This window comes from Enterobacter sp. 118C5 (assembly GCF_034107645.1).
Classification (GTDB): domain Bacteria; phylum Pseudomonadota; class Gammaproteobacteria; order Enterobacterales; family Enterobacteriaceae; genus Enterobacter; species Enterobacter nematophilus.
This window is the reverse complement of record NZ_JAWNEU010000010.1, coordinates 56,842-112,346: the sequence shown is the minus strand read 5'-3', so window position 1 is coordinate 112,346 and position 55,505 is coordinate 56,842. Positions and strand designations below refer to the sequence as shown.

The 55,505-nt window shown below is 56.2% G+C and carries 58 protein-coding genes (1 of these 58 running past the window's edge); 23 read left to right on the top strand and 35 right to left on the bottom strand.

Annotated elements, in window-relative coordinates; genetic code table 11:
* A protein-coding gene (locus UTO39_RS16635; protein ID WP_023293430.1) for an SFCGS family glycine-rich protein crosses the window boundary here: on the bottom strand, positions 1–167 show its start. 196 nt of this gene lie to the left of the window's left edge; 167 of the gene's 363 nt are visible here — the first part of the coding sequence; the start codon lies at positions 165–167; its stop codon lies beyond the left edge, outside the window.
* Between the two features lie 10 nt (positions 168–177).
* A complete protein-coding gene (locus tag UTO39_RS16630; RefSeq protein WP_119917024.1) occupies positions 178–516 on the bottom strand; it encodes a PRD domain-containing protein in 339 nt (112 codons plus the stop codon).
* Between the two features lie 417 nt (positions 517–933).
* Here UTO39_RS16630 and UTO39_RS16625 point away from each other — a divergent pair, with 417 nt between their 5' ends.
* Complete coding sequence (locus UTO39_RS16625; protein ID WP_041911460.1) at positions 934–1,089, top strand: Hok/Gef family protein; 156 nt, start codon at positions 934–936, stop codon at positions 1,087–1,089.
* Between the two features lie 70 nt (positions 1,090–1,159).
* Here UTO39_RS16625 and cybC read toward each other — a convergent pair whose 3' ends face one another.
* Together cybC and pmbA are read right to left on the bottom strand one after the other, a co-directional pair.
* Positions 1,160–1,546 carry a cytochrome b562 gene (gene cybC, locus UTO39_RS16620; RefSeq protein WP_028015297.1) on the bottom strand — a complete coding sequence of 129 codons (387 nt, stop codon included), beginning with the start codon at positions 1,544–1,546 and terminating at the stop codon, positions 1,160–1,162.
* 40 nt (positions 1,547–1,586) lie between these two features.
* Positions 1,587–2,939 carry a metalloprotease PmbA gene (gene pmbA / locus UTO39_RS16615; protein ID WP_151413011.1) on the bottom strand — a complete coding sequence of 451 codons (1,353 nt, stop codon included), beginning with the start codon at positions 2,937–2,939 and terminating at the stop codon, positions 1,587–1,589.
* Between the two features lie 95 nt (positions 2,940–3,034).
* On the opposite strand from pmbA, the gene yjgA reads away from it, so the two are divergent.
* A complete protein-coding gene (yjgA, locus tag UTO39_RS16610) occupies positions 3,035–3,586 on the top strand; it encodes a ribosome biogenesis factor YjgA (RefSeq protein ID WP_028015295.1) in 552 nt (183 codons plus the stop codon).
* Between the two features lie 102 nt (positions 3,587–3,688).
* Here yjgA and mpl read toward each other — a convergent pair whose 3' ends face one another.
* Positions 3,689–5,062 carry a UDP-N-acetylmuramate:L-alanyl-gamma-D-glutamyl-meso-diaminopimelate ligase gene (gene mpl, locus UTO39_RS16605; RefSeq protein WP_061099437.1) on the bottom strand — a complete coding sequence of 458 codons (1,374 nt, stop codon included), beginning with the start codon at positions 5,060–5,062 and terminating at the stop codon, positions 3,689–3,691.
* Between the two features lie 197 nt (positions 5,063–5,259).
* Between mpl and fbp the strand changes: the two genes are divergently transcribed.
* Together fbp and UTO39_RS16595 are read left to right on the top strand one after the other, a co-directional pair.
* Complete coding sequence (gene fbp / locus UTO39_RS16600) at positions 5,260–6,258, top strand: class 1 fructose-bisphosphatase (protein WP_320727600.1); 999 nt, start codon at positions 5,260–5,262, stop codon at positions 6,256–6,258.
* Positions 6,259–6,405: 147 nt separating this feature from the next.
* The gene (locus UTO39_RS16595; protein ID WP_320727599.1) at positions 6,406–6,762 is read left to right on the top strand and encodes a LysR family transcriptional regulator; all 357 of its coding nucleotides are present in this window, start codon (positions 6,406–6,408) and stop codon (positions 6,760–6,762) included.
* Here the strand turns inward: UTO39_RS16595 and UTO39_RS16590 are convergent.
* The 5 genes from UTO39_RS16590 to ytfQ form a co-directional block, all read right to left on the bottom strand.
* Positions 6,734–8,305, bottom strand: coding sequence for a methyl-accepting chemotaxis protein (locus UTO39_RS16590; protein ID WP_320727598.1), 1,572 nt, complete (start codon positions 8,303–8,305; stop codon positions 6,734–6,736). The two genes, UTO39_RS16595 and UTO39_RS16590, sit on opposite strands and share 29 nt — an antisense overlap.
* Positions 8,306–8,398: 93 nt before the next feature.
* Entirely contained in the window at positions 8,399–9,400 is a 1,002-nt protein-coding gene (yjfF, locus tag UTO39_RS16585; protein WP_266179833.1) for a galactofuranose ABC transporter, permease protein YjfF, read from the bottom strand.
* Positions 9,387–10,412, bottom strand: a complete 1,026-nt coding sequence (gene ytfT / locus UTO39_RS16580) for a galactofuranose ABC transporter, ATP-binding protein YtfT (RefSeq protein WP_320727597.1) — start codon at positions 10,410–10,412, stop codon at positions 9,387–9,389. The genes yjfF and ytfT overlap by 14 nt, the downstream gene beginning before the upstream one ends.
* Positions 10,413–10,422: 10 nt before the next feature.
* A complete protein-coding gene (gene ytfR / locus UTO39_RS16575; RefSeq protein ID WP_320727596.1) occupies positions 10,423–11,925 on the bottom strand; it encodes a galactofuranose ABC transporter, ATP-binding protein YtfR in 1,503 nt (500 codons plus the stop codon).
* A 133-nt stretch (positions 11,926–12,058) separates the two neighbouring features.
* On the bottom strand, positions 12,059–13,015 hold the full coding sequence (gene ytfQ, locus UTO39_RS16570; RefSeq protein WP_021240696.1) for a galactofuranose ABC transporter substrate-binding protein YtfQ: 957 nt from the start codon (positions 13,013–13,015) through the stop codon (positions 12,059–12,061).
* A 309-nt stretch (positions 13,016–13,324) separates the two neighbouring features.
* On the opposite strand from ytfQ, the gene ppa reads away from it, so the two are divergent.
* On the top strand, positions 13,325–13,855 hold the full coding sequence (ppa, locus tag UTO39_RS16565) for an inorganic diphosphatase (protein ID WP_041911466.1): 531 nt from the start codon (positions 13,325–13,327) through the stop codon (positions 13,853–13,855).
* 58 nt (positions 13,856–13,913) lie between these two features.
* Here the strand turns inward: ppa and UTO39_RS16560 are convergent, their stop codons facing one another.
* From UTO39_RS16560 to tamA, 3 genes are read right to left on the bottom strand one after another with little or no spacing between them, the layout of a single operon-like run.
* Positions 13,914–14,258: a gamma-glutamylcyclotransferase gene (locus UTO39_RS16560; RefSeq protein WP_008501424.1), complete on the bottom strand. Its 345-nt coding sequence runs from the start codon at positions 14,256–14,258 to the stop codon at positions 13,914–13,916.
* A 2-nt stretch (positions 14,259–14,260) separates the two neighbouring features.
* Positions 14,261–18,037 (bottom strand): autotransporter assembly complex protein TamB, encoded by a 3,777-nt coding sequence (tamB, locus tag UTO39_RS16555; RefSeq protein WP_320727595.1) that lies wholly within the window; start codon positions 18,035–18,037, stop codon positions 14,261–14,263.
* Positions 18,034–19,767: an autotransporter assembly complex protein TamA gene (gene tamA, locus UTO39_RS16550; RefSeq protein ID WP_253540458.1), complete on the bottom strand. Its 1,734-nt coding sequence runs from the start codon at positions 19,765–19,767 to the stop codon at positions 18,034–18,036. Before tamA ends, tamB begins: the two co-directional genes overlap by 4 nt.
* A gap of 223 nt (positions 19,768–19,990) precedes the next feature.
* On the opposite strand from tamA, the gene msrA reads away from it, so the two are divergent.
* Entirely contained in the window at positions 19,991–20,632 is a 642-nt protein-coding gene (gene msrA, locus UTO39_RS16545) for a peptide-methionine (S)-S-oxide reductase MsrA (protein ID WP_061099445.1), read from the top strand.
* Here msrA and UTO39_RS16540 read toward each other — a convergent pair whose 3' ends face one another.
* A complete protein-coding gene (locus UTO39_RS16540; protein WP_253540456.1) occupies positions 20,633–21,691 on the bottom strand; it encodes a LacI family DNA-binding transcriptional regulator in 1,059 nt (352 codons plus the stop codon).
* 193 nt (positions 21,692–21,884) lie between these two features.
* Here UTO39_RS16540 and UTO39_RS16535 point away from each other — a divergent pair, with 193 nt between their 5' ends.
* From UTO39_RS16535 to UTO39_RS16510, 6 genes are all read left to right on the top strand, one after another.
* Positions 21,885–23,036, top strand: coding sequence for a Gfo/Idh/MocA family oxidoreductase (locus UTO39_RS16535; RefSeq protein WP_320727594.1), 1,152 nt, complete (start codon positions 21,885–21,887; stop codon positions 23,034–23,036).
* Positions 23,037–23,051: 15 nt separating this feature from the next.
* On the top strand, positions 23,052–24,236 hold the full coding sequence (locus tag UTO39_RS16530; protein WP_320727593.1) for a Gfo/Idh/MocA family oxidoreductase: 1,185 nt from the start codon (positions 23,052–23,054) through the stop codon (positions 24,234–24,236).
* Positions 24,233–25,300, top strand: coding sequence for a Gfo/Idh/MocA family protein (locus tag UTO39_RS16525; protein WP_061099449.1), 1,068 nt, complete (start codon positions 24,233–24,235; stop codon positions 25,298–25,300). The genes UTO39_RS16530 and UTO39_RS16525 overlap by 4 nt, the downstream gene beginning before the upstream one ends.
* Before the next feature lie 12 nt (positions 25,301–25,312).
* Positions 25,313–26,335, top strand: coding sequence for a Gfo/Idh/MocA family protein (locus tag UTO39_RS16520; RefSeq protein WP_061099450.1), 1,023 nt, complete (start codon positions 25,313–25,315; stop codon positions 26,333–26,335).
* A 79-nt stretch (positions 26,336–26,414) separates the two neighbouring features.
* Positions 26,415–27,962 carry an MFS transporter gene (locus tag UTO39_RS16515; protein ID WP_320727592.1) on the top strand — a complete coding sequence of 516 codons (1,548 nt, stop codon included), beginning with the start codon at positions 26,415–26,417 and terminating at the stop codon, positions 27,960–27,962.
* Between the two features lie 196 nt (positions 27,963–28,158).
* The gene (locus tag UTO39_RS16510) at positions 28,159–29,496 is read left to right on the top strand and encodes a hemolysin family protein (RefSeq protein ID WP_320727591.1); all 1,338 of its coding nucleotides are present in this window, start codon (positions 28,159–28,161) and stop codon (positions 29,494–29,496) included.
* A 59-nt stretch (positions 29,497–29,555) separates the two neighbouring features.
* Here the strand turns inward: UTO39_RS16510 and UTO39_RS16505 are convergent, their stop codons facing one another.
* The 4 genes from UTO39_RS16505 to UTO39_RS16490 all read right to left on the bottom strand — a co-directional run bounded on the left by UTO39_RS16505 (position 29,556) and on the right by UTO39_RS16490 (position 31,301).
* Positions 29,556–29,963, bottom strand: a complete 408-nt coding sequence (locus UTO39_RS16505; protein WP_320727590.1) for a hypothetical protein — start codon at positions 29,961–29,963, stop codon at positions 29,556–29,558.
* Complete coding sequence (locus UTO39_RS16500; protein ID WP_320727589.1) at positions 29,941–30,282, bottom strand: polymorphic toxin type 44 domain-containing protein; 342 nt, start codon at positions 30,280–30,282, stop codon at positions 29,941–29,943. Before UTO39_RS16500 ends, UTO39_RS16505 begins: the two co-directional genes overlap by 23 nt.
* Positions 30,283–30,359: 77 nt before the next feature.
* A complete protein-coding gene (locus UTO39_RS16495) occupies positions 30,360–30,845 on the bottom strand; it encodes an Hcp family type VI secretion system effector (protein WP_320727588.1) in 486 nt (161 codons plus the stop codon).
* 249 nt (positions 30,846–31,094) lie between these two features.
* Positions 31,095–31,301: a DUF1107 domain-containing protein gene (locus UTO39_RS16490; protein ID WP_008501430.1), complete on the bottom strand. Its 207-nt coding sequence runs from the start codon at positions 31,299–31,301 to the stop codon at positions 31,095–31,097.
* 324 nt (positions 31,302–31,625) lie between these two features.
* On the opposite strand from UTO39_RS16490, the gene UTO39_RS16485 reads away from it, so the two are divergent.
* Positions 31,626–32,183, top strand: coding sequence for a YtfJ family protein (locus UTO39_RS16485; RefSeq protein WP_063154911.1), 558 nt, complete (start codon positions 31,626–31,628; stop codon positions 32,181–32,183).
* On the opposite strand, the gene cysQ is transcribed toward UTO39_RS16485, so the two are convergent.
* Positions 32,177–32,917, bottom strand: coding sequence for a 3'(2'),5'-bisphosphate nucleotidase CysQ (cysQ, locus tag UTO39_RS16480; RefSeq protein WP_151413005.1), 741 nt, complete (start codon positions 32,915–32,917; stop codon positions 32,177–32,179). The two genes, UTO39_RS16485 and cysQ, sit on opposite strands and share 7 nt — an antisense overlap.
* Positions 32,918–33,107: 190 nt before the next feature.
* Between cysQ and UTO39_RS16475 the strand changes: the two genes are divergently transcribed.
* Positions 33,108–35,051, top strand: a complete 1,944-nt coding sequence (locus UTO39_RS16475) for a bifunctional 2',3'-cyclic-nucleotide 2'-phosphodiesterase/3'-nucleotidase (RefSeq protein ID WP_320727587.1) — start codon at positions 33,108–33,110, stop codon at positions 35,049–35,051.
* Between the two features lie 40 nt (positions 35,052–35,091).
* Here the strand turns inward: UTO39_RS16475 and UTO39_RS16470 are convergent, their stop codons facing one another.
* The gene (locus UTO39_RS16470) at positions 35,092–35,478 is read right to left on the bottom strand and encodes a helix-turn-helix domain-containing protein (RefSeq protein ID WP_320727586.1); all 387 of its coding nucleotides are present in this window, start codon (positions 35,476–35,478) and stop codon (positions 35,092–35,094) included.
* An 84-nt stretch (positions 35,479–35,562) separates the two neighbouring features.
* Here UTO39_RS16470 and UTO39_RS16465 point away from each other — a divergent pair, with 84 nt between their 5' ends.
* The 3 genes from UTO39_RS16465 (at position 35,563) to UTO39_RS16455 (ending at position 38,358) form a co-directional block, all read left to right on the top strand.
* The gene (locus UTO39_RS16465) at positions 35,563–36,411 is read left to right on the top strand and encodes an SDR family oxidoreductase (protein WP_320727585.1); all 849 of its coding nucleotides are present in this window, start codon (positions 35,563–35,565) and stop codon (positions 36,409–36,411) included.
* Between the two features lie 81 nt (positions 36,412–36,492).
* Entirely contained in the window at positions 36,493–37,317 is an 825-nt protein-coding gene (locus UTO39_RS16460; RefSeq protein ID WP_266179825.1) for an AraC family transcriptional regulator, read from the top strand.
* Positions 37,318–37,392: 75 nt separating this feature from the next.
* Entirely contained in the window at positions 37,393–38,358 is a 966-nt protein-coding gene (locus tag UTO39_RS16455; RefSeq protein WP_320727584.1) for a DMT family transporter, read from the top strand.
* Between the two features lie 40 nt (positions 38,359–38,398).
* Here the strand turns inward: UTO39_RS16455 and UTO39_RS16450 are convergent, their stop codons facing one another.
* Entirely contained in the window at positions 38,399–40,048 is a 1,650-nt protein-coding gene (locus tag UTO39_RS16450; protein ID WP_266179823.1) for a methyl-accepting chemotaxis protein, read from the bottom strand.
* Positions 40,049–40,292: 244 nt separating this feature from the next.
* Here UTO39_RS16450 and ytfE point away from each other — a divergent pair, with 244 nt between their 5' ends.
* Positions 40,293–40,955: an iron-sulfur cluster repair protein YtfE gene (ytfE, locus tag UTO39_RS16445; protein WP_320727583.1), complete on the top strand. Its 663-nt coding sequence runs from the start codon at positions 40,293–40,295 to the stop codon at positions 40,953–40,955.
* A gap of 87 nt (positions 40,956–41,042) precedes the next feature.
* On the opposite strand, the gene cycA is transcribed toward ytfE, so the two are convergent.
* Both cycA and fklB read right to left on the bottom strand, forming a co-directional pair.
* The gene (gene cycA / locus UTO39_RS16440) at positions 41,043–42,452 is read right to left on the bottom strand and encodes a D-serine/D-alanine/glycine transporter (RefSeq protein WP_151413000.1); all 1,410 of its coding nucleotides are present in this window, start codon (positions 42,450–42,452) and stop codon (positions 41,043–41,045) included.
* A 311-nt stretch (positions 42,453–42,763) separates the two neighbouring features.
* A complete protein-coding gene (fklB, locus tag UTO39_RS16435) occupies positions 42,764–43,384 on the bottom strand; it encodes an FKBP-type peptidyl-prolyl cis-trans isomerase (protein ID WP_008502892.1) in 621 nt (206 codons plus the stop codon).
* A gap of 233 nt (positions 43,385–43,617) precedes the next feature.
* Here fklB and UTO39_RS16430 point away from each other — a divergent pair, with 233 nt between their 5' ends.
* Positions 43,618–44,262, top strand: coding sequence for an OapA family protein (locus UTO39_RS16430; protein WP_061099462.1), 645 nt, complete (start codon positions 43,618–43,620; stop codon positions 44,260–44,262).
* Between the two features lie 46 nt (positions 44,263–44,308).
* On the opposite strand, the gene UTO39_RS16425 is transcribed toward UTO39_RS16430, so the two are convergent.
* The 5 genes from UTO39_RS16425 to rpsF all read right to left on the bottom strand — a co-directional run bounded on the left by UTO39_RS16425 (position 44,309) and on the right by rpsF (position 46,831).
* Entirely contained in the window at positions 44,309–45,238 is a 930-nt protein-coding gene (locus UTO39_RS16425; protein ID WP_320727582.1) for a DMT family transporter, read from the bottom strand.
* 153 nt (positions 45,239–45,391) lie between these two features.
* Complete coding sequence (gene rplI, locus UTO39_RS16420; RefSeq protein ID WP_006810372.1) at positions 45,392–45,841, bottom strand: 50S ribosomal protein L9; 450 nt, start codon at positions 45,839–45,841, stop codon at positions 45,392–45,394.
* Between the two features lie 41 nt (positions 45,842–45,882).
* Entirely contained in the window at positions 45,883–46,110 is a 228-nt protein-coding gene (rpsR, locus tag UTO39_RS16415; protein WP_000135199.1) for a 30S ribosomal protein S18, read from the bottom strand.
* A gap of 4 nt (positions 46,111–46,114) precedes the next feature.
* Positions 46,115–46,429 (bottom strand): primosomal replication protein N, encoded by a 315-nt coding sequence (priB, locus tag UTO39_RS16410; RefSeq protein ID WP_028015270.1) that lies wholly within the window; start codon positions 46,427–46,429, stop codon positions 46,115–46,117.
* Between the two features lie 6 nt (positions 46,430–46,435).
* Entirely contained in the window at positions 46,436–46,831 is a 396-nt protein-coding gene (rpsF, locus tag UTO39_RS16405) for a 30S ribosomal protein S6 (RefSeq protein WP_014068637.1), read from the bottom strand.
* Between the two features lie 340 nt (positions 46,832–47,171).
* Here rpsF and yjfY point away from each other — a divergent pair, with 340 nt between their 5' ends.
* The gene (gene yjfY / locus UTO39_RS16400) at positions 47,172–47,447 is read left to right on the top strand and encodes a DUF1471 family protein YjfY (RefSeq protein ID WP_151412998.1); all 276 of its coding nucleotides are present in this window, start codon (positions 47,172–47,174) and stop codon (positions 47,445–47,447) included.
* 138 nt (positions 47,448–47,585) lie between these two features.
* On the opposite strand, the gene UTO39_RS16395 is transcribed toward yjfY, so the two are convergent.
* From UTO39_RS16395 to ulaA, 6 genes are read right to left on the bottom strand one after another with little or no spacing between them, the layout of a single operon-like run.
* On the bottom strand, positions 47,586–48,272 hold the full coding sequence (locus UTO39_RS16395) for an L-ribulose-5-phosphate 4-epimerase (RefSeq protein WP_320727581.1): 687 nt from the start codon (positions 48,270–48,272) through the stop codon (positions 47,586–47,588).
* Positions 48,265–49,125, bottom strand: coding sequence for an L-ribulose-5-phosphate 3-epimerase (locus UTO39_RS16390; RefSeq protein ID WP_320727580.1), 861 nt, complete (start codon positions 49,123–49,125; stop codon positions 48,265–48,267). The genes UTO39_RS16395 and UTO39_RS16390 overlap by 8 nt, the downstream gene beginning before the upstream one ends.
* A gap of 9 nt (positions 49,126–49,134) precedes the next feature.
* Positions 49,135–49,785 carry a 3-keto-L-gulonate-6-phosphate decarboxylase UlaD gene (gene ulaD, locus UTO39_RS16385; protein ID WP_061099467.1) on the bottom strand — a complete coding sequence of 217 codons (651 nt, stop codon included), beginning with the start codon at positions 49,783–49,785 and terminating at the stop codon, positions 49,135–49,137.
* 12 nt (positions 49,786–49,797) lie between these two features.
* Positions 49,798–50,265, bottom strand: coding sequence for a PTS ascorbate transporter subunit IIA (gene ulaC, locus UTO39_RS16380; protein WP_061099468.1), 468 nt, complete (start codon positions 50,263–50,265; stop codon positions 49,798–49,800).
* A gap of 9 nt (positions 50,266–50,274) precedes the next feature.
* Positions 50,275–50,580, bottom strand: coding sequence for a PTS ascorbate transporter subunit IIB (gene ulaB, locus UTO39_RS16375; RefSeq protein ID WP_003856022.1), 306 nt, complete (start codon positions 50,578–50,580; stop codon positions 50,275–50,277).
* A gap of 12 nt (positions 50,581–50,592) precedes the next feature.
* Positions 50,593–51,993 carry a PTS ascorbate transporter subunit IIC gene (ulaA, locus tag UTO39_RS16370; RefSeq protein WP_061099469.1) on the bottom strand — a complete coding sequence of 467 codons (1,401 nt, stop codon included), beginning with the start codon at positions 51,991–51,993 and terminating at the stop codon, positions 50,593–50,595.
* Positions 51,994–52,352: 359 nt separating this feature from the next.
* Here ulaA and ulaG point away from each other — a divergent pair, with 359 nt between their 5' ends.
* Complete coding sequence (gene ulaG, locus UTO39_RS16365; RefSeq protein ID WP_006810379.1) at positions 52,353–53,417, top strand: L-ascorbate 6-phosphate lactonase; 1,065 nt, start codon at positions 52,353–52,355, stop codon at positions 53,415–53,417.
* Between the two features lie 110 nt (positions 53,418–53,527).
* Positions 53,528–54,283 carry an HTH-type transcriptional regulator UlaR gene (gene ulaR / locus UTO39_RS16360; RefSeq protein ID WP_024907324.1) on the top strand — a complete coding sequence of 252 codons (756 nt, stop codon included), beginning with the start codon at positions 53,528–53,530 and terminating at the stop codon, positions 54,281–54,283.
* On the opposite strand, the gene yjfP is transcribed toward ulaR, so the two are convergent.
* Entirely contained in the window at positions 54,280–55,002 is a 723-nt protein-coding gene (yjfP, locus tag UTO39_RS16355) for an esterase (RefSeq protein ID WP_320727579.1), read from the bottom strand. The two genes, ulaR and yjfP, sit on opposite strands and share 4 nt — an antisense overlap.
* A gap of 137 nt (positions 55,003–55,139) precedes the next feature.
* On the opposite strand from yjfP, the gene bsmA reads away from it, so the two are divergent.
* Entirely contained in the window at positions 55,140–55,469 is a 330-nt protein-coding gene (gene bsmA, locus UTO39_RS16350; protein ID WP_028015263.1) for a biofilm peroxide resistance protein BsmA, read from the top strand.
* Positions 55,470–55,505: the final 36 nt, after the last annotated feature.

The window sequence follows — 55,505 nt, the reverse complement described above, 5'->3', positions numbered from 1 at the left end:
AAGGAGATGCCGAAGGTGGCGTTTTCCGCTTTCATCACGTCACCGAGCTTCATGTCCGCCGCCATGCCCGGCACGACAACCGCGCGTCCGCCTGCTTTTTCCACGCCGGCAGCCACTTTCTGACCTTTGCCCAGGCGATCGCCAATCACGACTGTAATCTGTTCCATGTGTTGCTCCTTAAAGGTTGTCTTTCGCGACTTCAAAGTGAACGGAGAGCAGCCAGGCTTCTTCATCAGGAAGGTTGCCAAACTGCGCCACCACTTCACGGGCAAGCTGCATTGAATCTGGTGAAATTTCGTCAAACAGCTCTGCTTCTACCTCCGGCAGCGGCTCGCCGGTTACTGACCGGTGCGCCATTGCGCGCACGTGGGAGGTGAGCATCTGCTCCTGTACCGCATTGGGGATGATGTTGTGCCGGGCCAGCAGGGCATAAACCTGCTGCAGCATGGTGGTCGCGAGCTGTTCTGTTTGCACCGCCTGTTCCCCAACGTCGTTCATTACCGCTCCGTTAATCACTCGTCTTACCCCGTTAATGGCTCTGGAATAAAACTAACGTTGGGGGGGAATTGTTTGTAGCGAGTTGTTTTCCACTTCAAAGTGGAAAGGCGAGCCGCAGCAGTGATCTGTGCCACATAAATATGGTGAATATGGTTAAACCGCTGTATTTACGTGATGAATATCACGCTATTAAGCGGTACTAAACAGGTAAGCAGAGTGGAAAAGTTTACGAGCAGGCTCGTAGAAATGTGACGTGGATAAGGTTTTCTTATGAGGATTCGCTAGAGTGGCTGCGGGTGCTTGAGACTGACCGTCTCAGGCATGGGACGGAAAGTGGAAAGCCCCGCCTGATAGAAAATCAGGGCGGGGGCTCGAAACGACACGTCACGACCGTGGAGTTCGCTACCTCGCCCGCTTTAAAGCAAGGAGGCATCCATGAAACGCCAATCCCCAATTATCCGGGTTTCGATGATTGTTGCTTTGACAATAATCATTTTAACGCTGGTGACGAGGAAAACACTGTGCGAGATCCGTTTTCGAAACGGCTCGCTTGAAGTGACAGCGCGGATGGATTGTCGCTCCGGCCAGTAGGGAGCAAGGATGCGGGGGCGCTTAGTGCGCCTCCGCATACGGGGAAAGGACGTACAGCTCAGGCACCCAATTAACGATATTTTTTGTGATACGTGTTACGCGTCGCCACAAACTGGTCAGCCGCAGCCTGGGCTTCCTTCACTTTGCCTTCGTTAGCCAGCTTCAGCGCACCGTCGATCTGGCCGACCAGCACGTCAAAGCCGTGGCGATAGTCCTTCATCTCTGCGCTGTCTGCCGCTTTGCTTTCCAGCTTTGGCGGCGTCGCTTTTTGCGCGTCCAGCGCCGCTTCACGCATTTTGGTCAGTGCGCCTTTCATTTCCGCCGCATTGTCCGTTTTCTGCACGACCTTCAGGTTTTGACTGAGGATGTCCATGTTGTCTTCGAGATCGGCAGCAAACGCAGAAGAGCCAAGAACCAGCGTTGAAGCCGCGACGATCGCTAACAGGTGTTTACGCATTGCTCACTTCCTTTTTTATTATTAAAACGCTTTTCGGGTATTACTGGCCGGCGATTTTCATTTCCGGCAGTAATACAGAACCACACTGTATATTGCTACGTGTTTCAATATCGTTACCGACCGTAACGATGTTGCGCCACATGTCCTTCAGGTTGCCGGCGATGGTAATTTCGCTCACCGGATACTGAATTTCGCCGTTTTCGACCCAGAAGCCCGCCGCACCGCGCGAGTAGTCGCCGGTGATGCCGCTTACGCCCTGGCCCATCAGCTCGGTGACGACCAGGCCGGTGCCCATCTCTTTCAGCATCTGCTCAAAGCTCAGGCCCTGACCGGCAATGCGCCAGTTGTGGATCCCGCCCGCATGTCCGGTGCTTTTCAGCCCCAGCTTGCGCGCGGAGTAGTTGGTCAGCAGCCACTGGGTCAGAATGCCGTCTTTAACGATATCGCGGCGTTCCGTGCGCACGCCTTCGCTGTCGAACGGCGTGGAGGCCAGCCCTTTCAGCAGGTGCGGATGTTCTTCGATAGTCAGCCAGTCCGGCAGGATCTGCTTGCCCAGCGAGTCGAGCAGAAAGGTCGATTTACGATAAACCGAACCGCCCGCGATAGCGCCCACCAGATGGCCAAACAGGCCGGTCGCCACTTCATTGGCAAAAATGACCGGGGCTTTCATGGTGGAGAGCTTACGCGGCGACAGGCGAGACAGCGTGCGTTCGGCACACTCTTTACCCACCCACTCAGGGGACTGTAAATCCCCCAGCGCGCGGCCAATGGTGTAGGCGTAGTCGCGCTCCATGTCGCCGTTCTCTTCGGCGATGACGCAGCTTGAGAGCGAGTGACGGGTTGAGCAGTAGCCCTGCAGCATGCCGTGGCTGTTGCCGAAGACTTTGATGCCGTAGTGGCTGTTGAAGCTGCCGCCTTCAGTATTCGTGATGCGCTTGTCGGCCTGCAAAGACGCCTGCTCGGCGCGCGCGGCCAGTTCAATGGCTTCATCCGGCGTCACTTCCGCCGGGTGGAAAAGATCGAGATCCGGCGCGTCAAACGCCAGCAGCTCTTTATCCGCCACGCCTGCGTAAGGATCCGGCGAGGTGTAACGGGCGATATCCAGCGCCGCCTGCACCGTACGGGCAATGGCATCCGGGCTGAGATCGGTAGACGACGCGCTGCCTTTGCGGTTCTGGTGATACACCGTGATCCCAAGCGCGCCATCGCTGTTAAATTCTACATTCTCCACTTCGCCATAGCGGGTGCTAACGCTAATGCCGGTGGTTTTGCTGACCGCCACTTCGGCGCCATCTGATTTACCTGAAGCGAGCGTCAGCGCGGTGGAGACGGCTTCTTCCAAAATCTTACGCTGCGCTTCAACTTGTGAGGTTACTTTCATCGCAAATGCCATACTGTAAGAGAGAGTTAAGTGAAGTCTAACAGAGAACCGTTTTTCAGTGCGCGTCTTAACTGGTAACATTAGCCTCTTTTTTTAAGGAGCCTGACATGACTAAGCAGCCCGAAGACTGGCTCGACGACGTTCCCGGTGATGACATCGAAGACGAAGATGATGAGATCATCTGGGTCAGTAAAAGTGAAATTAAACGTGACGCCGAAGAGTTAAAACAGCTTGGCGCGGAAATGGTAGAACTGGGTAAAAACGCGCTGGATAAGATCCCGCTCGACCAGGATCTGCGTGATGCCATTGAACTGGCACAGAAAATCAAAAAAGAAGGCCGTCGTCGCCAGCTTCAGCTTATCGGTAAAATGCTGCGTCAGCGCGACGTGGATCCGATCCGTCAGGCGCTGGACAAGCTGAAAAACCGCCACAACCAGCAGGTTGCGCTGTTCCATAAGCTGGAGCAGATCCGCGATCGTCTGATTGAACAGGGTGATGATGCGGTACCGGAAGTGCTGAACCTGTGGCCGGATGCCGACCGCCAGCAGCTGCGTTCTTTGATCCGCAACGCGAAGAAAGAGAAAGAAGGGAATAAGCCGCCGAAGTCCGCGCGCCTGATTTTCCAGTATCTGCGCGAGCTGTCTGAGAACGCAGAGTAATATCGAACCGCCTGTTTCCCCCTCACCCCAGCCCTCTCCCCATAGGGGAGAGGGAGAAGAGTAATGTAGGCCCGGTAAGCGCTAGCGCCACCGGGCTTTATTTTACTCTGCGGCCTCGGCTTTCTTAGCCAGACCGTCCAGCAGCTTCTGATGGATCCCACCGAACCCGCCGTTGCTCATCACCAGAATGTGGTCGCCAGGCTGTGCGGCTTTCACCACCATATCCGCTAAGACATCCACGTCCGCGCTCCAGTGCGCAGGCTGAATGCAGGCGTCGGCCACTTCAGCCACCTGCCACGGAATATGCTGCGGCTGCAGCAGGAAGACTTCGTCGGCGCGTCCCAGGGACGGCGCGAGGTCGTCTTTGCAGATGCCCATTTTCATGGTGTTCGAGCGCGGTTCCAGCACCGCCAGAATGCGCGCGGTGCCGCCAACCTTGCCGCGTAACGCCGCAAGCGTCGCCAGAATGGCGGTTGGGTGGTGCGCGAAATCGTCATACACCGTCACGCCGTTCGCTTCACCGCGCAGCTCCAGACGACGGCGGGCGTTGATAAACGTCCCCAGCGCATTAGCGGCATCCGCAGGCAGCACGCCCACGTGGCGCGCCGCAGCGATCGCCATCAGGCCGTTGTGCATGTTGTGCTCGCCCACCAGGCCCCACTTCACCTCGCCCACTTTCTCACCGTCGAGCAGCACTTCCCACTCGGAGGCATCCGCGTTGAGCTTTTTCGCCTGCCAGTGACCCTGCTCGCCCACCAGCTCCTGCTCGCTCCAGCAGCCCATCGCCATGGTCTGCTTCAGATTGATGTCGTTCTCCGGCAGGATAATGCGGCCCTGGCCCGGAACAATGCGCACCAGGTGGTGGAACTGTTTCTGAATCGCTTTCAGGTCGTCAAAGATGTCCGCGTGGTCAAACTCAAGGTTGTTGAGGATCAGCGTGCGCGGGCAGTAATGCACGAACTTGGAGCGCTTGTCGAAGAATGCACAGTCATATTCATCCGCTTCAATCACGAAGAACGGGCTGTCGCCGAGACGCGCAGAGACGTCGAAGTTACCCGGCACGCCGCCAATCACGAAGCCCGGCTTGTAGCCGCAGGCTTCGAGGATCCAGGTCGCCATGCCGGCGGTGGTGGTTTTGCCGTGGGTACCGGCAACGGCAACCACCCAACGGTCGCGCAGCACGAAGTCATGCAGCCACTGTGGGCCGGACATGAACGGAATATTGCGTTCCAGCACCGCTTCAACGCACGGGTTGCCGCGGGTCATGGCGTTGCCAATGATGACCAGATCCGGCTCCGGATCCAGCTGGCTGGCATCGTAGCCCTGAATCAGCGAGATGCCCTGTTTCTCCAGAAGCGTGCTCATCGGCGGATACACATTGGCGTCCGAACCTGTCACTTCATGGCCCAGCGAGCGCGCCAGCATTGCCAGTCCGCCCATGAAAGTGCCACAAATCCCCAATATATGAATGCGCATACGTCACTATCCTTCTTCAATGTGGCGCACATTTTACTCACATGTTAGCGGCTGTGAAACGCATTTCAGGTAAATCCGTATATTGCTGGCGCGATTCACCTCTGCGCTACTATTTGAATATTTGTTAAGATTGTTGGGCTTTAGTCGTTTTAGTGAACATACAATCGCTCTACTCACAAAGATGCAGGGAAAGTGTTATGAAAACGTTAGGTGAATTTATTGTCGAAAAGCAGCACGAGTTCTCTCATGCTACGGGTGAACTCACTGCTTTGCTGTCGGCAATAAAGCTGGGCGCTAAGATCATCCACCGTGATATCAACAAGGCCGGTCTGGTCGATATCCTGGGTGCCAGCGGTGCCGAGAACGTTCAGGGCGAGGTTCAGCAGAAACTCGATCTGTTCGCAAATGAAAAACTGAAAGCTGCACTGCGCGCGCGCGACATCGTTGCGGGTATCGCCTCCGAAGAAGAAGATGAAATTGTTGTATTCGAAGGGTGTGAACACGCGAAATACGTCGTACTGATGGATCCGCTCGACGGCTCCTCCAACATCGACGTTAACGTTTCTGTCGGTACCATTTTCTCCATCTACCGCCGCGTTACGCCTGTCGGCACGCCGGTAACAGAAGAAGATTTCCTGCAGCCGGGTAGTAAACAGGTTGCGGCCGGTTACGTCGTCTATGGCTCCTCCACTATGCTGGTCTACACCACCGGATGCGGCGTTCACGCCTTTACCTACGATCCTTCACTGGGCGTCTTCTGCCTGTGCCAGGAACGTATGCGCTTCCCGGAGAAGGGCAACACCTACTCCATTAACGAAGGCAACTACATCCGATTCCCGAGCGGCGTGAAGAAGTACATCAAATTCTGTCAGGAAGAAGATAAAGCGACCCAGCGCCCGTACACGTCCCGCTATATCGGTTCTTTGGTCGCGGATTTCCACCGTAACCTGCTGAAAGGCGGTATCTACCTCTACCCAAGCACCGCCAGCCACCCGGACGGGAAGCTGCGCCTGCTGTACGAATGCAACCCGATGGCGTTCCTCGCCGAACAGGCGGGCGGCAAGGCGAGCGACGGTAAAGAGCGTATTCTGGACATCGTGCCGGAAAGCCTGCACCAGCGTCGTTCGTTCTTCGTCGGTAACAACCATATGGTTGAAGACGTTGAACGTTTTATCCGTGAGTACCCGGACGCGTAATACCTTCCCGGGGAGCCAGTCTGGCTCCCCAACACATTTATATATTTTACCGTATAAGTGTTTATAAAAATCACGCTTTAATCTTTATCCCTGCTCCTGCATTATTTCCATAACAGTTTGACAATTATTTCCTGGAGCAGAATTGCAATGAAAAATTATTCCCGTGCTAATACCGGCATTGATTTAAACCTTATTCCTGTATTTATTGAAGTCGTCCGCTGCGGCAGTATGGCAAAAGCCTCGTTGCGCCTGGAAATGTCCCGTCCCGCGGTGAGCCTGGCGTTGAAACGCTTTAATCAACTGTTTGATGAACCGTTATTTTTCCGCAAAGGTTTATATCTTGAACCCACGGAAAAAGCGTTAGCGTTAACCAGCTCGCTGGAAATACTAATGGGTGATATTCACGATAATATTGCGACGATAAATTCCGCGAGAAATAAAGCCCCAGTACAGAATGTACCGGGGCTGGGAAATATTATGCCGCAGTCTGAGCCGTCACTTTAAATGATGACATGGCTTCCATCAGCTGACGCGACTGCTCCTCAAGGGAGCGGGTCGCGGCGGAGGATTGCTGCACCAGCGCCGCATTCTGCTGCGCAGTTTCATCCATCTGGTTCACCGCAATATTCACCTGCTCGATGCCGCGGCTCTGCTCCTGAGACGCGGTGGCAATTTCGCGCATCAGTTTGGTCATGCGCAGCACTTCGGTAGCAATCTCGTCCATCGTTTCACCCGCCTGCTGGGCCAGCTCGCTGCCCTCGTTAACGTGGGTCTGCGAATCGCTGATAAGAGAACGGATCTCTTTCGCCGCGTCGGCGCTGCGGCTGGCAAGGTTGCGGACTTCACCCGCGACAACGGCAAACCCGCGCCCCTGCTCGCCCGCGCGCGCCGCTTCCACGGAGGCGTTAAGCGCCAGAATGTTGGTCTGGAAGGCAATACCGTCGATCACGCTCAGGATGTCGGCGATGCGCGCCGAGCTGCCGGAGATATCGCGCATTTTTTCAATCACGTAGCAGACCATTTCGCTGCCGTGATCGGCGGTGTCGGAAACGGACTTCGCCAGCTGGTGCGCCTGCTCGGCGTTGTCGGCGTTGAGCTTCACCGTGGCGGTGATCTGCTCCATGCTGGCGGCGGTCTGCTCCAGCGACGTAGCGGTGGATTCGGTGCGCTCGGCAAGATCCCGGTTCCCCGCCGTCAGCTCGCGGCTGCCGGTGTCAATTTGCGAGCTTGCGTCGCGTACCCGCAGAACCGAGCTCATCAGCGACTGACGCATCTCCTCTATCGCCGCGTTGAGGCGGTTAAACTCCTGGCTCGCCGGGGCATTCAGCGTGTGGGTTAAATCTCCCGCCGCCACGTTCTCCAGCTGCGCAATGGAGACCGACAGCGGCTTAAGCAGCATATGGCGCAGCACCAGCCAGGCGAGCACGATAATGCCCGCCGTCAGCAGCGCGGCGACGATAATCAGGATCAGCACGCGGGTTTTGCTCGCCTGCACGGCGCTCACTTCCGCCTGGCCTCGCGCTTCGCTCCATTTCTGAAACGCCTGCATATCGTTATCGAACTGCTTCGCCACCGGGATCAGCGTGTTCTCCAGCAGATCGTAATAGCTGTCCGCGCTCTGGTCATTCAGGGTTTTTAGCATCGGGCCAATCCCCTGCTGGTTGTACGTCGCCAGGCTGGCCGCGACTTTATCGAGGAGCTGCTGCCCCTGCTCGTCAGCCACGCCGCCGTCAATCACCCCTTTTAACGTTTTCTGGGCCAGGGCGACTTCCTGATTGATGTTTTTTACCGCTTTGGCCGCATCGTCCAGCATGCCGATTTCCATCATGCGGACGGCCTGCCCCGCCTCATTGCGCGCGCGCAGGATCAGCGTATAGCCGGTATTCAGCTGCACCATCTGCTCACCCTGAAGGTGATTAATACGCTGCAGTGAAGAAGAACTCTGTGTGAGGGCATAAATGCCGATGCCGCTGACAATCAGCAGCAGAAGGGTCATAACGGCCAGTAAAGAGAGCAAGCCGGTACGAATCGATAGCGTTTTAAGCATGATGTTATTTCCGGTAGCGAGATATTTCTGGGCATAAAAAAAGAGTATCGGCCGCTACCGGAAAATGTTTAGAGTTTAAGCAATTTCAGCATGTTATGGCTCTGTTACCGATGTGTTCACGCGGGTAACAGGCGAGCTTTGTCGGTTCTCCCAGAGCACCGTCAGGCCGCGCTGGAGCGCGATAAAAATAAACAGCAGAATGCCGATGGCGATTTTGGTCCACCATGAGCTGAGCGTGCCGTCGAAGTTGATATAGGTCTGTATCAGCCCCTGGATCGCCACGCCGAACAGCGTGCCGAGCACCGTCCCTACCCCGCCGCTGAGCAGCGTGCCGCCGATAACCACCGAGGCAATCGCATCCAGCTCCACGCCGACGCCTGCAAGGGCATAGCCCGCCTGGGTATACACCGAGAAGACAATACCTGCCAGCGTCGCCAGGCCGGTCGAGAGCATATAGATGCGGATGGTGGTGCTGCGGGTTGAGATCCCCATCAGGTTTGCCGACGTAGCGTTGCCGCCGATGGCGTACACCTGATTGCCAAACCGGGTGCGGTGGGCGAGGAAAATGCCGATCACCACCACGCCCAGCATCAGCAGCCCCATCGCGCTTAAACGACCGCCGCCGGGGATTTTCCACGCCAGGCTGGAGAGCGTGTCGTAGACCGGGTGGTTAATCGGAATCGACTCTTCCGACACCAGATAGCTCACCCCGCGCAGGAAGAACATCCCGGCCAGCGTGATGATAAAAGCGGGAATTTTCAGCGCGTCAATCAGCAGCCCCATAAAGGCACCAAACGCGCAGCCCATCGCCAGCACCAGCGGAAACGCCACCAGCGGAGAGATGCCCCAGAAGCCGATCGCCTTCGCGAGGAATACCCCCGTAAACGCGATCACCGAGCCAACGGAGAGATCGATCCCGCCGGAGAGGATCACAAAGGTCATCCCGACGGCGATAATGCCTAAAAAGGCGTTGTCCGTCAGGATGTTGCAGATCACGCGCGTTGAGGCAAAACCGGGAAATTGCGTGAGGCAGTAGAGATACCCCAGCACAAACACGCCCAGCGTGATCATTAACGGTAAATTACGTTTTATCATGGCCACGGATCCCCTTAATGATGCTGACAAAGCGCGGCGACTGGACGATCAGCACGCAGAGTACAACTACCGCTTTTACCACCTGGTTGAGTTCCGGCTGGAACCCCGACAGCAGGATCCCGGTGTTCATGCCCTGAATAATCAGCGCGCCGATCACCGAGAGCAGCAGGTTAAAGCGCCCGCCCATCAGCGACCCACCGCCAATAACCACCGCGAGGATCGCATCCAGCTCCAGCCAGAGTCCGGCGTTGTTGGCATCTGCCCCGCGAATATCGGCGGCGACGATGACACCGGCAATGGCGGCGCAGACGCCGCTCAGCACGTAGGTCAGCATGACCATCAATCGGGTGTTGACCCCGGCGTTGCGCGCGGCGCGGATGTTGATCCCCACCGCCTCAATAAACATGCCGAGCGCCGTTTTGCGGGTGAAGAGCCAAAAGACAACGAGCGTGACCAGAGCAATAATCACCGGCGTCGGGAAGAACAGAAGGCTGCCGCTACCGAGCCACGCCAGGCTCGGGGAGTTGAAGGTGACAATCTGTCCGGAGGTAATCAGCTGCGCCACCCCGCGCCCGGCCACCATCAAAATGAGGGTGGCGACGAAGGGCTGAATTTTCAGTACCGCCACCAGAATACCGTTCCATAGTCCGGCCAGCACGCCGGTGCCTAAGGCCGCCAGCAGCACCACCGGCAGGCTGTGACCGGCCACGGTCATGGAGGCTGCCGTGGCGCCGGCGATAGCCATCACCGCGCCGACGGAGAGATCAATCCCGCCGGTGGCGATCACCAGCGTCATCCCAATCGCCAGCAGCGCCACGGGCGCGGCGCGGTTTAAAATATCGATCGGGCTGCCAAACAGGCGGCCATCCTGAACAATAATCTGGAAGAAATGCGGTGCGACAAGGCTGTCGACCAGCAGCACCACCAGCAGCGCCGCAATTTGCGGCGTGCCGGTTGGCCAGCTAAAGCGGCGCTTTGACTCACCGGTTTGCGAAAGCGAACGGGACATCACGATTCACTCCTTACGCCGCGATGGCATTCATAATTGCCGGAACGGACAGTTTATCCAGCGGGATCTCTGCCACCTGTTTGCGATCGCGCATGATGATGACGCGATCGGCATAGCCCACCAGCTCCTCCAGCTCGGATGAGATAACCAGCAGGGCCAGCCCGTCCGCACAGAGCGTTTCGATAAGCCGGATAATTTCGGCGTGCGCGCCCACGTCGATACCGCGCGTCGGCTCGTCGAGGATCAGGAACTGGGGTTTGGTCAGCAGCCAGCGGGAGAGCAGCACCTTCTGCTGGTTACCGCCGGAGAGAAATTCAATCGGCTGTTCCGCGCTCGGGGTGCGGATGCCGAGCTGGCGGATAAAGCGCTCGGCGATAGCGTTTTGCTCTTTACGGGGGATCGGGCGCAGCCAGCCGCGCTGGGCCTGAAGCGCCAGAATGATGTTTTCGCGCACCGAGGCGGCGGCAATGATGCCGTCCGTTTTCCGGTCTTCCGGACAGAAGCCGACCCCCAGGCAGGAGGCCTGATGCGGCGATCGCAGCGTTTGCGGTTTGCCCTTGATCAGCGCGGTGCCGCTGTCGGCAGGCTTGATCCCGAAGATCACCTCGGCGGTTTCGGTCCGGCCCGAGCCCAGCAGGCCCGCCAGCCCGACTATTTCGCCGGGACGCACTTCCAGGTTAAACGGCGCGATAGTGCCTTTTTTGCCGTAATCGCTGAATGCGGCGACCGGTTTCTCGCTCAGCAGCGTGCGGCCCGCGCGCTGGAGCGCGTTGGTTTCCAGCTCGCGGCCCAGCATCATTTTCACCAGCTCGATCTGCGGCAGCTCGCGGGTTTCGCGGCAGCCGACAAAGCTGCCGTTGCGCAGCACCGTAATACGATCGCTCACCTCATACACCTGATCGAGGAAGTGCGTAACGAAGATCAGGCTCACGCCCTGGTCGCGCAGCTGGCGCATCAGGGTGAAGAGCATCTCCACTTCCTGGGTATCGAGGCTGGCGGTGGGTTCATCGAGGATCAGCACCTTCGCAGAGAGATCGATCGCACGACAGATGGCGACGATCTGCTGCATCGCCACGGAGAAGCGGTTCAGCGGCTCGCGGACGTCGAGGGAAAAGCCGTAGGACTCCATCAGCTTCGTGGCGCGCGCCTCCATCTCTTTGCGGCGGAGCAGGCCAAAGCGGCGTGGCTCGCGGCCAATAAACAGGTTATCCGCCACCGACATATTCGGCAGCAGGTTCACTTCCTGGTAAACCGTTCCGATCCCCAGCTGCTGGGCATGGGCGGTGTTTTTTGGCGAAATGGCGTTGCCTTCCAGCCAGATGGTGCCGCGATCGGCGTGATAAACGCCGGTCAGCGATTTAATCAGCGTCGATTTTCCCGCGCCGTTCTCGCCCAGCAGCGCCATGATCTCACCGCGCCGCAGGCTGAAATCAATGCTATCCAGCGCCTTTACGCCGGGGAAGAATTTGCTTAAGCCCTCTGTGCGGAGGATTTCCTGGTGTTGTTCAGTGGTCATGGTTTTCCCCCTCACCCTGACCCTCTCCCCGGAGGGGAGAGGGGACTATTCGTGCCAGTCTTTCATTTTCTGCCCAAACCGCCCTTTTCCCTCTCCCCTCCGGGGAGAGGGCTAGGGTGAGGGAGACTGGGGCTTAGTAGCCCATATTTTTCTTCTTCTCTAACTCTTCTTTCGCCGTATCCGGCAGGTAGAGGGTGGATTTGGTGACCGTCACCTTCTCAGGCATCGTGCCGTCTTTCTTGAATTTCTCCAGCGCGTCGAATGCCGGGCCCGCCATGTTCGGCGTCAGCTCCACGCTGGCGTTGGCTTCACCGTCGATCATCGCTTTGTAGATGTCCGGCACGCCGTCGATAGAGCCGGTGAGGATATCTTTGCCCGGCTTCAGGCCCGCTTCTTTAATCGCCTGAATCGCCCCGATCGCCATGTCATCGTTGTGGGCGTAAACCATGCAGATGTTCTTGCCGTTGTTTTCAGCCTTGATAAAGCTCTCCATTACCTCTTTACCCTTACTGCGGGTAAAGTCGCCAGACTGAGAGCGGATAATCTTGATGTTTGGCGCTTTGGCAATGGCCTCAGCAAAGCCTTTCTTACGGTCGATGGCCACGCTCGCGCCGACGGTGCCCTGCAGTTCAACGACGTTGCACGGCTTGCCGTCGACCTGCTTAATCAGCCAGTCGCCAATTAACTGCCCTTCAAGCACGTTGTTAGCGGTGACGGTGGTCATATAGAGAGATTTGTCTTTTACGTCGATGGAACGGTCGAGCAGGAAGACCGGAATTTCAGCGTCTTTCGCTTCCTTCAGAACCGGTTCCCAGCCGGTCGCCACCACTGGCGCAATAAAGATGGCATCCACGCCCTGGGCGATAAACGAGCGCACGGCTTTGATCTGGTTTTCCTGCTTTTGCTGACCATCGGCGATTTTCAGGGTGATGCCGCGTTTCTGGGCCTCGCTTTTCGCAACGTTGGTTTCTGCCGCACGCCAGCCGGATTCAGAGCCAACTTGCGAAAAACCTACGGTTAAGGGAGCGGCCATCGCCATAGACGACATGGCTGCCGAAACTGCTGTGACAAGAAGTAAGCGCTTCCACATATGAGCGTCCTCGTAGGGGTGTTTATTGTTGGTTAAAAGATGTTCTGCGAAATGACTATAGCCAATGAAATATGTAACGAATTGCGTTACATCACACTTCAGAAAAGTGAATAAAACGTTAATCACAAGTTTGTAATCGCTTTCATTTCACCATTAAAAATGCGGCTGAGTTTATGGATTTTCCTGTCATGGAAACGGTCTGAAAAGTGGGGCTAGCGGGGAGAGAAAGCGAAAAGAGGCGGAGACATTCAGCGTGAGTTGGCTATAATACCTGCCACTTGTTTACCATCCATTTTAAAGGACACCGACATGAGCTTACTCAACGTCCCAGCGGGTAAAGAACTGCCAGAAGACATCTACGTTGTTATCGAAATCCCGGCCAACGCAGATCCAATCAAATACGAAATCGACAAAGACACCGGTGCGCTGTTCGTTGACCGTTTCATGTCTACCGCCATGTTCTATCCGTGCAACTACGGCTACATCAACCACACCCTGTCTCTGGACGGTGACCCGGTTGACGTGCTGGTCCCAACGCCATACCCACTGCAGCCAGGCTCCGTCATTCGCTGCCGTCCTGTCGGCGTGCTGAAGATGACTGACGAAGCGGGTGAAGATGCGAAGCTGGTTGCGGTACCGCACACCAAGCTGAGCAAAGAGTACGATCACATTAAAGATGTGAATGACCTGCCAGAGCTGCTGAAAGCGCAGATCGCCCACTTCTTCGAGCACTACAAAGATCTCGAAAAAGGCAAATGGGTTAAGGTTGACGGCTGGGACAACGCAGAAGCGGCGAAAGCAGAAATCATCGCCTCCTTCGAACGCGCTGCTAAGAAGTAATTCTTACTGCCGTTAAGACACAAAAAACAACGCCACCTCACGGTGGCGTTGTCGTTTTTCAGTACTGGTCTCTGTCTAACCAGTTACCGCTTACAATCCGCGTTAACCCGTCGACCGGACGCTGGTAGACATACATCCACGCGCTTCCGTACGGTGTCTGGATCAACTGGCGAGCGTATTCACCGCCCCTGGTGCGCAAGGCATCAAGTTCGGCAAGTGTCGCATTATCAATACGATAAACTTCACCCTGTACTGTTCCTTCGCCGGGAACCGCGCCTGGATAGTGGCCCAGGCTGTACAACTGGTAGTTCTCGATATTGTAATTCCCCAGTAGCTGGGCATTGGTCATCCAGTGACTGTTGCCTTGCCTGGTTCGTAAACTGCCGTAGACAAATATTCGCATTGCTAAAACTCAAACTGATAGAGCAGATCAAGTGCCTGGTCTACGCCGGACACTGCTTCCAGATATAGCTTAGGCATCAGGCGATAGCGTAACGTGAGTGTTGCCAGTGAGTCAAAGATCCCCACACCATATTTTACCTGCAGACCCGGCAGTACATAGCCGCTGACCACCACCTGCGAGGAGTCACCCACGCCCTGGGTGTCCAGCGCCAGATTGCTTACGCCGAACGTCTCGCCGATTTTACCCACAACCTGCCCACTTTGTGCAACCCCCAGACCGACCAACATCGAGGTCATCGCCGCGCTGTCGCTTTGTCCGCTGTCCAGACCTTGTCCGCGCAGCAGATAAGAGAGGGCTTCCTGCTGCGACATCGCCGGGTCAGAGAAGATCTCCGCCTTCGGTTCGTCGGCAGAGCCGGTGACGCGTACGCCAGCAATGACGTCGTTTTCCGTCGCTTCCGGGTTACGAATCGCTTCGATGTTCAACAGCGGCTGATCCGGTGGGCCGGAGAACAGCAGCTCGCCTTTACGGACAATCAGATCCTGACCATAGGCATGGAAACGCCCTTCAGGAATATTGATCTGCCCGTTGAGGCCAAGCCCTTGTTTATCCTGCGCCACTTTCAGGTCGCCCGTGAGCCTCGCCTTCAGCCCAAACGCATCCAACCGCACGTTATTTCCCACGTGCACGATAAGGTTACTATTAATCGGTATGCCAGCGCTCTTCTCTTCGACAGGTTTCAGATTTTCATTGAGCATAACTTCATCACTGGAGACGCCGACCGCGCTTTCCGGCACCTCGTGAACCACGATGCGCGCCCACGGCACGTCCACGCGGCCATCCAGGGTGAAGAGGCTTGGCGTCGCCTCAAAGACGACGTCTGGCGAGACGTCCAGGCGCACCATTGGCGGTACGGTGATGCGCACCTTACTGCCTTTCGCGGCAATACGGGCGCGCCAGTTGTCGAGCTGGCTCCAGTCCGCGTCACCGCTCAGGTTGATTTGCCCCTGCTGAGTTAATACCGAGCCGTTCAGCGTTGAGCTCATGCCGTTGAAGTTCATCGCGATCTGGCTGGGCTGCATATCAAACGGCATGAAGTTACCGTCGATATCCACACCGCTGAGCCGCAGCTGGCCGAACAGCTGCGGGCTTTGCGCGTCGCCGGCCAGGCGCAGATTGGCATTCACCATGCCCTCGGCTTTTTCCCCGCGGGCGAAAATCGGGTTGACCATCGCCAGGTTGAAATTGCGGATATTGACGTTACCGCCCAGATTGCGCCGCCCCTGCGGATCGGTAATCTGTATCTGCCCGTCCATCTGGCCGTTGTTGGTCAGACGGATAAGCCACCCCAGCTCCGCACGGTTGTTATGCAGGTCTGCACTCAGGTTCAGGGTGTCGAAGGCCACCGGCAGCGGCGCGTCGTTCACCTCCTGCGTCACCTTCACGTTGCGGCCGGAAAGCGTGACGCTGCCCTGCGGCAGCCCCTCTTTGGTGGTGTCCCAGGCGACATCGGCTTTCCCGCTGAAGACGCCGCTTGCCTGCGTGGTATCCGGCATAAACGGTTTTAGCATCGCCAGATCGAAGCGGTTGAGATTGATCTGCGCGCGCCCTTCCGCGCCCGCATCAATGGTCTGCGGCACGCAGAGTTCCGCGTTCGGGTTGGTCCAGCAGTGCGGCCCAATGCTGATCTTCTGCTCGGCGTTGCGGTAGTCCAGCGCAATGGAGCGCGACAGCACCAGCGGACCCACCGGGGTGTTGAAGCGGGTGTTGTCCAGCGTGCCTTTCCAGCGCGTTTCTTTGCGGTCGAAGCTGCCGGTCAGGTGAAGCTGGCCGGAGACGGGCTCGCCCTGCACGCGCAGCTGGAGGTCGTGCTGCTTCTCGTTCCCTTTGGCGTCCAGAGTGACCAGGCTAATGTTCACGTCCGGCTGGGAAATGCGCTCCACGCGCAGGTTCAGGTTACCGCCGATCTGATCGGTGGATTTCACATCCCCTTCCACGCGGACGCGGGCGACGCTCAGCTCCTGCCAGCGCAGATTATTGGCGGTGATATCCGCCAGCAGCTGCGGCGCCTCCACGGTGCCGCGCACTTTCACGAGCCCTTTCGCCGTGCCGCCCAGACCCGGCAGGGCGTTATCCAGATTCGGCGCGTCGATGGTGGCGTCAAGATTGAGATCTTTCACCCCCAGCTCGCCTTTGATATCCGCCGTGTTGCGGCCCAGCGCCACGTGCAGCCCCGGGATTACCCACTGCAGATAGCTGTTGCCTTTCACCGAGCCTTCAACGTTCACCTTGTTCTGCTTCACGTTCCCGGTGAGCTTGATTTCCGGCACGTCCATCTGCCACGTGCCGCCGTAGAGGCTGCCGCGGGTTTTGATTAGCCCGTCCAGCTTAGACGGCCAGTCCGGCACCTCTTTGGCGGTGTTAATCCCCGTCAGCTTCAGCTCGCCGCGCCAGCTGATTGCCTGCTGCCAGTCGAGCAGCGCGGTCAGTTCCGTTTTCCCTTCCAGCGCCGCGACGGTCAGCTTGTCGAGGTTAACCTGCTGTTCGTTACCTTTTGCATCCAGCGTGATGGTGGCGGGCGGCACGCCCTGCCCCTTCACCGCGGTGCGGAACGAGAGCGTGTAGTCGGTCATTTTGCCGCTCAGCTTCAGCTTCAGGTCATCGGCCTGGTACTGTTTTTCGCCGGTAAACGGCCAGTAAAGCTGCTTGCTGACAACCTCAAGATTGAGCGGCAGCCCGGCTTCCGCCAGCTGGGTTTGCGCACGCAGGGCCATGTCTACCGGGCCGGAGAGATTGACCCCGATATCCAGCTTCTCGCGCAGCGCCCCGCCCACTTTGACCTTCACTTTTTCGCCTTTGAGCGGGTCGATGTTCAGCGCGCTATTGAGGGTGATATCCACCGGCCAGCTGTCGCGCAGCAGGGCGTTGCCTGACGCGTTAACCGAGCCCTGGTTGGTGTCGATGTCCAGCGCGTCGAGCTTCATGTTGCCGTCAATGCTGCTGACTTTCAGCAGCATGTTAAAGACCGTCAGATCCGTATCGCCGGTCAGGCGCAGCTGTTCGCCTTTAAACTCCTCAATGTTGAGGTTCAGCGGCAGATGAACGTCGGTCATTTCAGGCAGGACAGGCTTCGAGAAGAGGTCTTTCAGCGTTTCGCCCAGCGGCTTCTCTTCCGGCTGCGGGTTCTGGATTTTTGGCTCGACGATCTCTTCCTGCGCCACGTCCGCCACTTTTGGCAGCGCGATCAGCAACCCCTGCAGCGAGGTTGGCGTCAGGGTGAGGTTTTTCTCCTGCCAGCGCAGGCCGGAGGTGAAATCCATCACGGAAACGGTGGTGTCATCAATTTTGATATTGACGTTATCCAGCGCCACCCGATATAGCGCAATCGGGTACGGCGTGGAGAGATTCAGCGGGCCGCTGTCCTCTTCCTCGACCGGCGCAGACGGCGGCATTTTCTTTGAATCTATCGCCACGTTCACATCCTTTAGCGACAGATCGTTTACGCAGAGCTTGCTGTCCCGCAGGCAGCCCAGCTTCACCGCGAGGTGGAATTCCCCGGCGTTGACCGCCACGCCCGGCTGCTCGTAGCGGATGTTCTTCAGACGCAGGTCGCGCCAGCCGCCCGTCACCTGGCCAATCTCCAGCCCCGGCACCCAGCGGTTCGCGGCGTTAAACAGCAGATGCAGCCCGGTCGTCGTTCCCACCAGAAACGCCACCGTACCGAGCAGCAGCACGATAAAAATCAGCACCCCAAGGCTTATTTTCTTCCATAAACTCATAATTCAGGCCCCAGACCGATGTAAAACTGTAATCCGTGTTCGTCTTTGTCGCCGACCGGCACGGCGAAGTCGAGCTTGATGGGCCCGACGGGTGACTGCCAGCGTACGCCCACGCCTGCACCGGTTTTGAAATCGCTGCGGCGGATATCGTTCACCGCTTCACCGCCGTCAACAAACATGGCGCCCCACCACTTGCCGCTGACGTTGTACTGATACTCCAGCGAGCCGGTCGCCAGTTTGGATGCCCCGGTCAGCTGGCCCTTTTCGTTTTCGGGTGAAATCGATTTGTACTTATACCCGCGGATGCTGCGGTCGCCCCCGGCGAAGAAGCGCAGGTCCGGCGGAACGCGCTCGAAATCCCCCGTCTCAATCCAGCCGAGATTGCCGCGCATCACAAAGCGGTGTTTGTCATACAGCGTGCGGATCCAGACGTTTTGCGCCTGAAAGACGGAGAAGTCCACGTCGGATCCCCAGGCGGTGTTGGAATAATCGATTGAGTAGCGCTGCGAGTCGCCCCAGGTTGGCATCAAGCCTCCACGCGAGCGGGTACGGCTGATCATCACCCCCGGATAAAGCAGCATGGTGGTGTTGGTGACGTTGGCCTGGGTAAAGTGATCGAGGCTCCAGCGCAGGTTAATGGCGCGCTGCCAGCCGCTGGAGAGATCCCAGAAGCGGGAGACCGCAAGCGTCGTCGAATCCTGCTCGGTGTCGTTCAAATCGGTGCGCTTAAAGCCGCCCTGCACAAGATAATACTGCTCAAGCGGATTTTTCAGCAGCGGCATTTTGTAGCTGAAATCCAGCTGCTGCTCGGGCGCAGAGAGGCTCAGGCTGGTGGTCAGGCTGTGACCGTACGAGTTCATCCACGGTTTTTTCCACGAGGTTTTCACCCGTGGTCCAACGTCCGTCGAGTAGCCAACACCGGTCTCAATGGTGTTCTCGGTGCGCGGCGAGACAACGCCATGCAGCGGCAACACCTTGGTTTTGCGAGACTTATCAAATTCCGGTGCGACAACCACGGAGTTAAACCAGCCGGTAGCGGAGAGACGACGGTTCAGCTCCGCCAGATCGCTCGACTGGTAGTAATCGCCTTTTTTAAACGGCACGAGGTTTTGCAGATACTCTTCACGAATTTGCGAACCTTCAAACGTTACATCGCCAAAGCGGTAGCGCTCACCGCTGTCGTAGTCGATATCCCAGAACGCCTGACGTCGCGCCAGCGCGATGCCCAGCTGGCTTTTATTGAACTGGCTGTCGAAGTAGCCCTTGCGCAGGGAGACGCTCGTCAGCTCTTTTTTGAAGCGATCGTAGTCGCCGTGGTTGAGCACGGTGCCGATTTTTGGCCGCGTGCTGAGCAGATCCAGATAGTCACGGTCGGTACGCGCGCCGCCGCGCAGGATGACGTTCGTGCCGCCAATCAGCACCGGCTCGCCCGGCGAGACGCGGGCAATAAGCACCTGACGCCCCTTCTTTGGCGGCGGGCGGAGATCGAAATCAATGGTGGGTTCGTAATACCCCAGCGCTTTTAGCCCTTCACGGATCGCGTCATCCACGCGCGCGCGAAAACGCCGGTCCGGCGTCACCTCATCGCTCTGGATGGTCGACAGCTGCGCACGCACGTTTTTTTCCAGCGTCCCGGATAACCCCTCAACCTGCAAACGGACATTCGCCGCGCTGGCAACCCCGCTTGTCAGCAATACACTGACTAAACATAACTGGCGGATTTTTGTCACGTTTTCTCCTGAATATCCCTTTTCCACCCTGGAAGCAAATGAAGTGCCGCGGTGCGGCAAAATACGGCCTGGAAGCCAAAAACCCAAATCGTGGGTTGAAAACGGGTGTAACACCCAAATATTTCTTATGATTAAATCTAGTCTCATTCAGCGCATTTATTGTGTTCAATTAAACGCTTCGTGACAACCTTAACCGAAACATCGCACCCCGGGAGGCCCCACCGTGAGTTTATTCGACAAAAAGCATCTGGTTTCACAAGCTGATGCATTACCGGGACGCAACACCCCTATGCCTGTGGCAACCTTACACGCCGTCAATAACCATTCAATGACCAACGTTCCTGATGGAATGGAAATCGCCCTGTTTGCCATGGGCTGCTTCTGGGGCGTTGAGCGCCTCTTCTGGCAGCTGCCCGGCGTTTACAGCACCGCGGCCGGCTACACGGGCGGTTACACGCCGAATCCAACCTACCGCGAAGTCTGCTCCGGCGAAACCGGTCATGCAGAAGCGGTCCGCGTGGTGTACGACCCTGCGGTCATTAGCTACGAACAGCTCCTGCAGGTCTTCTGGGAAAACCACGACCCGGCGCAGGGCATGCGTCAGGGCAACGACCACGGCACGCAGTACCGCTCGGCGATTTATCCGCTCACGCCTGAGCAGGATGCCGCCGCCCGCGCCAGCCTTGAGCGTTTCCAGCAGGCCATGCGTGAGGCGGGCGACACGCGCGACGTAACGACTGAAATCACTACCGCAAAACCGTTCTACTACGCCGAGGACGATCACCAGCAGTACCTGCACAAAAACCCGTACGGCTACTGCGGTATCGGCGGTATCGGCGTCTGCCTGCCGCCACAGCTGGCCTGATCAGCGCTCCAGCGCCACGCGAGCCGCGTGGCGCGTCGCGTTGCTGACCGAACCATAATCCATCACCTTTCCCTGCAGCAGCAGGTTAAAGACCGGCGCCTGCGGTCGGTTGAGCCGCGTTTGCAGCAGGTGTACGGCTTCAATCCCCAGCTCGCGGCAGGGCACCGTCACGCCCGTGACCGGTTTTTCCAGACGGTGCGCCAGGTTCCATGCAAAATCGGTCGTAATGAGCGAAATATCTTCCGGAATGCGCAGGCCGTGGCGGGTTAACGCCCTGATCACCCCTTCCACCATGCTGGTACTGTTCGGGAAAATGACCTCCGGCCACTGGGATCTGTCATGACTCATCAGCCACGCGTCCAGCGCCCGCTCGGCCTCCTCTGCGGTAAACCACTCCGTCACCAGCAAATCGCGCTGGGGATCAAAAGCCACGTGAAAATGGCGGTACGCCTCTTTGATGCCGTCCAGGCGCGCATACAGCGTTTCTCGCCGCAGGCAGGTGAGGGTTAATACTCGCCGGTGTCCCTGCTCAAAAAGATACTGCATGGCGGTGAAGCCAATCGCCCGGTGGTCGGGTGAGACGGCATCCAGCTCCCGATCCCGGTCAACGGAATTAATTAACACGCAGGGTTTATTCAGCGTGCTGGCGAGTTTAAATATGGTGGAATCATCAGTCCCAATAATAATTATCGCGTTAATATTCTTCTGACTGGCCTTTTCCATAAATAATTTCACATCGGCGTGCTGCTCTTCTAATCCGCAGCAGCTGACCCACACGTTGTGCCGCGCGCAGGCTTCAGCAATCCCTTTCGTCACCTCCAGATAAAAAATATCCCCGCGTCCCTGAAAGGTTCTTTCTGGCGCAAAAACAGCGATTCCGTTAATTAATAGTCTGCCGCTCGCCATGGACTCCAGAACGCCTAATTCTCTGGCGGTGCGAACGATCGCCTCCCGGGCTTTATCGCTGGTATACGATTTGCCGCTTAATACCCGCGACACGGTACTGACGGAATAGCCCGTCAGGGCCGCAATTTCCTCCATTTTTAACCTGCCGGGCATAGTGTGACCTCGCTCTCATTCAGTTTTTGCAAATATTTGCAGAAACAGCCTTTTGATTTTAAAACTAAATTTCAGAAAGCCTGGAGATTACTTAATCACCTTGCGAGTATTCTCACAAAAACACATTGTCGCTGCGGCTCGCCTTTCCTATTTTCCGGTCATCACTTCTTTTCAACAGAAATTAAGGTGTGACATGGAGAAGGTACGTTTTGGCATTATTGGAATAGGTAATATCGGTACGGTCCACGCACGCTATTTGCTGGCGGGTACGGTCAGCGACGCCTGCCTGGCGGCGGTTTGCGATAATGCCGTCGAAAAGCACCCGGCGATTCGCCAGCTGGTCGGCACCCTCCCGTTATTCAGCGACGCGCAGGAGATGCTCCAGAGCGGGCTTATCGACGCGGTAATTGTCGCCACGCCGCACTACGAGCATCCGCGCCTGTCGATGCTGGCGATGCGCAACGGCATCCACACCCTGTGTGAAAAACCGGCGGGCGTATACACGGCGCAGGTGCAGGAGATGAACGCCTGCGCACGTGAGTGCGACGTGGTGTTTGGCATCATGTACAACCAGCGCCCCAACCCGCTTTACCAGAAGGTGAAAGATCTTATCGACAGCGGCGAGCTGGGTGAGATCCGCCGCTCCAACTGGATCATCACCAACTGGTATCGCTCGCAAAGCTACTACAACTCCGGCGGCTGGCGCGCCACCTGGAAAGGGGAAGGCGGCGGCGTGCTGCTCAACCAGGATCCGCATCAGCTCGATCTCTGGCAGTGGCTGGTGGGGATGCCGGTCCGCCTGCGGGCGTTCTGCCAGTTCGGCAAGCATCGCGATATCGAAGTGGAAGACGAGGTCACCGCCTACGCGGAGTATGCCAACGGCGCGACCGGCGTGTTTATCACAACCGTGGCGGAAACGCCCGGAACCAACCGGCTGGAAATCGTCGGCGACCGCGGCAAGGTGGTCGTCGAAGAGGGCAAGCTGCGCTACTGGCGGCTGCGCGAATCCGAAACCGCCTTCAACGCCCGCTGGCAAAACGGCTTTGGTGAACCCGAATGCTGGGAGGTGACGCTCCCCGTCGCCCCGGAATGCAGCGAACACCACGTCATTACCGCCAACTTTGCTGCCGCCATCCTGCGCGGTGAAATGCTGATTGCGCCGGGTCTGGAAGGGATCCGCGGGCTGACGCTCTCCAACGCCATGCACCTCTCCACCTGGACAGACGACTGGGTCGACCTGCCGCTCAACGAGAAACAGTATCTGCGCCTGCTTCAACAGCGTATCAGCACCTCAGTGGCTAAAGAGACCGCCAGCATCACGCTGGACGCCTCTGGCACCTGGTAACTTCGGAGATAAACGATGTTAAATGTCGCCATCGTGGGAACAGGGAATATCTCGCATAACCATATTCAGGGCTATTTGCAGTTTGGCCAGCGCTGCCGGATCGTCGCGCTGGTCGATATCTACCCGGAAAAAGCCCACGAGAAAAAAGCGCGCTACGGCCTGACGGACGCCCGCGTGTATGCAAGCCACCAGCAGATGCTGGCGTCAGAGAAGGATATCGACATTGTCGACGTCTGCACGCCGCCCTACGTCCATGCAGAGATCGGCATTGATGCCCTGAACGCGGGGTGCCACGTGCTGTGCGAAAAACCGATGGCCGCCTCGCTGGAGGAGTGCGACGCGATGATCGCCGCGCAGCAGGCCAGCGGCAAGACCCTCTCCATCATTGCCCAGAACCGCTTTACCGATGCCTTCTGGCGCTTAAAAGCCGCGCTGGACTCGGGGCTCGCAGGTAGGGTTTGCCACGCGCAGGTGGATTCGCTCTGGTGGCGCGGGCACTGCTACTACGACCTGTGGTGGCGCGGCACCTGGGAAAAAGAGGGGGGTGGCTGCACGCTTAACCACGCGGTACACCATATCGACGCTATGCAGTGGATGCTCGGCTTCCCGTCCGAGGTGGTGGCGATGATGACCAACGTGGCGCACGACAACGCCGAAGTGGAAGACCTCAGCGCGGCAATTTTCAAATATCCCGGCGGCGCGCTCGCGCAGCTTACCGCATCGGTCGTGCACCACGGCGAAGATCAGAAAATTATTATTCAGGGCGATAAGGCGCGCATCTCCGCGCCGTGGCAGGCCTTTGCCAGCGTCAGCGCCGATAACGGCTTCCCGCAGGAAACTAACGACCAGCAGCGAGAAGCGCAGCTCAACGCCGTTTTTCAGGACACGCCGAAGCTCGAGTGGACGCTACACGCCGGGCAGATTAATGACCTGCTTTATGCCATCGAGCACGGCACGGCGCCGTTAGTGGATGGGCTACAGGGCAAACGCTCGCTGGAGCTGATCGCCGCGATTTATAAATCCGCCATTACGCGCAGCGTCGTCACGCTGCCGATTCAGCGCGATGACCCGTTTTACCGTACCGGCGGGATCAACGCCGTCGCCCCCCGTTTTTATGAGAAATCCGCAAGCGTCGCCAACTTCAGCGAAGTGGGCGCTATCCCCCTGGGCAAAGATCTGGATCGAGGAGTGTCAGCATGAACAAGAATGACGGAATGAACTATGCGCCTGTCGGCAAACCCCAGCCGGTGGTTCGCGAGGGGGAATTTGTGTTTGCCGCCGCCGCGCTCGACCACGGCCATATCTACGGGATGTGTAACGGCCTGATTGAAGCCGGGGCCACGCTGAAGTGGGTGTACGACCCCGACCCGGCGAAAGTGGATAAATTCCTTCAGCAGTATCCGCAGGCCAAAGCGGCGGACTCGCTGGACGCGATCCTTAACGACGATGAGGTGCGTCTGGTGGCGGGAGCCGCCATCCCGTCCGAGCGCTGCGCGCTGGGGCTGAAAGCGATGGCGGCGGGCAAGGACTACTTCACGGATAAAGCGCCGCTCACCACCCTTGACCAGCTGGCGGACGCCAAAGCGATGGTGGAGAAAACCGGGAAGAAATACGCGGTGTACTACAGCGAACGCCTGCACGTCGAGAGCGCGGTGTTTGCCGGACAGCTGGTGCAGCAGGGCGCGATTGGCCGCGTGGTGCAAACCCTCGGAACCGGTCCGCACCGGGAAGGCACCGGTCGCCCGGACTGGTTCTACGATCGTCGTTACTTCGGCGGCATCCTGTGCGATATCGGCAGCCACCAGATTGAGCAGTTCCTGTTTTACACCGGAAACAGCGAGGCCTCCGTGGTGGCAAGCCAGGTTCGCAACGTTAAACACCCGCAGTACCCGGCATTTGAAGATTTTGGCGATGCCATGCTGAAAGGGGAAAACGGCGCCAGCGGCTATTTCCGCTGCGACTGGTTTACGCCGGACGGGCTTTCTACCTGGGGCGACGGTCGCCTGACGCTGCTCGGCACCGAAGGCTATATCGAAATCCGTAAATATGTCGATCTCACCCGCGGCGAGCAGGATGTGGTTTACCTCGTCAATAAAGAGGGGGAATTCCGTTATCCGGTGGCCGGGCAGGTCGGCTTCCCGTTCTTTGGCGAGCTGATCCTCGACTGCCTGCACCGAACCGAAAACGCCATGACGCAGGCGCACGCCTTCAAGGCGGCGGAGCTCTGCGTGAAGGCGCAGATGCTGGCCAACGCGACGGCATAACGGGAGGTAACAATGACGATCCTGAACACGGCGGTTATCGGCGCAGGCGCGATCCACGGCTGCCATGTGAACGCCTTACGCCAGATCCCCAACGTCGCGCTGCGCGCGCTGGTAGACATCGACAGCGTCAAAGGACTGAAGCTGGCGATGGATTACCAGTGCCGTTTTTACCAGGATTACCGGGAAATGCTGCTGGACGATGCCATCGACGTGGTCCATATCTGCACGCCGCATTTCGAACATAAGCGCATGATCCTGGACGCGCTCTCTGCCGGGAAGCATGTGTTCTGCGAAAAACCGGTAGGGATGAACAGCAGCGAACTCGACGATATCGCCCGCGCCGTTGAGCAGGCTCCGGGCCTGCTTGGCGTTTGCTATCAGAACCGGCTCAACCCCAGCAGCCTGCGCATCCGGCAGGCGCTGGGCGATGGCGAACTGGGGAAGATGCTCAGTATGAAGGCGGTGCTGACGTGGTCACGCTCGGGGGCGTACTACACCGAAAGCCCGTGGCGCGGGCGGCTGGCAACGGAAGGCGGCAGCCTGCTGATCAACCAGGCGATCCATACCCTTGACCTGATGCAGTGGTTCGCCGGCGGCGTGACGCGCCTGAAAGGCGTGGTGGATAGCGGTGAGCTGGCAGACGTCACCGAAGGGGAAGACAGCGCGATGGCAACGCTGCACTTTGCCAACGGCGCGCGCGGCCTGTTTTATGCCAGCAACTGCAATACCGTGGATTCCCCTCTCTGGCTGGAAATCCACTGCGAACGGGGCTCGCTGTTATTGAATGACAACGTGCTCTGGCGCATTACCCCCGGCGATCGTCGCAGGCTGGTGAGCGATGACTCCCCTGACGGCTCGGTCAAAAGCTACTGGGGGCTGGGACATCAGCAGGCGATCCGCCGGTTTTATCACGCCATTAATCACTCGGGAGAAACGGACTACACCGATATCCATTCTGCCGGAAAATCACTCACGCTTGTGGAGGCTCTCTATCGCTCATCTCAATTAAGACAATGGATAGATATCAATAATTAGAACGTAATGTGTCGTCCAGCAGTAAATAAAAATACGACCTGAAAAACAGGTTAATCATTACCCTACACTGGATATTATTATGGTCAAACCAACTGAACGTAGAGTTGGTTATGGCGTAGCGCTTGGCTACGGCATAACCGATCTGTTTGGCGGAGGCGCTTTCGCCATTATCGGCACCTGGCTGCTATTTTTTTACACCACCTATTGCGGGCTCTCGGTTATTGAAGCGGGTTCGATATTCGCGATTGCCCGCGTCATTGATGCACTCTTAAGCCCGATTATGGGCTATATCACCGATAATTTCGGCAATACGTGGCTCGGCCGTAAATTTGGCCGTCGCCGCTTCTTTTTATTACTCAGCTCCCCATTAATGTTTTTGTATGCCCTGCTGTGGCTGACGGATATGGGCTACTGGTATTACCTGGGAACCTATCTCTCGATTGAACTGCTGTCGGCGATGGTGCTGGTGCCCTGGGAGACGCTGGCGGCGGAAATGACCAACCGCTATGAAGAGCGTAGCCGCCTCTCCGGCGTGCGTATGATCTGCTCCCAGTTGGGCGGTTTCCTTGCGGTTTCCGTCCCCGGCGTGATCATGCAGTTCACGGGGAAAGACAATCCGTTTACCTATACCCTCACCGGGCTGATATTTTCCTGCGTATTCTGTATCGCGGTATTTATTACCTGGTACACCACCTGGGAAGCCAAAGATGTGCAGCAGGAGTCCGATTTTAAAGTGGATAACCAGCGCAGCAGCGGGATGCTTAATCATCTGAAATATCTGGTACTGGATCTCTTTTCCTCATTCCGCATTCGCGCGTTCCGCCTGCACATTATTATTTATATCTTTTCGTTTACGGCGATGGACGTATTCGGGTCGGTGTTTACCTATTATGTCGTGTACTGTCTGAGCCAGGATGCAGCTGCGGTATCCGGCTGGTTGAGCATTGCGGCCTTCGCCTCGGTACCCGGCACGTACGGGTTTATGCTGCTGCTGAACCGGCTGAATGTTACCCCTTCGGCCGCTCTGCGCCTCTCCTACGGCTGTATTTTCTGCGTGCTGGTATTCCTGTTTACGGTCTACCTGACCAAAACGCAGGTGCCGACGCTGCTGTTCTCGGCGGTCTTTATTCTGCTGGGGGCCGCCCGTTCCGGGCTCTACTATATTCCGTGGAATATTTATAGCTTCATTCCGGATATCGACGAGATGGTGACGCAGCAGCGCCGCGAAGGCATTTTTGCCGGCGTGATGGTCCTGACCCGCAAAAGCACCGTGGCGATTGCCATCATGATTATTGGCCTGGTGCTGCAGGAGTCCGGCTTCGTGAAGGGCAGCGGCGCACAGCCAGAAAGCGCGCTGGGGGCAATTATCGGCCTGATGATCTTCGCGACGGCAGCCCTTCTGGCGGTGAGCTTCTTTACCACCTACAAATTTAAGCTCACCCGCGAGACGCATAAGCTGCTGCTCAAGGAGATCGCTCGCCGGAAATTGGGCGGAGATTACCGCGACTGCGATACCAATACCCGCGTGATCATCAAGCAGTTAACGGGTTATGAGTACGATCAGGTGTGGGGAGGCGATGCCACGCGAAGGACGGTGGGGAGTGCCCACTTGTCTCCCGTGAAATAGCCTTGCGTACCGGGCAGCGCCCCGCTGTCCGGTCTGTTTTTATGCCAAAAACGTGACCTCTGGCAGATTTACACGCCTTTACGCTATACTACCCGCTGAAATAATCGGCTCAACGCTACGAGCTGACGTTCTACGTGTTTTCACACAAATGGTATCAACTCCCCTTCTGAGGATCTGGCGAGAAGCCGGATAAACTATGTTAAACAGTATTTTAGTAATACTTTGTCTTATTGCCGTCAGTGCATTTTTCTCGATATCTGAGATCTCGCTGGCCGCGTCCCGAAAAATCAAACTTAAGCTGCTTGCCGACGAGGGCAACATCAATGCCACCCGCATCCTGAAAATGCAGGAAAACCCCGGCATGTTCTTCACCGTGGTGCAGATTGGCCTTAACGCGGTCGCCATTCTCGGCGGTATCGTGGGCGATGCGGCCTTTTCTCCGGCGTTTTATAGCCTCTTTGTGAAGTACATGTCCGCTGAGCTTGCCGAACAGCTGAGCTTTATTCTCTCCTTCTCACTGGTAACGGGCCTGTTTATCCTCTTTGCAGACCTGACCCCGAAACGCATCGGTATGATTGCGCCAGAAGCTGTGGCTTTGCGTATCATCAACCCGATGCGCTTCTGTCTGTACGTGTTTCGTCCGCTGGTGTGGTTCTTCAACGGCCTGGCAAACGTGATTTTCCGCATCTTTAAGCTGCCAATGGTGCGTAAAGACGACATTACGTCTGACGATATCTATGCGGTGGTGGAAGCCGGCGCGCTGGCCGGGGTGCTGCGCAAGCAGGAACACGAGCTGATTGAGAACGTATTTGAACTGGAATCCCGTACCGTGCCCTCTTCCATGACGGGCCGTGAAAATATTATCTGGTTCGATTTACATGAAGATGAGCAGAGCCTGAAGAACAAAGTGGCGCAGCATCCGCACTCCAAGTTCCTGGTCTGTAATGAAGATATCGACCACATCATCGGCTACGTCGACTCCAAAGACCTGCTGAACCGCGTGCTGGCAAACCAGAGCCTGGCGCTCAACAGCGGCGTGCAGATCCGCAATACCCTGATTGTGCCGGACACCCTGACGCTCTCCGAAGCGCTGGAAAGTTTCAAAACCGCCGGGGAAGACTTCGCGGTGATCATGAACGAATACGCGCTGGTGGTGGGCATCATCACCCTGAACGACGTCATGACCACGCTGATGGGCGACCTCGTAGGCCAGGGGCTGGAAGAGCAGATAGTTCAGCGTGACGATAATTCATGGCTGATCGACGGCGGTACGCCGATTGAAGACGTCATGCGCGTGCTGGATATCGACGAGTTCCCGCAGTCCGGTAACTATGAAACCATCGGCGGCTTTATGATGTTTATGCTGCGTAAAATCCCGAAACGCACCGACTCGGTGAAGTTCTCCGGCTACAAGTTTGAGGTGGTGGATATTGATAACTACCGCATCGACCAGCTGCTGGTGACGCGCATCGACAACAAGCCGACCGTGCTGGTGCCGAAGCTGCCGGACGCGGAAGAGAAGGTGTCAGGCTAATCCATAAGGGCAGCGACAAGCTGCCCTTTTTACATCCTAAGAATAATACGCCCACGACTTTAGAAGGGTGACGCATCAAGATAGATAAAGGTATGACCCGCCACATTATTAAATTTAAAAATGTCCCCGGCAACCTTGAGATGAATTGCGTTCTCCTCAATGTTGAATTTAACATCTGAAGCGGTAGTCATAAGGAAAGGTTCATAACCATTCCTTACTTCTTTTAAGAAATTCTCCTCAGAAGATTTACCAGGGTATAGATAGTATTTATAAACATTAGAAGTCGTTGCTCCAGCACTGCTTTCAGTTATATATAATGTAGAAAACGAACCGATACTCTCTCTATGAATAATTCTTTGCTCAAGATAAAGAAAGTTATCAATGACACGCCATAACCCATATCCAACCAGGGCGATTGCTACGGATAAATACAGCCACTTATTTTTAAAAACCTGAACGCTGAGCATAATCGATCCCCGCCCTTATCCATGTCTGATCTTTAGGGTCATCGCCATAAGAATCAGGCCCTGGATAGTTCATAAAAGCTGGGTCGCTGGTTCCCGCTAAAATTTGTGCGAACCCAGCCCCTCGCAATAATATCCCTGGTTTAATACCTGCGGCAATACCTACCGCTCCATAATGAAAATTCCCGAAATTCTCATACTGTTTTCCTAACAAATTTTTGTAATCCCATGGCCCATGTCCTCTTACTTGCTTATAAAACCATAAGTAGGTCAACACCGAAGGCCCATGATGGAACCGAGCAATCATCATGTTTTTTGTCACTGAAACCCCTGGCGGTGCGAAAGAAGCGATATCATAAGGTGGATGAGGAGTAACCGTGTTTACTGGGTGCCTCATTGTTATAGCCTTTCGTTCCAGCTGTCTGAAAAGAGGATATTTCCATCACAATGTTTCCATGTGATTTTTTCATAGCGCATTTCAACGCATTCAAGATGGTTATGTTTCTCCTTCGAGGCATCTTTCGTATCATGCATCACCGGCGAAACTCCCACTATCCTTACATTTTCAAGCAGCATGTTGTTATATTCTACTTCTTGCCCCGCATCGTTAATACGATACCATTTAAAAACTGCACTTATTAATGTTTGACCTGTACAAACTGCTTTGAACAGATAAGGCGATGAAGAGTCAAACTCTTTCAGGAAGACAATACTGAAGTGTTTTCTGGAACCTGTTACTTTCCCCGTCAGTGGATCAGTAGGAATAGAAACATTATGTGAAAAACCATTAACCTCAATACTGGACTCTCTACCTTGCACATCAACTGCACCTTTGATTAAGGCACCGGTATCATCTTTCAGCCACAAATAAGCTGGAATAGCCATCTCCTGAACTCCATTACGTAAATGAGATAATCATTGTTCGTTCGTCAGGTGATAGGTCCAACAGAGAATTAATTCTTTTTTGTTTTACATCAACATGAGGCCGCTGAAAAATATCTTTAGAAAATCTAAATCAACTAATACCTTAATGGCTGGCAAGCGTTTAGCGTGTGCGAAAATTCAGCTCCCCAGAAACATCAACGGCTCCCATCGGGAGCCGTCTTTTTAACTACTTACTGCATAGCACGTTGGTTAAGCCATCTCAGTTTGCAGACGCATAACCTGACGGTTGACTTCGGACATCACAGACAGGTGCTGTTTGTCCTTCACTTTTGGGACAAGGATCTTGCCCTTATCAAACTCAAAAGCGCCAACATCCTTGATGTACAACCGTCCACGGAACAGGATCTTCACGTACTTCGCCACCTGAAGCGGGTTGTAGCGTTGGAAAATTTTCATTCTTGTATCTCCTGCGAATCATACGCTCTTGCGGTGCCACAATCGGCCCGACTGTCCTGAGCGCAAATTTTGATGCCCAATGACTATAGACCAGAACTACGGTGTTACCCAGTGTGCATAAGTTTATTTACCGTTTGATTACAATTATTCAGAATAATCTTTGCAAAGCGTGACAGGGAGCAGTATAAGCCGTCGTTTTTTCATGGATATGTGCGTTCACCCGCAAACTGGCACTGGGATTGCGGGAAAACCACATTGATCGCACTTATGATTAAAAGCGTATGACCAAGTGGTCGGATCACCTGCAAACAATAAGGAAACGCCATGACCCTACGTAACATCCTTGCGGCAGCTTGCCTGCTGCTGCCCCTGTGGGCTTCCGCTCACAGCATTGAAAAAGGACAACGTGTACCGCCAGTCGGCATTGCTGACCGGGGAGAATTGATTCTCGACAATGATAAGTTTAGCTATAAAGCCTGGAATAGCGCGCAGCTCGCGGGCAAAGTGAGAGTTGTACAACATATTGCCGGTCGTACATCCGCAAAAGAGAAGAATGCCAACCTCGTGGAGGCGATCAAGGCCGCAAAATTCCCCCATGACCGCTACCAGACCACCACGATTGTGAACACCGATGACGCCATTCCAGGTTCCGGAATGTTTGTGCGCTCAAGCCTTGAGAGCAACAAAAAGCTCTACCCGTGGTCGCAGTTTATCGTCGACAGCAACGGCGTGACGCGTAAGGCCTGGCAGCTAGAGGAAGAGAGTTCCGCGATTGTCGTGCTGGATAAGGACGGCCGCGTGCAGTGGGTGAAAGACGGCGCGTTAACGCAGGAAGAGGTGCAGCAGGTTGTCGCCCTGCTGCACAAGCTGCTGGCTCAGTAAAGAGAGACGCGGAAGCCGGGGTTGAGGAATGATTCGCGCGGGGTATAGTCCAGCGGCTTGCCCTGCCAGTCATGGACATGCGCCCCGGCGGCCGCAGCCACGGCGTGACCTGCCGCGGTATCCCAGACGTTGGTTGGCCCAAAGCGCGGGTACAGCTGCGCCTGACCCTCCGCCACCAGGCAGAATTTCAGCGACGAGCCAATCGAGGTGGTCTGGTGTTCACCCAGCTGTTGCAGGTATTCCTCCAGTTCGCTATCGCTGTGCGAGCGGCTAATCACCACCAGCGGTGGACGCGCATCGCGCACCTGGATCTGCTTGCGTACGCCGCACTCCTCTTTCCAGGCCTTGCCTTCTGCGGCGCTGTACATCACGTTCATGACCGGCGCGTAGACTACGCCGAGCACCGCTTTACCGTTCTCAATCAGGGCGATATTGACGGTGAATTCACCGTTGCGCTTGATGAACTCTTTTGTCCCGTCCAGCGGGTCGACCAGCCAGTAACGCTGCCAGTGCTGGCGTTCATCCCAGCTTTGCGGCGCTTCTTCTGACAGTACGGGGATCTCAGGCGTTAAGGCCTGCAGACCCTGCAGGATCACCTTATGCGCGGCGATATCGGCCGCCGTGACCGGGGAGTCGTCCGCCTTGCTGACGACCTCCATCGGTTTTACACCGTCATACACCTGCATAATGGCATCTCCCGCATCCCGTGCGAGCTGACAAATCTTATCTAGCATTTTCCACCTCTTTGTTAACGCAGTGAGGTTAACTCTTTGTTTTAGTTATATCGTAATGTGAACAATTCCGCTATCTGTGAAGCAATTCCGGTTTCAGTGCGCTTTTTTCTGTCAGGATTCACATTTCTGTAAGCAACAAGCGATAGATACATACTCTTTTGTGGAACGGATCGAAAAAAGGACTCCTCTGATGATTAAGTTTAGTGCAACGCTTCTGGCGACGCTGATTGCAGCGAGCGTGCAGGCGGCGACGGTAGATCTGCGTATTCTGGAAACGACCGATCTGCACAGCAATATGATGGACTTCGATTACTACAAAGATACCCCTACGGAAAAATTCGGACTGGTACGCACAGCAAGTTTGATTAACGCCGCGCGCGGTGAAGTCAAAAATAGCGTGCTGGTGGACAACGGCGATCTCATTCAGGGCAGCCCGCTCGGCGATTACATGGCGGCGAAAGGCCTGAAGAAAGGCGAGATCCATCCGGTTTATAAAGCGATGAACACGCTGGATTATGCCGTCGGTAACCTTGGAAACCATGAATTTAACTACGGCCTGAAATACCTGCATGATGCGCTGGCCGGCGCGAAGTTCCCGTACGTTAACGCCAATATCATCGACGTTAAGACGCAAAAGCCGCTATTTACCCCGTACCTGATTAAAGAGACCGAGCTTGTCGACCAGGACGGGAAAACGCAGACGCTGAAAATCGGCTATATCGGCTTCGTACCGCCGCAGATTATGACCTGGGATAAAGCCAACCTCGACGGCAAAGTGACCGTTAACGACATTACCGAAACCGCGCGCAAATACGTGCCGGAAATGCGTGCGAAAGGTGCGGATGTCGTTGTCGTGGTGGCTCACTCAGGACTGTCAGCCGACCCGTATCAGGCCATGGCTGAAAACTCCGTTTATTACCTGAGTGAAGTCCCGGGCGTTGACGCGATCCTCTTCGGCCACGCTCACGCCGTTTTCCCGGGCAAAGATTTCGCCGGCATCAAAGGGGCGGATATCGAGAAAGGTACGCTCAACGGCGTGCCGTCCGTGATGCCGGGCATGTGGGGCGACCATCTCGGCGTGGTGGATCTGGTGCTGAATAACGACGGCGGCAGCTGGAAGGTGACGCAGTCAAAAGCCGAAGCGCGCCCGATTTACGACGCGGCGGCTAAAAAATCCCTGGCTGGTGAAGATAAAAAGCTGGTCGACGTGCTGAAGCACGACCATGACGCCACCCGCGAATTCGTCAGCAAGCCGATCGGCAAATCCGCCGACAATATGTACAGCTTCCTGGCGCTGGTTCAGGACGACCCGACCGTCCAGGTGGTCAATATGGCGCAGAAAGCCTATGCCGAACACTTTGTTCAGGGCGATCCGGATCTGGCCAAACTGCCGGTGCTGTCTGCCGCGGCGCCATTCAAAGTGGGCGGACGCAAGAATGACCCGGCAAGCTACGTTGAGGTCGAAAAAGGCCAGCTGACCTTCCGTAACGCCGCCGATCTCTACCTCTACCCGAATACCCTGGTGGTGGTTAAAGCCACGGGGAAAGAGGTGAAGGAGTGGCTGGAGTGCTCCGCCGGGCAGTTTAACCAGATCGATCCGAACAGCAGTAAACCGCAGTCGCTGATTAACTGGGACGGCTTCCGCACCTACAACTTCGACGTGATCGACGGCGTGAATTACCAGATTGACGTCACCCAGCCGGCGAAATATGACGGCGAGTGCCAGGCCATTAACCCGCAGGCGGAGCGCATTAAAAACCTGACCTTCAACGGCAAGGCGATCGATCCGAATGCCACTTTCCTGGTGGTGACCAATAACTATCGCGCCTACGGCGGCAAGTTTGCGGGTACGGGCGATAGCCACATCGCTTTTGCCTCACCGGACGAAAACCGCTCCGTACTGGCGGCGTGGATCGGCGCGGAGTCGAAGAAGGCGGGCGAAATTCACCCGGCGGTGGACAACAACTGGCGTCTTGCGCCAATTCACAGCGAGACGAAACTGGATATCCGCTTTGAAACGTCACCGTCCGATAAGGCAGCCGCGTTTATTAAGGACAAGGCGCAGTATCCGATGAAGAAGGTTGCGACGGATGATATTGGGTTCGCGATTTATCAGGTGGATTTAAGCAGGTAGCGATGATTGTGCCGGGTAAGGCGAAACCGCCACCCGGCTTTTACGCCGCCCGCTCTTCCCGATTCGCCATCACCTTCGGCGTATTGACCTCAATCCAGTCCGCCAGCGCGGCGACTTTCTCACTCACCTCAACACCCATCGGCGTCAGGCTATACTCGACGTGCGGCGGCACGACCGGATACGACACGCGGTCGACAAACCCGTCCTGCTCCAGCGCCTGAAGCGACTGGGACAGCATCTTTTCGCTCACCCCACCCATTTTACGGCGCAGATCGCTGAAGCGGTGCGTTCCCTCCCGCAGGGCCAGCAGAATCAGTACCCCCCAGCGGCTGGTCACGTGCTTGAGCACCTCCCGTGAGGGGCACTGTTCCGCGAAGAGATTGCCATCGCGCATTTGCTCGCTGAGCGTTGGGATCGTCTTTTCCATACTTACCTTTTTGTACGTACTTACCAAAAGTTAGCTATGGTGATAGTGTGCCACAACACCAGACAAACACGAAGGAGATTCATCATGATCGCGATTACCGGCGCTACCGGCCAGCTTGGCCATTTCGTTATCGAGCAGCTGTTAAAAACCGTACCGGCCAGCCAGATTGTGGCCATCGTGCGTAACCCGGCGAAAGCTGAAGCGTTGAGCCAGCAGGGCATTATGGTTCGTCAGGCGGACTACACCGACCAGGCGGCGTTCACTGCCGCGCTGAACGGCGTGGATAAACTGCTGCTGATCTCCTCCAGCGAAGTGGGCCAGCGCGCAACCCAGCACCAGAACGTCATTAACGCCGCCAGGGCGGCAGGCGTGAAATTTATCGCCTACACCAGCCTGCTCCATGCGGACAAATCACCGCTGGGTCTGCACGTTGAACACGTTGCCACTGAAAAAGCGCTGGCGGCGTCCGGCATTCCTTATGCCCTGCTGCGCAACGGCTGGTATACCGAAAACTACCTGGCGAGCGCGCCGCCCGCGCTGGAGCACGGCGTATTCATTGGTGCCGCAGGCGAAGGCAAAATTGCCTCTGCAACCCGTGCAGACTATGCCGCGGCGGCCGCCAAAGTTATCGCTGAAGAGGGTCATGCGGGCAAGGTATACGAGCTGGCGGGGGATCGCGGCTGGACATTGAGCGAACTGGCGGCGGAGCTCAGCAAGCAGAGCGGGAAGCCGGTAACCTATCAGAATCTCAGCGAGGTGGATTTCGCCGCCGCGCTGAAGGGCGTTGGCCTTCCTGCAGGGCTGGCGGATATGCTGGCGGACTCCGACGTGGGCGCGTCCAAAGGCGGCCTGTTTGACGACAGCCGTACCCTGAGCAAGCTGATCGGCCGGCCAACCACGCCGCTGGCGGAGAGCGTCAAAGCCATTCTGTAATTGTTACGGATTGGTTATTTTTTGTGGCATCCCCTCGGGTCATCTCTGATAATGAAGCGATGACCCATGAGGAGGCTCAACGTGCAAGGCGTACCGGAACAGTTCATTGATGAGAGAGACAGCGCGCGCTTTCGCCATCTGGCGCAGCTGCCGGGTCTTGAACTCTATCACGCGCATATCTCTGACTACGCCTTTGAGCCTCACACCCATGAAGCCTTCGGCATAGGCACGATTGAAACCGGCGCCGAACGCTTTCGCTATCGCGGCACCCAGCATCTCGCACCTGAAAAATCCGTTGTGACCATGAACCCGGACGAGATCCATACCGGGGAGTCCGCGACCGAAGACGGCTGGCGCTACCGGATGGTTTACATCGAACCTGACCTGCTGGAAGAGGTAACCGGCCTGCGCCACTGGTGGTTCAGCGACGTAACCCGCTATGACCCGCTGCGCTCGCAGCAGATCGGCCAGTTGATTTACGGCCTGTGGCATACGGACGATCCGCTGGCGCAAAAAGGCCTGTTGCTGGATCTGATTGAGACCTTTCAGCCGTTAGCCCATCACGCGCCGGTGGTTCAGGAAGGCGCACACCGGTTCGAACGCGTGCGCGAGTATCTGCACGATAACTATATGCACGCCCTGACGCTGGACGAGCTGGCGAACGTTGTCTCGCTCAGCCCCTACCATTTCCAGCGCCAGTTCAAAGCCCATTTCCACGTTACGCCGCACCAGATGCTGATGGCGATTCGCCTGTGGCGCGCCAAAGCGTTCCTCACCCACGGCATGCCCGCCGCCGAAGTCGCCGCCGCAACGGGGCTGACCGACCAGTCTCATTTAACCCGCGCGTTTACCCGCCGCTACGGCATTACTCCCGTTCGCTACCAGAAGCAGGTCACCCGGCGCTAATGAGCAATCTCATACAATACGCGCCTGTTTGCCCCTCCTACACTGACTGCAACGTGAATCACTCTGGATGGAAAAATGATTAGCGGCGTGTTGTATGCCCTGCTTGCGGGTTTAATGTGGGGGCTGATCTTTGTCGGCCCTCTGATCGTGCCGGAATACCCGGCGATATTGCAGTCGACCGGACGTTATCTGGCGCTGGGGCTGATTGCCCTTCCTCTGGCATGGCTGGGGCGCACGCGCTTGCGCCAGCTCAGCCGTCAGGACTGGGGCACCGCGCTGGCGCTGACCATGATGGGCAATCTCATCTATTACGTTTGTCTGGCAAGCGCCATTCAGCGTACCGGTGCGCCGGTCTCTACCATGATTATCGGCACGCTGCCGGTGGTCATCCCCATCTTCGCGAATCTGCTCTATAGCCACCGGGACGGCAAGCTGGCGTGGTCAAAAATGGTGCCCGCCCTGGCCTGCACCGCAGTGGGGCTGGTGTGCGTCAATATCGCCGAGCTGCGCCACGGGCTGGGCGATTTCAGCTTGTGGCGTTACGGTTCGGGGATTGTTTTAGCGTTCATCTCGGTGGCGTGCTGGGCCTGGTACGCCCTGCGCAATGCGCGCTGGCTGCGGGAAAACCCGGACAAGCACCCGATGATGTGGGCGACAGCGCAGGCGCTGGTCACCTTGCCCGTTTCACTGGTGGGGTATATCGGCGCGTGCGTCTGGTTAGACCATCAACAGCCAGACTTCGCCCAGCCCTTCGGGCCAAGGCCGTGGATATTTATTGGCTTAATGGTTGCGATTGCGGTGCTGTGTTCCTGGGTGGGTGCGCTGTGCTGGAATATTGCCAGCCAGAAGCTGCCGACGGTGATTTTAGGGCCGCTGATTGTCTTCGAAACCCTGGCCGGGCTGCTTTATACCTTCCTGATGCGCCAGAGCGTGCCGCCGCTGTTAACGGCCTGTGGGATTGCGCTGCTGGTCATTGGGGTGGTGATGGCGGTGAGGGCGAAGCCGGAAAAACCGAGGGTCGTTCCGGCGTCGGAGATGTGATTTTTTGCCGGGTGGCGGCTACGCCTTACCCGGCATGATGTTAAAACGTTTCCCAGTTCGCTTCAGCTACGGTCGCAGCAGGCTGCGCTTTTGGCACATAGGTTTTCACCGGCGCCGCTTTAACCGCCTGGCTGCGGGTGATTTTAAACACCGCCACCGCTTCGTTCAGGCGTGCCGCCTGATCTTCCAGCGCCGCCGCCGCGGCCGCAGACTCCTCCACCAGCGAGGCGTTCTGCTGGGTCACGCGGTCCATCTCGGCCACCGCCTGACCTACCTGGTCGATACCGCGGCTCTGCTCGTCAGAGGCAGAGGCAATTTCGCCCATGATGTCGGTCACGCGGGTGACCGCATTGACGATCTCCGCCATCGTCGCGCCCGCTTCGTTCACCAGCTGCGAGCCGGCGTTCACGCGCTCGCCGGAATCATCGATCAGCGCTTTGATCTCTTTCGCCGCCTGGGCGCTGCGCTGGGCAAGCGTTCGTACTTCCCCTGCGACTACCGCAAAGCCACGACCCTGTTCGCCCGCGCGCGCCGCTTCCACCGCCGCGTTCAGCGCCAGAATGTTGGTCTGGAAGGCAATACCGTCGATCACGTTAGTAATTTGCGCGATTTTGCTGGAGCTCGTCGCGATTTCATCCATCGTACGCACCACGCCTTCCACCACGTTGCCGCCCTTCTTCGCGGTTGAGGAGGCATCCAGCGCCAGACGAGACGCCTGACGCGCGTTATCGGCGTTCTGCTTCACGGTTGCCGTCAGCTGTTCCATGCTGGCTGCCGTTTCTTCCAGAGACGCGGCCTGCTGCTCGGTACGGGAAGAGAGGTCGTTACTCCCGGCAGAAATTTCACCGGCACCGGTGTAGATGGTGTCCGCGCCTTCACGCACTACGCCCACGGTGTTCGCCAGCGAGGTCTGCATCTCCTGAACGTTGCGCGCCAGGATCGCCATTTCGTTTTTACCTTCAGCCTGAATCGGCTGGGTTAAATCCCCCGCCGCGATGGCGCGAATATGGTTGATCACCTCTTCCAGCGGCAGGAGCAGCACGCGGCGCATGGCGATCCAGCTGGAGATAATCACCACAATCACCAGCAGCATCACCGCAGAGAGGATCCACAGGATGCGCTTGTAGTCGCTTTCATTATCCTGGATGCCTTTATCGGTAAGCGTCGCCTGCGCTTCGCGCCACTCGCGGTAAACCGCCTGCATCGCGGTCTGTTTCTGCTCCGCGTTCTGCTTGAACATGTCTTCCAGATTGCCCTGGCTCAGCAGGACGTTCATTTGCGTCAGCGTGGAGGAGTAAATGCGGTACTGCTCTTCCAGACGCTTGGCCAGGTTCTCGTCCAGACCCGGCGTATTCGGCAGGGCGTAGTATTTATCGTAATGGACCTGCGCATCGGCCAGCAGATTTTTCGCGGTGTTAACCAGCTCGTTCAGCTGCCCACCGTTAATCTGGGAGGCCATGCTGCTTTGCAGGCGCAGCATGCCGCGGTTTAGCGTCACCCGCGCCTGGTTGAGGCTGATCCACGCATCGGTAAACTCCGCCACGTTTTTGCTGGAGAGCTGGGATACGGTGAAGTTGTCTTTATCGTTATTCAGCGCGTTGATAAAGATACCCGCGGAAATCACTTGCATGATGCCGAGCACAAGCAGCACCGAAATAAGAAGAGTAATGACTTTTATACGTTTAAACATACGTTGCCTTTGTTATATGCAGGTTTCTCTGACGAGTATCTATCGGCACGCGCGGCGGGTTGTTTACTGTTTCTCCACCTTTAAAAAGTTTCTAAACCACTTTCCTAAGTCCATTCAGGGAGTTAAACGGGACATTTTTTTGTGATCGGTGTCGCATTTTTCCCCTTCCCTCTAAAGGGTTATAGCGCCACCCAAAAGATGCATTTAATATGCAAGTTATATTCTTAATGACGAGGTAACTGCTATGGCCTTTCGCGACCAACCCCTCGGCGAGCTGGCGCTCTCCATCCCTCGCGCTTCCGCGCTGTTCCGCAAATACGATATGGATTACTGCTGCGGCGGTAAACAGACCCTGGCGCGAGCGGCCTCTCGCAAGGAACTGGACGTGGAGGCTATCGAAGCGGAGCTGGCACTTCTGGCCGAACAGCCTGTCGACAAAGACTGGTGCACCGCCCCGCTCGCGGAAATCATCGACCATATCATCGTGCGTTACCACGACCGCCACCGTGAACAGCTGCCTGAGCTGATCCTGCAGGCAACGAAAGTTGAGCGCGTACATGCCGACAAGCCTTCCGTACCGCGCGGTCTGGCAAAATACCTGACCATGCTGCACGAAGAGCTTTCCAGCCACATGATGAAAGAAGAGCAGATCCTCTTCCCGATGATTAAACAGGGAATGGGAAGCCAGGCGATGGGGCCTATCAGCGTAATGGAAAGCGAGCACGATGACGCGGGCGAACTGCTGGAGGTGATCAAACACACCACCAATAACGTCACGCCGCCGCCGGAAGCGTGCACCACCTGGAAAGCGATGTACAACGGCATTAATGAGATGATCGACGACCTGATGGAGCACATCAGTCTTGAGAATAACGTGCTGTTCCCGCGGGCATTGGCGGGGGCATAAAAAAGGCCGCTGCGGCCTGCTGATGCCCTCACCCTCTGGGAGAGGGTGCAAAAACCAGAAACGGCAACCGAAGTTGCCGTTTTGCTATTATCTTACGCCAGCCATACGCTTCTTGCCGATAAACAGCCAGCCCAGCCCCAGCGCGATAAACCACAGCGGCGTGACGATGAGTGCCTGACGGGTGTCATCTTCGAGCGTCAGCAGCACCAGCACAAACACGAAGAACGCCATGCACACCCAGCACATCAGCTTGCCCAGCGGCATCTTGTAGATCGACTTCTCGTGCAGGTGTGGACGCTGTTTGCGGTACACCAGGTACGAGCACAGGATAATGGTCCAGACGAACATGAACAGGATCGCAGAGACCGTGGTGATCATGGTGAACGCGCCAATCACGCTTGGGTTCACGTAGAGCATCACCACGCCACCCAGCAGGCACATGCAGGAGAAGGTCAGCCCTTTCGCCGGCACCGCACGTTTAGAGAGCTTCGCAAAGGCGCTCGGTGCCACGCCCTCCTGCGCCAGACCAAACAGCATACGGCTGGTTGAGAACACGCCGCTGTTCGCAGACGATGCCGCAGAGGTCAGCACCACGAAGTTAATCAGGCTCGCGGCAGCAGGCAGCCCTACCAGCACGAACAGCTCAACGAACGGGCTCTTGCTGGGCACCACGGAGCTCCACGGCGTCACGGACATGATGATGATCAGCGCGAAGACGTAGAACATGATGATGCGCAGCGGAATGGAGTTGATAGCGCGCGGCAAGGATTTCTCCGGATCTTTGGTTTCCGCCGCCGTGGTGCCCACCAGCTCAATGCCCACAAACGCAAACACCGCAATCTGGAAACCGGCAAAGAACCCGCTGATGCCTTTCGGGAACCAGCCGCCGTCGTTCCACAGATGGGTAAACGATGCCTGAACGCCCGTTGGCGACTGGAAGTGCGTCAGGACCATCACCAGGCCCACCACAATCAGCCCCACGATAGCGACAATCTTGATCATTGCGAACCAGAACTCCATCTCACCGAACATTTTCACGGTGGCGAGGTTGAGGCTCAGCAGCAGAATAATCACCGCCAGCGAGGCGACCCAGTCCGACAGCCCGGGGAACCAGAACTGCGCGTAGGCGGTAATCGCCACGACGTCCGCCATGCCGGTGACCACCCAGCAGAACCAGTAGGTCCAGCCGGTAAAGTAGCCCGCCCACGGGCCGAGCAGGTCAGACGCGAAGTCGCTGAAGGATTTGTATTCGAGGTTCGAGAGCAGCAATTCACCCATTGCGCGCATCACGAAGAAGAGCATAAAACCGATGATCATATAGACGAAAATGATCGACGGCCCGGCAAGACTGATGGTTTTGCCCGACCCCATAAACAGCCCGGTGCCGATGGCACCGCCGATGGCGATAAGCTGTATATGACGGTTTGTGAGATTGCGCCGTAGCGACTGTTCAGACGTCGCCTCTTCTGCAGCGGCGACTTTGACCTGATCTACCATGTAATTTTCCTGTTTATGCCTGTCTGTGTTGTTAAGGCTCTTCTGGCCTTTAAAAACGTCAAATAAATGACGGTCCCTTTGTAAGGGTTTATCGATATTAGGTAAGAATCGGCGGGATGAATACTATGATTTAGATATTATGTTAATAATATGTTGGATGTGAGTGTCATATCACTCATACAGCGCGAAACAGCTCACAAAAATACACGCAACAGTTTCGTTTGCAAGATAAAATGTTGCTTCTGTCGTAACTATAGGTTTTATCACTACTTTCCTCTCCCCGGACGGAGAGAGGAAATAAGAAAAGTCGATTACAGGATTTCCAGCAGCTCGACTTCAAATACCAGAGTGCTGAATGGCGGAATGGACGCGCCGGCGCCACGCTCGCCGTAGGCCAGGTTGTGTGGGATGGTCAGTTCCCATTTGGAACCCACTGGCATCAGGGTCAGGGCTTCGATCCAGCCCGCGATAACGCCGTTGACCGGGAACTCAGCCGGTTCGCCGCGCGCCACGGAGCTGTCGAACACGGTTCCGTCGATCAGTTTACCGGTGTAGTGCACGCGAACGTGGTCGGTACGCGCCGGGATAGCCCCGTCGCCCTGGTTGATCACGCGGAACTGAAGGCCAGACTCGGTGCTGTTCACACCTTCGCGCTCGCGGTTCTCTTCCAGATATTTCACGCCTTCGGCTGCCATCTCTTCGAAACGCGCGCGACGCACGGCGTCAGCACGTTCGTGGATTTCACGCAGCGCACGGTGCACAACGTCAACCGGAACGGCAGGTTGTTTACCTTCCAGCGCATCAGCGATACCCGCCACCAGCGCTTCAGGTAACAGACCTTCCAGGCCGGATTCGCTCAGCTGCTGTCCTACCTGCAAGCCGATACCGTAACTTGCCTGCGCTTCGATAGTGTCAAAAGTCGGGGTGGTCATGGGTTTTCCTTCCATCACATTTAAAGTAGCGGGCAGCATATCAGCCATGCCCTTATGGGTAAAACTTTGTCTTAAGTTAAGGTGACAAACCGCGACGAAACAGAAACAATAGAGACAACCAGGATTAATCCCGAACTGATGTCACGGATGTCGGGTTTGCTACGTCGTTCAGGCAGTTAGCGAACTATACTTCGAAGCACAGGATATAAAAGACGCGGAGCAGGAGGAGAGCCATGCCCGGGCGATTTGAACTGAAACCTACCCTGGCGAAAATCTGGCAGGCGCCGGACAATTTTCGCATTATGGACCCGCTGCCTCCTCTGCACCGCAGGGGGATCATCATTGGTGCGCTGATGGTCATCGTGGGCTTCCTGCTTCCATCCGGCGGTGATGATGTCGATACCGCGCCTGTCACCCGCAATGCGCAGCTGGATATTCAGTCGCAAACGCGGCCACAGCCTGACGCGCAGCCTATGCAGACACAGCTGGTGACTCCGTCTAACGATCCGGGCCAGGTCGCGCCTGTTGAACCTGAACCCGTTCAGGATGAACAGCCGCAGGAGCAGACCGCAGCCCCGTCTGAGCCGCAAACCCAGCAGCCGACCGGCATTGAGCAGCAGTGGCGTTCCTATCGCGTGGAGCCGGGCAAAACCCTGGCACAGCTTTTCCGCGACCATAACCTGCCGCCGACCGACGTGTACGCCATGGCAAAAGTGGAAGGCGCAGGCAAGCCGCTCAGTAACCTGCAGAATGGCCAGATGGTGCAGATTCGCCAGAACGCCAGCGGGGTGGTCACCGGGTTAACGATTGATACCGGGAATGGGCAGCAGGTGCTGTTTACCCGCCAGCCGGACGGCAGTTTCATCAGAGCACGTTAATGGCACAGGCCGGGTATGGCGAAGCCGCCACCCGGCACTTTTGTTCTCAGGCACTCCGTTTATTCACCCACCAGATCCCCGAGCAGACCAGCACCAGCGCAATCGCGTATTTGATATCCAGAATGTTTTCCCCGAGGAAAATGGCGGAAAGCACCGTCCCTGCCACAGGAATGACAAAGTTGAACGGGGCAATCATGCTTACGCGGTTCACTTTCAGCAGCGCGCTCCACAGGGCGAACGCCACGGAGGAGAGCAGCGTCAGATACCCCAGCACCGCAACGGCCTTCATGCTGTGCACTTCCAGCGTCCCGCCCGTGGCATAACCTCCCGCAACCAGCGCAGCCCCGCCTATCGCCAGCTGCCAGCCGGTCATCACCGTTGGGTCAACGGTCTGGGAAATACGTTTCCCGTAAAGCGTGGCGGCAGAGAGAATAAAGGCCGCCAGCACCACAAAGCCGTCGCCTTTCCAGATAAACTGGAAATCGCTTAACCCGCTGTGGAAGTTCACCAGCATCACCCCGGCAAACCCGAGAATACAGCCCAGCGTTTTGTTATAGCTGAGTTTGTCGTTGTGGTAGATAAAGTGCGCCAGCAGCACGCTGAAGAAAGTCCCGGTGGCGTTCATGATTGAGCCGTTCACCCCCGTCGTGTAGGCCAGCCCTATATAGAAGAAAGTGTACTGAATGGTGGTCTGGGTCAGCCCGAGGATCGTGAGCTGGCCAAACTGCGCGGGCGTGAGCCTGCCAATCGGCTTGCGCTGGGCTAGCGCAAACAGCAGCAGCAACACACCGGCAAACAGAAAACGGTATCCGGCAAAAACAACTTTGGACGGGATGTCATCGGTCGCTATCTGAAAGAGTTCGTAGCCATTTTTAATGGCCGGGTACGAGCTACCCCAAAGCAGGCAGCAGAGCGTGGCGCAGGCGTAGGCCACATGTCGACGGGCAAAGACGGGCGTGGGCAGAGCGGTATCCATGACAAATCTCATAAATAAAATTGCGTTTCATTTTATTATCAAAGAATGCGTCAGGAATAGCGATCGTACAAGACAAAAAGAGAATGTTCGGTAGCCTTAAAAAAGCAAAACGCCGGCACAAGGCCGGCGCTTCGACGCGAGCAGAGTAAAAAATTACTCAGCTACAACGTTAACAACCAGTTTAGCGAACACTTCGCTGTGAACCTGGAAGTCAACTTCGTGCTCACCAGTGGTACGCAGAACGCCGTTCGGCATGCGAACTTCGCTCTTAGCCACTTTAACGCCTGCTGCAGTAACTGCATCAGCGATATCGCGGGTACCGATGGAACCGAACAGTTTACCTTCGTCGCCAGCTTTGGAAGCGATGGTAACAGTGCCCAGTGCGTTGATTGCTTCAGCGCGAGCGTTAGCAGCCGCCAGAACGTCAGCCAGTTTGGCTTCCAGTTCAGCGCGACGTGCTTCGAAAAACTCTACGTTTTTCTTAGTAGCTGGAACAGCTTTACCCTGTGGAACCAGGAAGTTACGAGCGTAGCCCGCTTTAACGTTTACCTGATCACCCAGGCTGCCCAGGTTTGCTACTTTATCAAGCAGAATAACTTGCATTACCTTATCCTCTTAAAGTCGTATTAATGGACCGTGCCCGATTACTGATGACGATCAGTGTACGGCAGCAGGGACAGGTAGCGAGCGCGTTTGATAGCGCGAGCCAGCTGACGCTGATATTTTGCACGAGTACCGGTGATACGGCTTGGGACAATCTTACCGCTTTCGGTGATGTAGTTTTTCAGCGTTGCGATATCTTTATAGTCGATCTCTTGAACGCCTTCCGCGGTGAAACGGCAGAACTTGCGACGACGGAAATAACGTGCCATATGGCTAGTCTCCAGTATCTATCAAATCAATCTGCTCGGCATGCAGAACCATTTTGCTCAGGCCGTTCTTTGCCTTGTGGCAAGAGATGAACCCCTGAACGATTACTGCGCTACCGACCGTTAAACTGTGAGTAATGGCCTGGTTTTCGTGTCCGCTAATAATAACGGGCATTTGGCACCACGCCTGCCGGTGAAACCCGGCTTCCTCTTGCACAGAACGATGCTCAAGCACGAACTGGCAATGCGGAATTCCTGATGGACTGACCTTTCGAAGGGGAGCCCTGCATACGATGCCGGACAACGCCAGACGGTTGGTCATCAGAAATTACTCTTCAGAATCCCCAGCATCAGAATCATCTGCGGTTTCGTTTGCGAAATCATCGCGACGCTCACGGCGCTCGTCTTTCGCTTTAACCATCGGAGATGCTTCGGTAACTGCGTTTTTGGTACGCATAACCATGCTGCGGATAACGGCATCGTTGAAGCGGAAGGTAGTTTCCAGCTCATCGATCACTTCCTGCGGCGCTTCAACGTTCATCAGAACGTAGTGTGCTTTGTGCAGTTTGTTGATCGGGTAAGCCAGCTGACGGCGGCCCCAGTCTTCCAGACGGTGGATCGTACCTTCTGCACCAGTGATGGCAGCAGAGTAACGCTCGATCATACCCGGAACCTGTTCGCTCTGGTCAGGATGGACCATAAAAACGATTTCGTAATGACGCATCGAATTGCTCCTTACGGATTATTCAGCCTCCTGTCTGGGTCAGCCGAGGCCCGGGGAGGCAAGGAACGTGTTAAAGGTCGGCTGAAAAATTGACGCGTCATAATACTTGCGCGCCCCTGGAAACTCAAGCTGATTGCACAAATAATTCGCACAAAGCGTAAAGCTGGTCTAAGTGGGTGATTTAAAATTAATCGCATCAGGAAGCGTTGTTTTTTTGAACAACTGCATCAGAAATGGTCACGCATCCCCGCCGGATGAGTGATTACACTTTAATCAGAGACCCACTGAATCAAAGAAGGAGCATTCCCCTCACACAGCACGCAGTCGTGGAGCGCATATCATGAAAAAAATCGCAGTAGCCATAATGGCGGCGCTTTTGCTCAGTGCAAACGCGATGGCAGCCATCAAAATAGACGGCCAGCAGGCCAGAAACATGGATGATGTGCACAGCTTAGGCGTAATCTATATCAATCATAATTTCGCCACTGAAAGCGAAGCAGATCAGGCGCTAAATGAAGAGACTGATGCCCAGGGCGCAACCTATTACCACGTGATATTAACCCGTGAGCCCGGCAGCAACGGCAACATGCACGCCAGTGCAGATATCTACCGGTAACGCTTAACGCTAGCACCAGGAAAGCCAACAACGAGAACATAGCCATAGTTGACGTTGCCCCCTGTCCGGGGGCTTTTTTTGTGAATGGCTCCGGAATACCACCGGTTACAACTGTTTTCGGTATTCCAGAGCACTTATTCACTTTTGCCCGTAGTAGGCATTCGGGCCGTGCTTGCGCATGAAATGCTTGTTCATCAGGTAATCGTCAATGCCCTGAAGCTGTGGATTAATGTCGCGGGCAATCCACGCCATTTTAGCCACCTCCTCCATCACGACAGCATTGTGTACCGCGTCGTGAGCATCTTTACCCCAGGAGAACGGACCGTGCTGGTACACCACAATCCCCGGCGTATGCAGCGGTTCCGTTTCACCCAGCGTTTCGATAATCACCTTGCCGGTGTTGCGTTCGTACTCCCCTTCTACTTCAGCCTGCGTTAATGCCCGCGTGCAGGGAATGTCGCCGAAGAAGTAGTCCGCATGCGTCGTGCCCAGCGCCGGGACAGGCAGCCCCGCCTGTGCCCAGGCGGTGGCGTGCGTGGAGTGGGTGTGGACAATACCACCCAGCGACGGATAACGCTGGTACAGCGCCAGATGGGTCGCCGTATCTGAAGAAGGACGCCATTTACCCTCAACGACGTTTCCTTCGAGGTCGACCACCACCATATCGTCCGCTTTCATGGTCTCATACGCCACGCCGCTCGGCTTGATCACAACCAGACCTTGTTCGCGGTCGATGGCGCTCACGTTGCCCCAGGTGAACGTTACCAGGCCATAGCGCGGCAGATCCATATTGGCCTCAAAGACCTGCTGTTTCAGCTTAAGCATGTTCAACCTCCAGCAAACCCGCCCGCGCCATCCGCTCGCGCACCCAGTCCCGCGCTTTTGCCACTTCCGCAGCCGGGTCGTCTGACGTTTCGCTCCACATCTCAATCAGGTAAGGCCCGCAATACCCTGTCTGCTTGAGCGTCTCGAAGCACCGTTCGAAATCCACCACCCCGGTGCCGAACGGCACGTTTTTAAACACGCCAGGACGGGTATCTTTAACGTGCACCGCCACGATATGCCCGATGCCCGCCTGCAGCTCCATCTGCACGTCGTTATCCCAGGCCGACAGGTTGCCGATATCCGGGTAAAGCTGGAACCAGGGGTTATTCAGATAGTGCGCATAGCCCAGCGCCTTGCTGATGGAGTTCATCAACGGGTAGTCCATGATCTCCATCGCCAGCGTGACCTGCGCGCGGCTTGCCATCTCAACGCTCTCTTTCAGGCCGTCACGGAAACGACGGCGCGTTTCGTCGTTGGCTTCCTGATAGTAAACGTCGTAACCCGCCAGCTGGATCACGCGGATGCCGACATCCTGCGCAAAACGAATGGCTGTGCGCATGATCTCCAGCCCTTCAGCGCGCACGGCATCATCTTCACTTCCCAGCGGGAAACGACGATGAGCGCTCAGACACATGGACGGGACGCGCACGCCGGTCTCGGCAATGGCGCTCACCAACGCCAGACGCTGCTCGCGGCTCCAGTCCAGGCGAGAGAGTCGCTCGTTTGTTTCATCCACGGACATTTCGACAAAATCGAAACCCAGCTGTTTTGCCAGCCGTAACCGCTCCAGCCAGCACTCCCCCGCAGGGAGTGCCTTTTCATAGATGCCAAGCGGGACCTGTTTTGACAACATACCCGCTCCTTAGCCCCAAAGCTGAGCGATTGAGCGTTTGAACTGACGCGCCGCTTCCACCGGAGAGGCCGCGTCGCGAATGCTGCGGCCAGCGATAAAGACGTGAATCGGGATGCCCTGGAACAGCGGCAGATCTTCCAGCGCCAGGCCACCGGTGACGGTGACTTTAAAGCCCATATCCGCCAGACGCTTAATTGCGCTGATATCCGCGTCGCCCCACGCCACGCCTGCGGCCTGCGCATCACGGCTGCGGTGATACACCACCTGCTGGATGCCCGCTTCGCGCCACTCCTGCGCCTGCTCCCAGGTCCAGAAACCGGTCAGTTCAATCTGCACGTCGCCGTTAAACTCTTTTGCCACGTCCAGCGCGCCTTTGGCGGTGTTGATATCCGCACAGCAGATCACGGTGACCCAGTCGGCGTTGGCTTCAAAGCACATGCGGGAAAGGATTTTGCCTGCGTCGGCAATTTTGGCATCCGCCAGCACGATTTTGTGCGGATAGAGCGCCTTCAGGTCACGAACGGCGCGCACGCCTTCGCCCACGCACAGAATGGTCCCCACTTCGATGATGTCCACCTCTTCCGCAATCAGGCGGGTGGTTTCGTAAGCGTGAGAGAGCGTCTGGTTATCCAGCGCAACTTGCAACATTGGTAATGACATGTTCAATTCCTCTTAAACGGCCGCCGCAGTGGCGTTATCAATTAAATCCAGCACGTCCTGCGCGGTGCGGCAGGCGCGTAAACGATCAAAATTGGCTTCGTCATCAAACAGGTTGACGATCTGCATGATGCCCACCTCCTGATGGGTGTTGGCATCAACGGCTGCCATGGTGATGAGAATGTCGACCGGGTCGTTATCTTCGTGGTTGAACACCAGCGGCGTTTTCAGGGTCACCAGCGCAAAACCGGTTTTCTTGACGCCCTCTTCCGGGCGGCCGTGCGGCATCGCCAGGCCCGGCGCAATCACGAAATAGGGGCCGTGCTGCGCCACGCCATCCAGAATGGCCTGGTAATAGCGCGGCTCGACAACGTCCGCCTTAACCAGCAGATCCACGCTCAGCTTCACCGCTTCCTGCCAGGTGCTGGCGTCGGCCTGTAAAAGGATGGAGTTATTTTCTGCCAGCGAATCACGTAGTTTCATGTGGCGTCCTTACTTCACGTCTTGTGGGAAGTGTTCTTTGATCACTTCCAGCAGTTTTGGCCCGAAATCCGCAGGCGACAGCATGTTGCGTACGCCTACCACATATTTGTTGCCCGACACGCTAATCTCGCCGGCAATGTGAGTTGAAGCGATGATGATGTCCGCGCCGTTCAGTTCACTTTTGTATTCACCCACTGCGCAGCTGTTCACCGTGTGGTCGATGTTTGACTGGGTTAAAAACTGGTCCACTTTCATCTTCATGATCATGGAGCTACCTTGCCCATTGCCACACACAGCCAGGATACGTACGGTCATAATCGAAACTCCTTAGTGAGCAGAAACTTCTGCTGTTTGTTTTTCTGCATCTTCTTCTGCTCGCAGCGAACGGCCAGCGAAGAACATATAAGCCAGAGCAATCAGGATGATGACGGCCATAAAGACCAGCCCGACGGAGGCAAAGCCCTGCATCATCGGCGGGGCCAGAATTGACCAGTCCGCCATGCCCATCCAGGCGCTCATACCGGTGAGCTTGACTGCCCACACGCACCCGAAGATTTCCACCATGCCCATCACCAGGCAGATCTTGAGCGCCGCGCGCCAGCCGCCGAAGTGGTTCGCAAACACGCCGATAGTGGCGTTGGAGAAGAACATCGGGATAAAGCCAGGAATAATCAGGATTGAGGAGCCGCAGCCCACCAGGATGCCCACCGCAATCAGCTGGCCGATGGTGCCCCACATAAAGCCCCAGACGACGGCGTTTGGCGCAAAGCTATAGATAGCCGCACAGTCAATCGCCAGTACCGCACCAGGGATCAGGCGCTGGGAGATGCCGTTGAAGGCTTCCGACAGCTCGGCGACGAACATACGCACGCCCTGAGTGATGATGAAAATCGCTACCGCGAAGGAGAAACCGGTCTGCAGGATATAGACCGTCCAGTGGGTTTTACCCGCCATCGCCTGCACGACGTCAATGCCGAAAGAGAGCAGAATGGCGCCGAAGAAGAGGGTCATCACAATCGCCGTTGAGACGATGTTGTCGTGGAAAATATTGAGCCAGCCAGGCAGCTTAAGGTCTTCAACGCTCTCTTCTTTTTTACCCAGATACGGCGCGACTTTATAAGCAAGCCAGGCGGCAAACTGCTGCTGGTGACCGATGGAGAAGCCGCAGCCGTCGGTTACTATCTGCGTTGGCTTGTACATCATGTTGGACGTGATACCCCAGTAGAGCGAGACCAGCACGGCGGTGCAGATAATCGTGGTCCACATCGGGTAACCAAAGATATAGAGAGAAACCGCGATCAGTCCCGCCTGCTGGAACATGATGTGCCCGGTGAGCATGATGGTGCGAATACCGGTAATGCGGCGCAGCAGAACATAGATAATGTTGAGCGCCAGCGCGAGCAGCACCGCATACCCCACCCAGCTATAGGCATCGCCCATGCGATCGATGGTCGCCATCATTGAGGCGTAGGTATCAGAGATAGCCCCGTTAATGCCATACACTTCCGACATTTTGGCGACAACTGGCTTAAACGTGCTGGTCAGAATGCCTGACCCCGCCTGCAACAGCATGAAACCGATAATGGTTTTGATGGTGCCTTTAATAATCACGCTGACGCTTTTGCGCAGCAGGATGTACCCCAGGCACGTCACGATACCCAGCAATAGCGGGGCGTTGGTCATTACCTGATTAAAGAAAACGGTAAAGACGTTGTAGAGGATCTCCATAACTCTCTCCAGAAATGAGAACACGAGGGGCAATCCCTGTGCGGTTGGTGCCATCACTCTATTAATCACAAATAATCACCACAAGATTGCATTTGATTATTTGTGACGCATCACGCAATTTATTTCCACGCTGTTAGTAATGATTTTCACTACCGCACCACGAAAATAAATTAATCCTTATAATTCATCAAATTAATGTTTAATACAGGATAATCTAACAAGTAAATAGCGGAGAGTCCGTGAAGTCGCGCAGATAAAATTCCTCATTTTTACCATTGCAAAGCGCGTCAAATGGTGCCAGCATTAATCACAACAAATCACCATGTGATTACTTTTGATTAAACCCAGGAGTCAAAACGATGAGTAAAGTGAAAACCATCACCCGTGAATCATGGATTCTGAGCACATTCCCTGAGTGGGGTAGCTGGCTGAACGAAGAGATTGAGCAGGAACAGGTTGCTCCTGGCACGTTTGCAATGTGGTGGCTGGGCTGTACCGGTATCTGGCTGAAATCAGAGGGCGGTGCCAATATCTGCGTCGATTTCTGGTGCGGCACCGGCAAACAGAGCCACGGTAACCCGCTGATGAAAAAAGGCCACCAGATGCAGCGTATGGCCGGCGTGGAAAAACTGCAGCCGAACCTGCGCACCACGCCGTTTGTGCTTGATCCTTTTGCCATTCGTCAGATCGACGCCGTTCTCTCTACCCACGATCACAACGACCATATTGACGTGAACGTGGCGGCAGCGGTGATGCAAAACTGCGCGGACGACGTGCCGTTCATTGGGCCGCAGACCTGCGTAGATCTCTGGATCGGCTGGGGTGTGCCGAAAGAGCGCTGCATCGTGATGAAGCCTGGCGACGTGGTGAAAATTAAAGACATTGAAATCCACGCGCTGGATGCCTTTGACCGTACCGCGCTGATTACCCTGCCGGCCGATCAGAAAGCCGCGGGCGTGCTGCCGGATGGTATGGACGAGCGCGCGGTGAACTACCTGTTCAAAACGCCGGGCGGCTCCCTGTATCACAGCGGTGATTCCCACTACTCCAACTATTACGCGAAGCACGGCAACGAACATCAGATTGACGTGGCGCTGGGCTCGTACGGCGAAAACCCGCGCGGTATTACAGACAAAATGACCAGCGCCGATATGCTGCGCATGGCGGAAGCGTTGAACACCAAAGTGGTGATCCCGTTCCACCACGATATCTGGTCAAACTTCCAGGCCGATCCGCAGGAAATCCGCGTGCTGTGGGAGATGAAAAAAGACCGCCTGAAGTACGGCTTCAAGCCCTTTATCTGGCAGGTTGGCGGCAAGTTCACCTGGCCTCTGGACAAAGACAATCTCGAGTATCACTACCCGCGCGGCTTCGATGATTGCTTCACCATTGAGCCAGATCTCCCGTTCAAGTCCTTCCTCTGATTGTGAGGCCACATCGCCAGACCCTGTGTCTGGCGATTTCATATTTATTTTAGTAATTTCACGCTATTTCAAATATCATCTTTTCAAATCAATTCTTATCGGAATAGCTCATGACGGAAGCGCAACGGCATCAAATTTTACTGGAACTCCTGGCGCAAACAGGGTTTATCACCGTCGAGAAAGTGATCGAACGTTTAGGGATCTCACCCGCCACCGCGCGGCGAGACATCAACAAGCTGGATGAGAGCGGCAAGCTGAAAAAAGTCCGCAACGGCGCGGAAGCCATCAGCCAGCAGCGTCCACGCTGGTCGCCGATGAATATTCATCAGGCCCAGAATCACGATGAAAAGGTTCGGATTGCCAGAGCGGCCTCGCAGCTGGTGAACCCCGGTGAGAGCGTCGTCATCAACTGCGGCTCAACGGCGTTTTTGCTGGGTCGCGAGATGTGCGGCAAGCCGGTGCAAATCATCACCAACTATTTGCCGCTGGCTAACTACCTGATCGATCAGGAACATGAGAGTGTCGTGATCATGGGCGGCCAGTACAACAAAAGCCAGTCCATCACGCTCAGCCCTCAGGACAGCGAAAACAGTCTCTACGCCGGGCACTGGATGTTTACCAGCGGCAAAGGCCTGACCGCTGACGGCCTGTATAAAACCGATATGCTGACCGCGATGGCGGAACAAAACATGCTCAACGTCGTGGGCAAGCTCGTTGTGCTGGTCGACAGCAGCAAAGTCGGTGAACGCGCAGGCATGCTGTTCAGCCGCGCAGAACAGATCGACATGGTGATCACCGGCAAAGGGGCGAACCCCGAGATCCTACAGAAGCTGGAAGATCAGGGCGTCAAAGTTCTCCGCGTTTAAAGGTGCTGGCGGAAAAACGCCACCGTAGCGTCCAGCGCCGCTGGCGTGATGCGGTGGCGGACGCCGGATTCCCACAAACAGGTCAGGTTACCGTCCAGCCCTTCATTCTTTAACGCCTGCTGCAGGCGGAAGGTTCCATCGGGCGGGACCACATCGTCCGCATCACCGTGCCACAGCAGCAGCGGGCGATCGGCCAGGCGCGGCAATGCCCGGGTCACTTCCCACTCTGCCAGCATCGCCGTAATTTCCGTTAAATCCTGAGGGGGGAAAAGCGTCTTCGCCAGCGAGGTAAAATAGCCAGAGCCCATCAGACAGGCGACAGACCTCACCTCAGGATGATGCGTCATAATCCCCAGCGCCGTCATACCGCCCATCGACGCCCCGGCCACCGCCAGCCGAGTGTCGGCCACCAGCCCTGCCTCATAGAGCGCATCGCGCAACCCGGCAAACTCGGTCAGGCTGCCGTGCAGAATGTGCCAAAACTGCCCAAGCCGCGCATGTTCATCGCCCGTGAAGCGCGCGCCGTGGTCGGGCGCATCCGGCATCACCACGCGAAAACCCGCCTGCGCCAGCGCCACCGCAAAATAACTGTAAACCAGCTTCGATGAGGTAAACCCATGATAAAAAACCACAACAGGTAGCGGTTTATCACGTTTCCCTGCCGGCACAGCGTGTAGAATTTCATGTTCACCGAGATGGCGTATTTCAATTTCAATCATTGTCGACCCTGTACGAATGAATGATTCATAATGTTGAGAACTGGATTACGGTTTGACGCTATTTTCATTCGAAAATTACGTCCCAGATAACACTTCGGGAACATTCCCCCAAAACTAAATTCGCAGACAACTACACTATGGCTAACAGGAAACGAGATATGGTTATGCACAGGTTTGCTGCTTTATTGCTGGTGTTTCTGCTCAGCGGCTGTAGCGCACTGCAGGGTACACCGCAACCCGCTCCCCCGGTTGCCGATCATCCGCAGGAGATTCGTCGTAATCAGACGGAAGGATTACAGCGAATGGGCACCGTCTCCGCGCTGGTTCGCGGTTCGCCGGATGACGCAGAAGACGCAATAAAGGCACAAGCCGTCGCCGCCAAAGCAGATTATTACGTCATTATTATGATCGACGAAACCATCATAACGGGACAGTGGTATTCACAAGCCATTTTGTACCGGAAATAATGGTTTACCTTTGAACGACATTTACACTGCTTTGCG

Coding starts and splice junctions, on each gene's coding strand:
- UTO39_RS16625 (WP_041911460.1), top strand. CDS start 934: ATGAAACGCCAATCCCCAATTATCCGGGTTTCGATGATTGTTGCTTTG.
- cybC (WP_028015297.1), bottom strand. CDS start 1,546: ATGCGTAAACACCTGTTAGCGATCGTCGCGGCTTCAACGCTGGTTCTT.
- pmbA (WP_151413011.1), bottom strand. CDS start 2,939: ATGGCATTTGCGATGAAAGTAACCTCACAAGTTGAAGCGCAGCGTAAG.
- yjgA (WP_028015295.1), top strand. CDS start 3,035: ATGACTAAGCAGCCCGAAGACTGGCTCGACGACGTTCCCGGTGATGAC.
- mpl (WP_061099437.1), bottom strand. CDS start 5,062: ATGCGCATTCATATATTGGGGATTTGTGGCACTTTCATGGGCGGACTG.
- fbp (WP_320727600.1), top strand. CDS start 5,260: ATGAAAACGTTAGGTGAATTTATTGTCGAAAAGCAGCACGAGTTCTCT.
- UTO39_RS16595 (WP_320727599.1), top strand. CDS start 6,406: ATGAAAAATTATTCCCGTGCTAATACCGGCATTGATTTAAACCTTATT.
- UTO39_RS16590 (WP_320727598.1), bottom strand. CDS start 8,305: ATGCTTAAAACGCTATCGATTCGTACCGGCTTGCTCTCTTTACTGGCC.
- yjfF (WP_266179833.1), bottom strand. CDS start 9,400: ATGATAAAACGTAATTTACCGTTAATGATCACGCTGGGCGTGTTTGTG.
- ytfR (WP_320727596.1), bottom strand. CDS start 11,925: ATGACCACTGAACAACACCAGGAAATCCTCCGCACAGAGGGCTTAAGC.
- ytfQ (WP_021240696.1), bottom strand. CDS start 13,015: ATGTGGAAGCGCTTACTTCTTGTCACAGCAGTTTCGGCAGCCATGTCG.
- ppa (WP_041911466.1), top strand. CDS start 13,325: ATGAGCTTACTCAACGTCCCAGCGGGTAAAGAACTGCCAGAAGACATC.
- UTO39_RS16560 (WP_008501424.1), bottom strand. CDS start 14,258: ATGCGAATATTTGTCTACGGCAGTTTACGAACCAGGCAAGGCAACAGT.
- tamB (WP_320727595.1), bottom strand. CDS start 18,037: ATGAGTTTATGGAAGAAAATAAGCCTTGGGGTGCTGATTTTTATCGTG.
- UTO39_RS16540 (WP_253540456.1), bottom strand. CDS start 21,691: ATGCCCGGCAGGTTAAAAATGGAGGAAATTGCGGCCCTGACGGGCTAT.
- UTO39_RS16535 (WP_320727594.1), top strand. CDS start 21,885: ATGGAGAAGGTACGTTTTGGCATTATTGGAATAGGTAATATCGGTACG.
- UTO39_RS16530 (WP_320727593.1), top strand. CDS start 23,052: ATGTTAAATGTCGCCATCGTGGGAACAGGGAATATCTCGCATAACCAT.
- UTO39_RS16525 (WP_061099449.1), top strand. CDS start 24,233: ATGAACAAGAATGACGGAATGAACTATGCGCCTGTCGGCAAACCCCAG.
- UTO39_RS16520 (WP_061099450.1), top strand. CDS start 25,313: ATGACGATCCTGAACACGGCGGTTATCGGCGCAGGCGCGATCCACGGC.
- UTO39_RS16515 (WP_320727592.1), top strand. CDS start 26,415: ATGGTCAAACCAACTGAACGTAGAGTTGGTTATGGCGTAGCGCTTGGC.
- UTO39_RS16510 (WP_320727591.1), top strand. CDS start 28,159: ATGTTAAACAGTATTTTAGTAATACTTTGTCTTATTGCCGTCAGTGCA.
- UTO39_RS16505 (WP_320727590.1), bottom strand. CDS start 29,963: ATGCTCAGCGTTCAGGTTTTTAAAAATAAGTGGCTGTATTTATCCGTA.
- UTO39_RS16495 (WP_320727588.1), bottom strand. CDS start 30,845: ATGGCTATTCCAGCTTATTTGTGGCTGAAAGATGATACCGGTGCCTTA.
- UTO39_RS16490 (WP_008501430.1), bottom strand. CDS start 31,301: ATGAAAATTTTCCAACGCTACAACCCGCTTCAGGTGGCGAAGTACGTG.
- UTO39_RS16485 (WP_063154911.1), top strand. CDS start 31,626: ATGACCCTACGTAACATCCTTGCGGCAGCTTGCCTGCTGCTGCCCCTG.
- cysQ (WP_151413005.1), bottom strand. CDS start 32,917: ATGCTAGATAAGATTTGTCAGCTCGCACGGGATGCGGGAGATGCCATT.
- UTO39_RS16475 (WP_320727587.1), top strand. CDS start 33,108: ATGATTAAGTTTAGTGCAACGCTTCTGGCGACGCTGATTGCAGCGAGC.
- UTO39_RS16470 (WP_320727586.1), bottom strand. CDS start 35,478: ATGGAAAAGACGATCCCAACGCTCAGCGAGCAAATGCGCGATGGCAAT.
- UTO39_RS16465 (WP_320727585.1), top strand. CDS start 35,563: ATGATCGCGATTACCGGCGCTACCGGCCAGCTTGGCCATTTCGTTATC.
- UTO39_RS16455 (WP_320727584.1), top strand. CDS start 37,393: ATGATTAGCGGCGTGTTGTATGCCCTGCTTGCGGGTTTAATGTGGGGG.
- UTO39_RS16450 (WP_266179823.1), bottom strand. CDS start 40,048: ATGTTTAAACGTATAAAAGTCATTACTCTTCTTATTTCGGTGCTGCTT.
- ytfE (WP_320727583.1), top strand. CDS start 40,293: ATGGCCTTTCGCGACCAACCCCTCGGCGAGCTGGCGCTCTCCATCCCT.
- cycA (WP_151413000.1), bottom strand. CDS start 42,452: ATGGTAGATCAGGTCAAAGTCGCCGCTGCAGAAGAGGCGACGTCTGAA.
- fklB (WP_008502892.1), bottom strand. CDS start 43,384: ATGACCACCCCGACTTTTGACACTATCGAAGCGCAGGCAAGTTACGGT.
- UTO39_RS16430 (WP_061099462.1), top strand. CDS start 43,618: ATGCCCGGGCGATTTGAACTGAAACCTACCCTGGCGAAAATCTGGCAG.
- UTO39_RS16425 (WP_320727582.1), bottom strand. CDS start 45,238: ATGGATACCGCTCTGCCCACGCCCGTCTTTGCCCGTCGACATGTGGCC.
- rplI (WP_006810372.1), bottom strand. CDS start 45,841: ATGCAAGTTATTCTGCTTGATAAAGTAGCAAACCTGGGCAGCCTGGGT.
- rpsR (WP_000135199.1), bottom strand. CDS start 46,110: ATGGCACGTTATTTCCGTCGTCGCAAGTTCTGCCGTTTCACCGCGGAA.
- priB (WP_028015270.1), bottom strand. CDS start 46,429: ATGACCAACCGTCTGGCGTTGTCCGGCATCGTATGCAGGGCTCCCCTT.
- rpsF (WP_014068637.1), bottom strand. CDS start 46,831: ATGCGTCATTACGAAATCGTTTTTATGGTCCATCCTGACCAGAGCGAA.
- yjfY (WP_151412998.1), top strand. CDS start 47,172: ATGAAAAAAATCGCAGTAGCCATAATGGCGGCGCTTTTGCTCAGTGCA.
- UTO39_RS16395 (WP_320727581.1), bottom strand. CDS start 48,272: ATGCTTAAGCTGAAACAGCAGGTCTTTGAGGCCAATATGGATCTGCCG.
- UTO39_RS16390 (WP_320727580.1), bottom strand. CDS start 49,125: ATGTTGTCAAAACAGGTCCCGCTTGGCATCTATGAAAAGGCACTCCCT.
- ulaD (WP_061099467.1), bottom strand. CDS start 49,785: ATGTCATTACCAATGTTGCAAGTTGCGCTGGATAACCAGACGCTCTCT.
- ulaC (WP_061099468.1), bottom strand. CDS start 50,265: ATGAAACTACGTGATTCGCTGGCAGAAAATAACTCCATCCTTTTACAG.
- ulaB (WP_003856022.1), bottom strand. CDS start 50,580: ATGACCGTACGTATCCTGGCTGTGTGTGGCAATGGGCAAGGTAGCTCC.
- ulaA (WP_061099469.1), bottom strand. CDS start 51,993: ATGGAGATCCTCTACAACGTCTTTACCGTTTTCTTTAATCAGGTAATG.
- ulaG (WP_006810379.1), top strand. CDS start 52,353: ATGAGTAAAGTGAAAACCATCACCCGTGAATCATGGATTCTGAGCACA.
- ulaR (WP_024907324.1), top strand. CDS start 53,528: ATGACGGAAGCGCAACGGCATCAAATTTTACTGGAACTCCTGGCGCAA.
- yjfP (WP_320727579.1), bottom strand. CDS start 55,002: ATGATTGAAATTGAAATACGCCATCTCGGTGAACATGAAATTCTACAC.
- bsmA (WP_028015263.1), top strand. CDS start 55,140: ATGGCTAACAGGAAACGAGATATGGTTATGCACAGGTTTGCTGCTTTA.